This is a genomic window from Streptomyces sp. NPDC006923 (assembly GCF_040635655.1).
Classification (GTDB): domain Bacteria; phylum Actinomycetota; class Actinomycetes; order Streptomycetales; family Streptomycetaceae; genus Streptomyces.
The window spans coordinates 102,237-159,907 of record NZ_JBEYIF010000008.1; the positions used below are offsets into that span (position 1 = coordinate 102,237).

General features: G+C 70.6%; 44 protein-coding genes. 21 read left to right on the forward strand and 23 right to left on the reverse strand.

What is annotated here, in order from left to right; genetic code table 11:
• Positions 1-196 precede the first annotated feature (196 nt).
• Genes ABZ707_RS17965 through ABZ707_RS17980 form a run of 4 tightly spaced genes read left to right on the forward strand, consistent with a single transcriptional unit; the run spans position 197 to position 5,591 of the window.
• On the forward strand, positions 197-1,417 hold the full coding sequence (locus tag ABZ707_RS17965) for a 3-deoxy-7-phosphoheptulonate synthase (protein ID WP_360175175.1): 1,221 nt from the start codon (positions 197-199) through the stop codon (positions 1,415-1,417).
• On the forward strand, positions 1,414-3,447 hold the full coding sequence (locus ABZ707_RS17970; RefSeq protein WP_360175178.1) for an anthranilate synthase family protein: 2,034 nt from the start codon (positions 1,414-1,416) through the stop codon (positions 3,445-3,447). Before ABZ707_RS17965 ends, ABZ707_RS17970 begins: the two co-directional genes overlap by 4 nt.
• Positions 3,434-4,018, forward strand: a complete 585-nt coding sequence (locus tag ABZ707_RS17975) for a flavin reductase family protein (RefSeq protein WP_360175181.1) — start codon at positions 3,434-3,436, stop codon at positions 4,016-4,018. The genes ABZ707_RS17970 and ABZ707_RS17975 overlap by 14 nt, the downstream gene beginning before the upstream one ends.
• A gap of 4 nt (positions 4,019-4,022) precedes the next feature.
• Entirely contained in the window at positions 4,023-5,591 is a 1,569-nt protein-coding gene (locus ABZ707_RS17980; protein ID WP_360175184.1) for a 4-hydroxyphenylacetate 3-hydroxylase N-terminal domain-containing protein, read from the forward strand.
• An 89-nt stretch (positions 5,592-5,680) separates the two neighbouring features.
• Here the strand turns inward: ABZ707_RS17980 and ABZ707_RS17985 are convergent, their stop codons facing one another.
• Positions 5,681-6,349 (reverse strand): O-methyltransferase, encoded by a 669-nt coding sequence (locus tag ABZ707_RS17985; protein ID WP_360175187.1) that lies wholly within the window; start codon positions 6,347-6,349, stop codon positions 5,681-5,683.
• A 257-nt stretch (positions 6,350-6,606) separates the two neighbouring features.
• Here ABZ707_RS17985 and ABZ707_RS17990 point away from each other — a divergent pair, with 257 nt between their 5' ends.
• The 7 genes from ABZ707_RS17990 (at position 6,607) to ABZ707_RS18020 (ending at position 14,365) form a co-directional block, all read left to right on the forward strand.
• Entirely contained in the window at positions 6,607-7,086 is a 480-nt protein-coding gene (locus ABZ707_RS17990) for a VOC family protein (RefSeq protein WP_360175190.1), read from the forward strand.
• Entirely contained in the window at positions 7,083-8,036 is a 954-nt protein-coding gene (locus tag ABZ707_RS17995) for a hypothetical protein (protein ID WP_360175193.1), read from the forward strand. Before ABZ707_RS17990 ends, ABZ707_RS17995 begins: the two co-directional genes overlap by 4 nt.
• 54 nt (positions 8,037-8,090) lie before the next feature.
• Entirely contained in the window at positions 8,091-9,029 is a 939-nt protein-coding gene (locus ABZ707_RS18000; protein WP_360175196.1) for an LLM class flavin-dependent oxidoreductase, read from the forward strand.
• Positions 9,026-9,919: a PhzF family phenazine biosynthesis protein gene (locus ABZ707_RS18005; protein ID WP_360175199.1), complete on the forward strand. Its 894-nt coding sequence runs from the start codon at positions 9,026-9,028 to the stop codon at positions 9,917-9,919. Before ABZ707_RS18000 ends, ABZ707_RS18005 begins: the two co-directional genes overlap by 4 nt.
• 45 nt (positions 9,920-9,964) lie before the next feature.
• Complete coding sequence (locus ABZ707_RS18010; RefSeq protein WP_360175202.1) at positions 9,965-11,758, forward strand: gamma-glutamyltransferase; 1,794 nt, start codon at positions 9,965-9,967, stop codon at positions 11,756-11,758.
• 73 nt (positions 11,759-11,831) lie between these two features.
• Entirely contained in the window at positions 11,832-14,138 is a 2,307-nt protein-coding gene (locus ABZ707_RS18015; protein ID WP_360175205.1) for an excinuclease ABC subunit UvrA, read from the forward strand.
• Positions 14,139-14,161: 23 nt separating this feature from the next.
• On the forward strand, positions 14,162-14,365 hold the full coding sequence (locus tag ABZ707_RS18020) for a 2-hydroxymuconate tautomerase (RefSeq protein WP_360175208.1): 204 nt from the start codon (positions 14,162-14,164) through the stop codon (positions 14,363-14,365).
• 97 nt (positions 14,366-14,462) lie between these two features.
• Here the strand turns inward: ABZ707_RS18020 and ABZ707_RS18025 are convergent, their stop codons facing one another.
• Entirely contained in the window at positions 14,463-15,656 is a 1,194-nt protein-coding gene (locus ABZ707_RS18025) for an FAD-dependent monooxygenase (protein WP_360175211.1), read from the reverse strand.
• A gap of 219 nt (positions 15,657-15,875) precedes the next feature.
• Here ABZ707_RS18025 and ABZ707_RS18030 point away from each other — a divergent pair, with 219 nt between their 5' ends.
• Positions 15,876-17,873: a chorismate-binding protein gene (locus tag ABZ707_RS18030; RefSeq protein ID WP_360175214.1), complete on the forward strand. Its 1,998-nt coding sequence runs from the start codon at positions 15,876-15,878 to the stop codon at positions 17,871-17,873.
• A 6-nt stretch (positions 17,874-17,879) separates the two neighbouring features.
• Here the strand turns inward: ABZ707_RS18030 and ABZ707_RS18035 are convergent, their stop codons facing one another.
• On the reverse strand, positions 17,880-19,337 hold the full coding sequence (locus tag ABZ707_RS18035; protein ID WP_360175217.1) for an NAD(P)/FAD-dependent oxidoreductase: 1,458 nt from the start codon (positions 19,335-19,337) through the stop codon (positions 17,880-17,882).
• Between the two features lie 345 nt (positions 19,338-19,682).
• On the opposite strand from ABZ707_RS18035, the gene ABZ707_RS18040 reads away from it, so the two are divergent.
• The 7 genes from ABZ707_RS18040 to yicI all read left to right on the forward strand — a co-directional run bounded on the left by ABZ707_RS18040 (position 19,683) and on the right by yicI (position 28,448).
• Positions 19,683-19,877, forward strand: coding sequence for a DUF1918 domain-containing protein (locus ABZ707_RS18040; RefSeq protein WP_360175220.1), 195 nt, complete (start codon positions 19,683-19,685; stop codon positions 19,875-19,877).
• 252 nt (positions 19,878-20,129) lie between these two features.
• On the forward strand, positions 20,130-21,197 hold the full coding sequence (locus ABZ707_RS18045; RefSeq protein WP_360175223.1) for a LacI family DNA-binding transcriptional regulator: 1,068 nt from the start codon (positions 20,130-20,132) through the stop codon (positions 21,195-21,197).
• Between the two features lie 456 nt (positions 21,198-21,653).
• The gene (locus tag ABZ707_RS18050; RefSeq protein WP_360175226.1) at positions 21,654-22,883 is read left to right on the forward strand and encodes a sugar ABC transporter substrate-binding protein; all 1,230 of its coding nucleotides are present in this window, start codon (positions 21,654-21,656) and stop codon (positions 22,881-22,883) included.
• A gap of 10 nt (positions 22,884-22,893) precedes the next feature.
• Complete coding sequence (locus ABZ707_RS18055) at positions 22,894-23,847, forward strand: sugar ABC transporter permease (protein WP_360175229.1); 954 nt, start codon at positions 22,894-22,896, stop codon at positions 23,845-23,847.
• Between the two features lie 5 nt (positions 23,848-23,852).
• The gene (locus ABZ707_RS18060; RefSeq protein WP_360175232.1) at positions 23,853-24,668 is read left to right on the forward strand and encodes a carbohydrate ABC transporter permease; all 816 of its coding nucleotides are present in this window, start codon (positions 23,853-23,855) and stop codon (positions 24,666-24,668) included.
• Between the two features lie 49 nt (positions 24,669-24,717).
• Entirely contained in the window at positions 24,718-26,136 is a 1,419-nt protein-coding gene (locus ABZ707_RS18065) for a GH1 family beta-glucosidase (protein ID WP_360175235.1), read from the forward strand.
• The gene (gene yicI / locus ABZ707_RS18070) at positions 26,136-28,448 is read left to right on the forward strand and encodes an alpha-xylosidase (RefSeq protein WP_360175238.1); all 2,313 of its coding nucleotides are present in this window, start codon (positions 26,136-26,138) and stop codon (positions 28,446-28,448) included. Before ABZ707_RS18065 ends, yicI begins: the two co-directional genes overlap by 1 nt.
• A 106-nt stretch (positions 28,449-28,554) precedes the next feature.
• Here the strand turns inward: yicI and ABZ707_RS18075 are convergent, their stop codons facing one another.
• The 12 genes from ABZ707_RS18075 to ABZ707_RS18130 all read right to left on the reverse strand — a co-directional run bounded on the left by ABZ707_RS18075 (position 28,555) and on the right by ABZ707_RS18130 (position 44,284).
• Positions 28,555-30,357 (reverse strand): hypothetical protein, encoded by a 1,803-nt coding sequence (locus ABZ707_RS18075; RefSeq protein WP_360175241.1) that lies wholly within the window; start codon positions 30,355-30,357, stop codon positions 28,555-28,557.
• A gap of 3 nt (positions 30,358-30,360) precedes the next feature.
• Positions 30,361-30,717 (reverse strand): hypothetical protein, encoded by a 357-nt coding sequence (locus ABZ707_RS18080; RefSeq protein ID WP_360175244.1) that lies wholly within the window; start codon positions 30,715-30,717, stop codon positions 30,361-30,363.
• A 190-nt stretch (positions 30,718-30,907) separates the two neighbouring features.
• On the reverse strand, positions 30,908-31,735 hold the full coding sequence (locus ABZ707_RS18085) for an alpha-L-glutamate ligase (protein ID WP_360175247.1): 828 nt from the start codon (positions 31,733-31,735) through the stop codon (positions 30,908-30,910).
• Positions 31,732-32,622, reverse strand: a complete 891-nt coding sequence (locus ABZ707_RS18090; protein WP_360175250.1) for a hypothetical protein — start codon at positions 32,620-32,622, stop codon at positions 31,732-31,734. Before ABZ707_RS18090 ends, ABZ707_RS18085 begins: the two co-directional genes overlap by 4 nt.
• A gap of 178 nt (positions 32,623-32,800) precedes the next feature.
• Entirely contained in the window at positions 32,801-34,069 is a 1,269-nt protein-coding gene (locus ABZ707_RS18095; RefSeq protein WP_360175253.1) for a GNAT family N-acetyltransferase, read from the reverse strand.
• A gap of 153 nt (positions 34,070-34,222) precedes the next feature.
• Positions 34,223-35,377 carry an SGNH/GDSL hydrolase family protein gene (locus tag ABZ707_RS18100; protein WP_360175998.1) on the reverse strand — a complete coding sequence of 385 codons (1,155 nt, stop codon included), beginning with the start codon at positions 35,375-35,377 and terminating at the stop codon, positions 34,223-34,225.
• Between the two features lie 86 nt (positions 35,378-35,463).
• Positions 35,464-37,881, reverse strand: a complete 2,418-nt coding sequence (locus ABZ707_RS18105) for a glycoside hydrolase N-terminal domain-containing protein (protein ID WP_360175256.1) — start codon at positions 37,879-37,881, stop codon at positions 35,464-35,466.
• A 93-nt stretch (positions 37,882-37,974) separates the two neighbouring features.
• Positions 37,975-39,801 (reverse strand): carbohydrate-binding protein, encoded by a 1,827-nt coding sequence (locus ABZ707_RS18110; RefSeq protein WP_360175259.1) that lies wholly within the window; start codon positions 39,799-39,801, stop codon positions 37,975-37,977.
• A gap of 99 nt (positions 39,802-39,900) precedes the next feature.
• The gene (locus ABZ707_RS18115) at positions 39,901-40,827 is read right to left on the reverse strand and encodes a carbohydrate ABC transporter permease (RefSeq protein WP_360175262.1); all 927 of its coding nucleotides are present in this window, start codon (positions 40,825-40,827) and stop codon (positions 39,901-39,903) included.
• Entirely contained in the window at positions 40,824-41,765 is a 942-nt protein-coding gene (locus ABZ707_RS18120; protein WP_360175265.1) for a sugar ABC transporter permease, read from the reverse strand. The genes ABZ707_RS18115 and ABZ707_RS18120 overlap by 4 nt, the downstream gene beginning before the upstream one ends.
• Before the next feature lie 21 nt (positions 41,766-41,786).
• On the reverse strand, positions 41,787-43,100 hold the full coding sequence (locus ABZ707_RS18125) for an ABC transporter substrate-binding protein (protein ID WP_360175268.1): 1,314 nt from the start codon (positions 43,098-43,100) through the stop codon (positions 41,787-41,789).
• 8 nt (positions 43,101-43,108) lie between these two features.
• Positions 43,109-44,284: an ROK family transcriptional regulator gene (locus ABZ707_RS18130; RefSeq protein WP_360175271.1), complete on the reverse strand. Its 1,176-nt coding sequence runs from the start codon at positions 44,282-44,284 to the stop codon at positions 43,109-43,111.
• 179 nt (positions 44,285-44,463) lie between these two features.
• Here ABZ707_RS18130 and ABZ707_RS18135 point away from each other — a divergent pair, with 179 nt between their 5' ends.
• Together ABZ707_RS18135 and ABZ707_RS18140 are read left to right on the forward strand one after the other, a co-directional pair.
• The gene (locus ABZ707_RS18135) at positions 44,464-46,605 is read left to right on the forward strand and encodes an alpha-galactosidase (RefSeq protein WP_360175274.1); all 2,142 of its coding nucleotides are present in this window, start codon (positions 44,464-44,466) and stop codon (positions 46,603-46,605) included.
• On the forward strand, positions 46,598-47,257 hold the full coding sequence (locus ABZ707_RS18140) for a class I SAM-dependent methyltransferase (protein WP_360175277.1): 660 nt from the start codon (positions 46,598-46,600) through the stop codon (positions 47,255-47,257). The genes ABZ707_RS18135 and ABZ707_RS18140 overlap by 8 nt, the downstream gene beginning before the upstream one ends.
• Positions 47,258-47,266: 9 nt before the next feature.
• Here the strand turns inward: ABZ707_RS18140 and ABZ707_RS18145 are convergent, their stop codons facing one another.
• The 8 genes from ABZ707_RS18145 to ABZ707_RS18180 form a co-directional block, all read right to left on the reverse strand.
• Positions 47,267-48,136 (reverse strand): aldo/keto reductase, encoded by an 870-nt coding sequence (locus tag ABZ707_RS18145; RefSeq protein ID WP_360175280.1) that lies wholly within the window; start codon positions 48,134-48,136, stop codon positions 47,267-47,269.
• A 350-nt stretch (positions 48,137-48,486) separates the two neighbouring features.
• Positions 48,487-49,164, reverse strand: coding sequence for a DUF4232 domain-containing protein (locus tag ABZ707_RS18150; RefSeq protein ID WP_360175283.1), 678 nt, complete (start codon positions 49,162-49,164; stop codon positions 48,487-48,489).
• A gap of 221 nt (positions 49,165-49,385) precedes the next feature.
• Positions 49,386-50,648, reverse strand: a complete 1,263-nt coding sequence (locus ABZ707_RS18155; protein WP_360175286.1) for a glycosyltransferase 87 family protein — start codon at positions 50,646-50,648, stop codon at positions 49,386-49,388.
• Entirely contained in the window at positions 50,645-52,072 is a 1,428-nt protein-coding gene (gene mptB, locus ABZ707_RS18160; RefSeq protein WP_360175289.1) for a polyprenol phosphomannose-dependent alpha 1,6 mannosyltransferase MptB, read from the reverse strand. The genes ABZ707_RS18155 and mptB overlap by 4 nt, the downstream gene beginning before the upstream one ends.
• A gap of 131 nt (positions 52,073-52,203) precedes the next feature.
• Positions 52,204-52,581 carry a fic family toxin-antitoxin system, toxin component gene (locus ABZ707_RS18165; RefSeq protein ID WP_360175292.1) on the reverse strand — a complete coding sequence of 126 codons (378 nt, stop codon included), beginning with the start codon at positions 52,579-52,581 and terminating at the stop codon, positions 52,204-52,206.
• Positions 52,581-52,820 carry a hypothetical protein gene (locus ABZ707_RS18170; protein ID WP_360175295.1) on the reverse strand — a complete coding sequence of 80 codons (240 nt, stop codon included), beginning with the start codon at positions 52,818-52,820 and terminating at the stop codon, positions 52,581-52,583. Before ABZ707_RS18170 ends, ABZ707_RS18165 begins: the two co-directional genes overlap by 1 nt.
• Before the next feature lie 123 nt (positions 52,821-52,943).
• On the reverse strand, positions 52,944-54,671 hold the full coding sequence (locus ABZ707_RS18175) for a ThuA domain-containing protein (protein ID WP_360175298.1): 1,728 nt from the start codon (positions 54,669-54,671) through the stop codon (positions 52,944-52,946).
• A gap of 20 nt (positions 54,672-54,691) precedes the next feature.
• Positions 54,692-57,541, reverse strand: a complete 2,850-nt coding sequence (locus ABZ707_RS18180; RefSeq protein WP_360175301.1) for a carbohydrate-binding protein — start codon at positions 57,539-57,541, stop codon at positions 54,692-54,694.
• Between the last annotated feature and the right edge of the window lie 130 nt (positions 57,542-57,671).

Sequence of the window (57,671 nt, forward strand, 5' to 3'; positions counted from 1 at the left end):
AGCTTGTGGGCGTGGCCCGCGCCCATGTCAGATCTTCCCGCCGGCCACGAGGGTCCCGGTGGAGCCGGCGTCGGTACGGCGGCGGCGTCCGGCTAGCCGGAACGCTCCGGCCGGGCGAGGCGGCATCCGACGCACCCACCGAGCTCGGCCCGCAGCCGGTCACCGGCGGCGGCCGAGGGACAGTGAAGGCACACACATGGCTCAGAGCTCTCTACCCGACACACAACACGACCCGCTGCTCGCCCCGGTCCTGGACGATCTTCCGGCCCGACAGCAGCCCGACTGGCCGGACGCGGCCCATCTCGCCTCCGTCCGGGCCGAGTTGGCCTCCGCACCGCCGCTGGTGACCTACGACGGCGTACGCGGTCTGCGTGACCTCCTCGGCCGCGCCGCCGAGGGCGACTTCTGTGTCCTCCAGGCCGGCGACTGCGCAGAGGACCCCGCCGAGTGCACGATCGGGGACATCAGCCGGAAGGTCGACATGCTGGGCGTCCTCGGTGACATCGTGCGGGCCGGCGCCGGACGGCCCGTCATCCGGGTCGGCCGGATGGCCGGGCAGTTCGCCAAGCCCCGCTCGGAGAAACGGGAAGCACACGGCGGCACCTGGCTCCCGGTGTACCGCGGGGAGATGGTCAACCGGCCGGAGCCGACGCCCGAGGCGCGCCGTCCCGACCCGTCCCGGATGCTGACCGGCTACCGGGCGGCCCGGGACGCCCTGACGGCCCTCGACACGCTGGGGCGCGGCGAGCGGGCGGCGTCCCAGGAGCGGATCTGGACCAGCCACGAGGCGCTGCTGCTGGACTACGAGGTGTCGATGGTCCGCCGGCACCGCGCGGGCGGCGGCTATCTGGCCAGCACACACTGGCCCTGGATCGGCGAACGGACCCGGCAGCCGGGCGGCGCCCACGTACGGCTGCTGGCCGAGCTGGACAATCCGGTGGCGTGCAAGGTCGGGCCCACCACGACCGTCGAACAGGTGCTCGCGCTGTGCGCGGCGCTCGACCCGGGGCGTGCCCCGGGCAGGCTGACGCTGATCGCCCGGTTCGGCGCGGACCGGATCGCCGCCCTGGCGCCCCTGGTACGGGCGGTTCGCCGGGCCGGGCATCCCGTGCTGTGGCTGAGCGACCCCATGCACGGGAACACCGTGCGGACGCCCGACGGCCTCAAGACCCGCAGGCTCGACGCGATCATGTCGGAGATCCGGCGGTTCGTGCAGATCGTGACGGACGGCGGGGGGCGGTGCGCGGGGCTGCATCTGGAGTCCTCGCCGCACGACATCGCCGAGTGCGACGGGGCGGGGTTCACCCCGGTCCGGGGACCTGAGTACCGCACGCTGTGCGATCCGCGGCTCAACCTCCTCCAGGCGGTGGCCGCCTCGGCGCACTGGTACGTTCCGGCCCTGCGGGCAGTGGCATGACTCGCCGCGCGGGCGCCTCCGGCCGGGGGCCGGCGCCGGGACACGCCCTGGCGCCGCCCGGCGGCCCGTTCGCGATCCTGCACCGTCCCGGCGCCGGCCAGGGGCCGGTGGCCGAGATCCTGACCGGCCGGATGCGGCGGGCGGAGCGGCTGGACCACCTGGACCTCGACGGAGCGGGCCGCGCGGACACCGGCCGGGCCGGACGGCACGGCGGTCCGCACACCACCCTCGTACTGGCTCCCTACCGGCAGATCCGGGAGCGCGGCTTCGCCGCTCCGGACGACGGGGAGCCGCTGCTGGCGATGTCCGTGGAAACACAACGCCGCCTGCCGCTGGCGGAGCTGATGGCGCGACTGCCCGACGGTGTGCCGGAGATCGAGGGAGCGGCCTTCGACACCGGTGACGCGGACTACGCGGCGGCCGTCGAGCGGATCGTGCGCCGGGAAATCCATGCCGGTGAGGGCTCCAACTTCGTGCTGGCCCGCAGTCTGCGCGGCCGGATCAGGGATTTCTCCCGGGCGACGGCGCTGGCCGCTCTCAAACGGCTGCTCGGCGCGGAGACCGGAGCGTACTGGACGTTCCTGGTGCACACCGGTGACCGGTATCTGCTGGGCAGTACGCCCGAGCAGCATGTGCGGGTGCGCGGTGACCAGGTGTCGATGAATCCGATCAGCGGCACCTACCGCTATCCCGGCGGTGGCGTCGAACTGCCCGGTCTGCTGCGGTTCCTGCGGGACCCGAAGGAGACCAATGAGCTGTACATGGTGGTCGACGAGGAACTGAAGATGATGGCGGCGCTGTGCGAGCGCGGTGTCGAGGTGTCGGGGCCTTCGGTGAAGTGGATGTCGCGGCTGGCGCACACCGAGTACTTCCTCGGCGGCCGTTCGGTCCGGCCGCTGACCGAGATCCTGCGCACCACGATGCCGGCGCCCACGGTGACGGGCAGTCCTCTGGAGAACGCCTGCCGGGTGATCTCCCGTTGTGAACCGGGCGGGCGCGGCTACTACAGCGGGGTGATCGCGCTTGTCGGCCAGGAGAACCGGACGCGCTGCCTGGACTCGGCGATCCTGCTCAGGACGGCCGACATCCGCGCGGACGGTGAGCTGCGGCTGACGGCGGGAGCGACGATCGTACGGGACTCCGTGCCGTCGAACGAGGCCGCGGAGACCACCGCGAAGGTCTCCGGCCTGCTGGACGCGCTGTCCGGGCGGCGAGGTGGCACGCGCGCCGACGGCGGCCCACCGAAGGCGCCGGCCGCGGCGGACTCCGATCTGGTGCGCGCCGCCCTGGAGTCGCGCAATCAGGGGATGGCCGCGTTCTGGCTCGGCGGCTCCGGCCGGAGGGCGGGCGCCCAGGGGGGCCTCGGTCCCGACCCGGTCCGGGTGACCATCGTCGACGCCGAGGACCGGTTCACCGCGATGCTCGCGTACCAACTGCGTTCGCTGGGCTGCTCGGTCCGGGTGGTCCCCTGGTACGAGGCCGAGGGCGCGGTCCGCCGGGACGGCGGCGGCGGCGGCGCCGGGGATCTGCTGCTGCTCGGCCCGGGGCCGGGCGATCCGACGGATCCGGCCAGTCCGAGGACGGCCGCGCTGCGGTCCCTGGCGGTCTCCCGGCTGGCGGAGGGACGGCCGCTGGCGGCGGTCTGTCTCGGCCACCAGGTGGTGTGCGCCGTCCTGGGCCTGCCGGTCGTGCGTCTGCCGGAACCGCATCAGGGCCGGCGGATGCGGACAGCGCTGTGGGGCCGGGAGCGGCTGGTCGGTCTCTACAACAGTTACACGGCACGAGCGGACAACGACTGGCTGGAAGTGCCCCGTCGAGGGCCACGGGTGGAAATCCAGCGCCGTCCCGGCGGCGAGGTGGTCGCGCTGCGGGCACCAGGACTGTCGACGGTCCAGTTCCACGCCGAGTCGTTCCTGACCGAGGAGGGACCGGACATCCTGCGCACGCTCGTGACGGAGGCCCTCGCTGTCGGAGGCTCCGGCCCGGCGCCCGTGCGCGAGACGGGAGGAGGGATCTATGAGCACGTCTGAGCTCACGGAAGTATCTCGGCCCCGGCGGTTCGACGCGTACGCCCTGCGCCGCTTCATGGGGAATTTCCCCACCGGTGTCACCGTCATCACCTGCCGCCGGGGCGACGTGGTGCACGGCACGACGGTGAACGCCTTCACCTCGGTGTCGCTCGATCCGCCGCTGGCACTGGTCGCCCTGGACCGGCGCAGCCGGGCCGCGCACCTGCTGGGCCGGGGCGATTACGTCATCAACTTCCTCGGCGAGGAACAGCGCGACCTGGCCATGCACTTCGCGGGCCGGCCCATGGACGGTCCGGTGCCGTGGGTGGACGAGACCGGTGCCACGCCCCGGCTGGCCGGCACCGTCGGCCATCTGGTGTGCCGGCCCTGGCGGGAGTACGACGGCGGCGACCATGTGCTGCGGCTCGGCGCCGTCGAGGACTTCGCCGCCGGGCAGGGGCGGCCACTGCTGTTCTTCCGCGGCGCCTTCCCCGAACTGGCCCCGGAACGGACGGACATCGCGTGGTCGCTGTGCCTGGACGGCACGGCCCCCGCGGAGCACTTCGTGACCAGCCACGAGACTCGGAAGTAGGGACATGACATCTCAGAGCGAGCAGCCCCGGCAGACCGCGCGGTCCGGCGACACCCCGCCGCCCCGCGTCACCCGGCCGCTGACCGGCGACGAGTACATCGAGAGCATCCGCGACGGCCGGGAGATCTGGGCCTACGGCGAGCGGGTCGACGACGTCACCAAGCATCCGGCGTTCCGCAACACCGTACGGATGACGGCGCGGCTCTACGACGCGCTTCACGACCCCGAGCACCGGGATGTGCTGACCGCGCCGACCGACACCGGGAGCAGCGGTTTCACCCACCGGTTCTACCGCGCGCCCCGCAGTGTGGAGGATCTGGTCGGGGACCGGGACGCGATAGCCCGGTGGGCCCGGCTGACCTATGGCTGGATGGGGCGCAGCCCCGACTACAAGGCCAGTTTCCTGGTGACGCTGGGGGTGAATCCGGATTATTACGGCGACTTCGCCGACAACGCGCGGCGCTGGTACGCGGAGTCCCAGGAGAAGGTGCTCTTCTGGAACCACGCGGTGATCAATCCGCCGGTGGACCGCAACCGTCCGCCGGACGACGTCGACGATGTCTTCGTGCATGTCGAGAAGGAGTGCGACGACGGTCTGATCGTCAGCGGAGCCAAGGTGGTGGCGACCGGCTCGGCCCTCACGCACTTCAACTTCGTGGCGCACTACGGCCTGCCCGTGAAGAAGAAGGAGTTCGCCCTGGTCGCGACTCTTCCCATGGGCTCGCCGGGGGTGAAGCTCATCTGCCGCCAGTCGTACGAGCTGGCGGCCGGCCGGACGGGCAGCCCCTTCGACTATCCGCTGTCGAGCCGGCTGGACGAGAACGACACCATCTTCATCCTGGACAAGGTGAAGATCCCGTGGGAGAACGTCTTCATCTACGGTGACACGGCGAAAGCGGGCACGTTCCTCAATTCCTCCGGTTTCACCCACCGGCTCACGTTCCACGGGGTGACGCGGCTGGCGGTCAAGCTGGATTTCCTGGCCGGCCTGCTGCTCAAGGGGCTCGATGTGACCGGCACCAAGGATTTCCGTGGAATTCAGACACGGGTGGGCGAGGTGCTGGCCTGGCGCAATATGTTCTGGGCGCTCAGTGATGCGATGGCACACCACCCGAACGAATGGCACGACGGTGCGCTGCTCCCGAACCTCGACTACGGGATGGCCTACCGCTGGTTTATGACCATCGGTTATCCGCGGGTCCGGGAGATTATTCTCCAGGACCTCAGCAGTGGCCTGATCTATCTGAACTCGCATGCCGCGGACTTCGCTCAGCCGGAATTGCGACCGCATCTGGACCGGTATATGCGCGGGTCGAACGGATATGACTCGGTGGAGCGGGTCAAGCTGATGAAGCTGATCTGGGACTCGGTGGGCACCGAGTTCGCGGGCCGGCACGAGCTGTACGAGCGCAACTACTCGGGCAGCCATGAGAATGTCCGGATCGAGCTGCTGCTCGCCCAGACCGCGTCGGGTCTGGTGGACCAGTACCGGGGTTTCGCCGAGGAGTGCATGGCGGAGTACGACCTCGACGGCTGGACCGCTCCCGATCTCGTCAATCCCGACCGGGGCTGACCTCCGTGGGCGCCGTCGGCGGCCGCGGCGGCCGGTGTCCGGGTGGGTCCCGGCCGGCCGGCCGCCGTGCGGCGCCGTTCTCCGGGGGGTCAGGACGCGATCAGGGCCAGGGTGAAGCCGTCGTACCCCTTCACTCCGACGGTCTGGACCGAGGTGGCGCTCACCCGGGGCTCGTCGGCGAGCAGCTCGTGGAAGCGGCGTACGCCCTGGACACCGCGGTCGGGATGGGCCGGGTCGGTGACGGCGCCGCCGAGGACGACATTGTCGACCACGACCACGCCGCCCGGGCGGGAGAGCTTCAGGGCCCAGGCGAAGTACGCCGGGATGTCGGGCTTGTTGGCGTCGATGAAGACCATGTCGAAGGGGTCGCTCCCAGCCGGACACAGCCCGGGAAGGATGTCCAGCGCCCTGCCGACGTGCTGCTCGACGGCGTCCGTGAGTCCGGCCCGCTCGATGTTGGCGGCGGCGACCTTGGCGAAGGACTCCTCCCACTCGATCGTGACCAGCCTGCCTCCCGGCGGGAGCGCCCGGCCCAGCCAGATCGAGCTGTATCCGCCGAATGTGCCTATCTCCAGAATGCGCCGGGCCCCGTGGATACGGGCCAGCAGATGCAAGAGCTTTCCCTGGCCCGGCGAGACAGCGAGGTCCGGGAGTCCGAATTCGATGTTCGCTTCCGCCGCCGCGGACAAGGCGTCGTCCTCCGGGACAAGGAGGCCGTTGAAGTAGTCGTCGACAGCGTTCCACTGTTCCTGTGTCATGGTTTCATATTTCATTACCCGACACGGAATGGCAAGCGGAGACAATAATATTCCGCCATATTTTCCTGCGGCACCAAAGAATGAGCATCCCCGATTCACCCTGCCCGGAATCGCATTCCAGAGAACAGTGCCATTCACCGAACACGCGAGAATGATTGACCGAAATCCCATGGATGGCTAGCGTGAAAAGTACCGAAGGAACACTCAATCACCCGACGGACTGGAGTAATTCCGCCATGCCAGAAACTCTCTCGCCCATGGAACACGAGCAGAGGTCCGCCCTCGTACCGCGGCTTCACCACATCGGTGTCCAGACCCGCGACCTGGACAATTGCACGGCGTGGTACGAGGACTTCTTCGGCTGCGTCCCCGCCTGGTCGCTGGACACGTTCTCCGACCTCACCCTCAGCCGGCTGCCGGGAATCACCCGGCTCACCGAACTGATGGTCGAGGACCTCCGCTTCCACCTGTTCGAGCGTGCCGGGCACGACCCCGTCCTGCCCGGCGGCAACAAGGCCCAGTTCCAGCACGTGTGCCTCTCGACCGGTTCGTCCGCCGAGCTGCGCGCCTGGCGCGAGCGCTGGCTGCGGCTGTACGAGTCCGGGCGCTACACCTTCGCGGCCGGCGACCGGCCCACTGAGATCGTCGTCGACGCCGACGGGGTGGAGAGCTGCTACCTCTTCGACGTCAACGGCCTGGAATTCGAGTTCACCTACGTCCCGGGCGGTAACCGATGAGTTCACGGACCGTCGCGGAGATTCCCGCTCCCGAAGACTGGGACTTCGGTGACTTCCCCTACGGACTGGAGCCGCTGACGCTCCCGGACCCTCCGACGGGCGACTCCGGGATCCCCGACGTCGGGCCGCCCGCCAAGGAGACCGCCGGAGCGGCGGTGACCTGCCCCTGCCCCCGGACCGGGCCCGCGCTCGGCTCGCCGGAACTGGCCCAGCAGCTCTTCTGGTTCCGCTGGATCACCGGCCATCAGGCGACCTTCGCCATCTGGCAGTTGCTCGCGCACGCCCTGCACCAGGCCCGTTCCCGGCAGGATCCGGGGACCGCGCTGACGGTGATGGGCGATCTCACCCGCGCCTACACCGCGATGCTGCTCTACACCAGTTCCTGCCCCAAGGACGTCTACAGCGCGGTGATCCGCCCGAGCATGTTCCTCCAGCACCGGGGCTTCAGCGGGACATGGGCCCCCGACTTCGTACCGGTGCGGGGCCTGCTGCGGGGCAAGAAGTTCGAGTGGAACGGCGCTCCCGAGGGCAAGGAACTCGCCCGCGAGGTCCGTATGTACCACACGGTGCACGCGGGGGTGGCGGCCAAACTCGTGCCCGACGGCCGTTCGCTGCTCCAGGAGACCGCGGTCACCAACAGGCTTCCGCACCCCCGGACCCAGGCCGTGGTCTACGACAACTTCTTCCTGACCCTGCGCGCACCGGTGCCGACGGCGGAGGTGGTGGAGCAATTACGGCGCCGGCTGCGGGCGGTGACGCTGGACACCGCCACCAACGGCCTGTACCCCGGGATGACCCCCGAGGAGGACCGGGCGCTGCCCGGGGAGCTGCGCGACGGCGAGGTGCCGGCGTACGAGCGCGACTTCCACGCCATCCTGCACCGGGTCGACCTCCTGGCGGCCGGTCTGACCCCGCGTCTGCTCGACAGCGGCCCGCGCTCACGCAAGTAGCCCACGCCCCCCGGGCGCCGACGGACGGAGTTGAGACAAGTGCGTCATGGAGTCGTGATTCTGCCCGAGCACCGCTGGCCCGTGGCCCGCCGCCGGTGGACCCTCGCCGAGGAGCTCGGATTCGATCACGCGTGGACCTACGACCAGCTCATGTGGCGGTGGCTGCGCGACGAGACCTGGTTCGGCGCGGTGCCGACGCTCTCCGCCGCCGCCGCGGTCACCTCCCGGATCACGCTGGGCACCATGGTCGCCACACCGACCTACCGGCATCCGGTGACCCTGGCCAAGGAGGTGATGTCGGTCGAGGACATCGCCGGAGGAAGGTTCGTCTGCGGTCTGGGCGCGGGCGCCGGCGGACTCGACGACCGGGTCGTCGATCCCACCGAGCGTTCGCCAGGCGAACGGGCCGACCGTTTCGCGGAGTTCGTCGAGCTCATGGACCTGCTGCTGCGCCGGCGCAGCACCTCGTACACGGGCACGCACTACCGGGTGGAGGACGTGCCCATGAACCCCGGCTGCCTGACCGGTCCGCGCGTGCCGTTCGCCCTCGCGGCCACCGGTCCGCGCGGTATGCGCCTGGCGGCGCGGTACGCCGCCACCTGGGTCACGGCCGGCCCGCCGGGCCGGTTCGACGCGCTGCCGTACGAACAGACGGTGGGCGGTGTCAGGGAGCAGCTCGACCGGCTGGACGCGGCGTGCGAGGCGACCGGCCGGGACCCGGCCACACTGGACCGGCTGCTGCTCACCGGCGCCATGGTCGGCGGTGTGCTGGATTCCGTCGAGGCGTACCGGGACGCGGCCGGCCGGTTCGGTGAACTGGGCGTCACGGACCTGGTGGTGCACTGGCCGCGCGACTCGTTCCCGTACCGCGCGAAGACCGAGGTGCTGGAGACCATCGCCGAGGAGGTCCTGCTTCCCGCGAGGGCGGGCACGGCGGGGAGCCGCACGGCGGCGCCGGCCGGACGGACGGCGGGCACAGGAGGTACGGCGTGATCGAGTACGAGATCGTCGACATGTTCACCGACCGGCCCTTCGACGGATGCGCGCTCGGTGTGGTGCCCGACGCGCACGGACTGTCCGGCGCGGACATGCTGGCCGTCGCGGGCGAGATCGGGCTCACGGAGACGGCTTTCGTGATGCCGCCGGAATCGCCCGGAGCCACCTACCGGGTCAGGGTCTTCACCCCCCGCGCGGAGTCGCCCTTCGGCGGTCACTCGGCGGTGGGCACGGCCACGGCGCTCGTCCGTCGCGGTGACGTCCCGGCCGGGCGGCTGGTGCAGGAGTGCGGCGGCAGGCTGCTGGCCCTCTCGGCGTCCGGGGAGAGCGCCACTCTGAGCGTCGAGGGCGATCCGCTCCCGGACCCCGGAGCGGACTGGGGCGGACTGCTGGCGGCGTGCGGACTGGCGGAGGAGGACCGCGCCGGTACGGCCCGGGCCGACGGGTTCGGGCCCGTCTTCCACTTCCTGCCGGTACGGCCGGACGCGGTGTCACGCGCCGCGATGGACCCGGCGTCCCCGGTCTGGGACGCGTGCCGGGACGCGGTCGTCCTCGCCTGGGACGCCGTCACCAGGACCGCGCACGCGCGGGTCTTCGCCCCCGGCTACGGCATGCCGGAGGACCCGGCGTGCGCGTCCGCCGCACTCGGCCTCGGGGCCTGGCTCGCCGGGACGGGGCTGATCTCCGGGCCGGACGGCCGGTACGCCTACCACCTCGTCCAGGGCGCGGAGCTGGGCAGGCCCGCGGCGCTGAGCTGCACCGTGACACTGCGGGACGGCCGCGCCGCGGCGGCCACGGTGACCGGCCGGGTCACCGCCACGGCGCACGGCCGTATGCGCGTGCCCCGCGCACGGGCGGCGGTCGTCTCCGGCCGCGCGACGGCCTGACCCAGTGAGAGCCAAGAGCCAAGCCGACAGAGAAGGAGATCCGCTGTGCTCTTCCGACCGGAGCTGCACGGTACCCGGGGCGCCGTCGTCTCGACCCACTGGCTGGCCTCCACGGCCGGCATGTCCATGTACGACAAGGGCGGCAACGCGTTCGATGCGGCGGCGGCCGCCGCCTTTGTGATCCAGGTGGTGGAACCCCATCTGAACGGGCCGGGCGGCGATGTGCCGATCCTGGCCCACCGTGCCGGATCCGGCGAGGCCGACGTCATCTGCGGCCAGGGCCCGATGCCGCGCGCCGCGAGCGTCGAGGCGTTCCGCGCGCGCGGACTCGCCGTGATTCCCGGCTCGGGTCTGCTGCCGGCCGTCGTACCCGGCGCGTTCGGCGCCTGGCTGCGGCTGCTGAAGGAGTACGGCGTGCTGCGGCTCGCGGATGTCCTGGAACCGGCCATCGGCTACGCCCAGCACGGCTATCCGCTGCTGCCGAAGGCGGCCGCCATGATCGCGGCGCTCGCCGGGCTGTTCCGTGACGAGTGGACGGAGTCCGGCCGGACCTACCTGCGCGGCGGGGTCGCTCCCCGGCCGGGTGAGCGGGTGTCCAATCCGGTGCTGGCGCGGTGCTACCGGCGGATCGTCGCCGAGGCGGAAGCGGCGGGGCGCGACCGCGAGAACCAGATCGACGCGGCGACACGCGCCTTCTACGAGGGGTTCGTCGCCGAGGCCGTCGACACGTATCTCGCCAAGGCGGAGGAGATCGACGCGACCGGCCGGCGCAACGGAGGTCTGCTCACCGGTGACGACATGGCCGCCTGGCGCCCCGGTCTGGAGCGGCCGGTCTCGGCGGACTACCGGGGGCTGACGGTGCACAAGCCGGGCCCCTGGTCGCAGGGCCCCGTCTTTCTGCAGCAACTCGCCCTGCTGGAAGGCTTCGACCTGGCGGGCATGGGTCCCGGCAGCGCCGACTACATGCACACGGTGATCGAGTCGGCCAAGCTGGCCTTCGCCGACCGTGAGGCGTGGTATGGCGACCCGGCACATGGGGACGTACCACTGAAGGAGCTGCTCGCTCCCGACTACACCGGGGCCAGGCGCGCGCTCATCGGGGCCGAGGCGTCGGGAACACTGCGGCCCGGCGCGCCCGGCGGGCGTACACCGTGGCTGCCGCCGGTGCTCGACGGCGAGGCCGCCCCGGCGCGTCCGGAGTGGCTCGGGGAGCTGGAACACGGCATCCCCGCCGTGATCAAGCTGACCGCGGCCAAGGGCGACACCTGCTGTGTCACTGCCACGGACGCGGCCGGCAACATGGTCGTGGCCACACCGAGCGGTGGCTGGCTGAAGAGCTCCCCCGTGGTGCCGGGGCTCGGCTTCCCTCTCGGGACCAGGGGCCAGATGGCCTCGCTCGCCGAGGGACACAACAACGCGCTGGCTCCCGGCAAACGCCCGCGCACCACGCTCAGTCCGACGCTGGTGCTGCGGGAGGGGCGCCCGTATCTGGCGTTCGGGACCCCCGGCGGGGACCAGCAGGACCAGTGGACCCTGGGGTTCTTCCTCCACCATGTGGAGTTCGGTATGAGTCCGCAGGCCGCGATCGAGGCACGGACATTCCACACCGACCATGTGCCCACCTCCTTCACGCCGCGGCAGTTCCGGCCCCGTGCGGTGGTCGCGGAGCGGGGCTGCGACCCGGAGGCGGTCGCGGAGCTGCGGCGGCGCGGCCACGAGGTCGAACTGGCCGAGGACTACTCGCTCAGCAAGGTGTGTGCCACGGGTCTCACCCGGGACGGTCTGGTACTGGGCGCGGCGAGTCCACGCGGTGCGCAGGCATACGCCGTCGCCGGATGAGGAAGGAGAACTGATAGCGTAAGTTTCCAAAAGGAAACCGCTTTGCGCTCGGCTGCGGAAAGAGGGCCCTGTTATGACGGCTGGTCAGGGAGACCGCGCGGACGGCTTCATCGTTCTCGGTGACGCCCGCCAGAACAACCTCAAGGGGGTGAATCTGCGGATCCCCAAAGGACGGCTCACCGTCTTCACCGGGGTCTCGGGCTCGGGCAAGTCCTCGGTCGTGTTCGGCACGATCGCCGTGGAGTCGCAGCGGCAGCTCAACGAGACGTTCCCGTTCTTCATCCGCAACCGGCTGCCCCGCCATGAGCGGCCGCGGGCCGAGGTGATGGAGAATCTCTCCACGGCGATCGTGATCGATCAGAAACCGGTCGGTGGCAACGCACGGTCGACCGTGGGCACCATGACGGAGATCAATCCGATGCTGCGGGTGCTGTTCTCACGACACGGCACCCCCAGCGCCGGGCCCTCACACATGTACTCGTTCAACGACCCGCGTGGCATGTGCGAGGAGTGCGAGGGCCTCGGCACGACCGTACGGCTGGACCTGGGCCGTCTGCTGGACGAGGACAAGAGCCTCAACGAGGGAGCCATCAGGTTTCCCGCGTTCGCGGTGGGCACCTTCCAGTGGCAGCTCTACGCCGAGTCCGGACTGTTCGACCCGGATCTGCCGCTGGGCCGGTTCGGTGCGGCGGAGCGCGAACTCCTCCTGCACGGAGGGGGGTTCAAGGTTGACCGGGCCGGCCGCAACGGCGTCTACAAGAATGAGTACGAAGGCATTGTCGACCGCTTCACCCGCCGCTATCTGAAGCCGGGCCTGGACGCGCTCAAGGGCAAGGAGCGGGCCGCGGTCGAGCGGGTGGTGACCCAGGGCCGCTGCGCGGTGTGCGGCGGGGCCCGGCTCAGCCCGGCCGCGCTGAGGTCAAGGATCGACGGTGACAGCATCGCCGACCACACCGCGCTGGAGATCAGTGAACTGATCCCCAGGCTCGGCCGGATCGATGCCCCGGTGGTGAAGCCGGTGGTGGACGCCGCTGTCGCGGCGCTGCGCCGTATCGAGGCCGTCGGTCTCGGCTATCTGAGCCTGAGCCGGGAAACCTCCACGCTCTCCGGCGGTGAGGCGCAGCGGCTCAAGACGGTGCGGCACCTCGGCAGCAGCCTCACCGGACTCACGTATGTCTTCGACGAGCCCAGCGTCGGTCTGCATCCGCGCGATGTACGGCGGCTGAACGAGCTGCTGTTCGCCCTGCGGGACAAGGGCAACACGGTGCTGGTCGTGGAGCACGACCGGGATGTGATCGCCGTCGCCGACCATGTCATCGACATGGGTCCCGGCGCGGGCGGCGACGGTGGCGAGGTGATCTACCAGGGGACCGTCGAGGGGCTGCGCCGGTCCGGCACCCCGACCGGACGGAGCCTGCTGGCGGTGCCGGGCCTGAAAAAGACCCGCCGGACCGCGACCGGTGTGCTGACGATCCGTGATGCCGATCTGCACAATCTGCGGAAGGTCACGGTCGACATTCCCACGGGGGTGCTCACCACCGTCACCGGAGTCGCCGGCTCGGGCAAGAGCACCCTCGTGTCGAAGGTGTTCACCGCGCAGCACCCCGAGACGGTCGTGGTCGACCAGTCCGCCGTCGGGATCTCGACGCGCTCCACACCGGCCACGTACACCGACATCATGGATACCGTGCGCCGCCTGTTCGCGCGTGCCTCGGGGGCCGATCCGGGGATGTTCAGCTTCAACTCCGCCGGGGCGTGTCCCGAGTGCCAGGGGCGTGGCGTCATCGAGACGGATCTGGCCTTCATGGATCCGGTCACCACGGTCTGTGAGCGGTGCGAGGGGCGCCGGTTCAACGATGAGGCGCTGGCCCACCGGCTGTCGGGCAAGAGCATTGTCGATGTCCTGGCGATGACGGCCGACGAGGCGGCCGAGTTCTTCGAGGAGCCGGGCATTGTCCGGAAACTGTCCCTGCTCATTGAGGTCGGGCTCGGTTATCTGGCTCTCGGCCGGCCCCTGTCCACCCTGTCGGGCGGTGAGCGTCAGCGTCTCAAGCTCGCCCACCGGCTGCGGGAGACGGGCAGTGTCTATGTCTTCGACGAGCCGACCACGGGGCTGCACATGGCCGACGTCGGCCGGCTGCTCACGCTCTTCGACCGGCTGGTGGACGGCGGGAACACCGTGGTCGTGATCGAACACGATCTCGATGTCGTCAAATACTCCGACTGGATCATCGATCTGGGACCCGAGGCCGGACGGCACGGCGGGCGGATCGTGTTCGAGGGCACCCCGGGCGATCTGCTGGGCGCCGAGGGATCGCACACCGCACGCTGTCTCGCCGACGATCTCCGGAGCGTCCGGCGCGCCGCCACCCGTGATTGACCACACCGCAGAAGGAGACCCCTGTGCCCCTCATCCATGTCACCCTGGTCCGCGGCCGCGGCGAGGAGGAGATCGCGGCGCTCGGCCGCGCGGTCACCACCGCCGTGCACGAGGCGCTCGGGACGCCTCGGGAGGCGATCCGTGTCACGGTCAGCGAGTGCGAGCCCGAACACTACTTCGTGGGCGGCGAGACGATGGCCGAGCTGAGGTCGTCGGGCCGCAGGTGAGCGGCGTCCGCCGGGCGCCCTCACGGACTACGGCGAGGACGCCCCGGTCGCCGTCCGGCCCCCGGCCCGGCCGGTCGCCTCCGTCGCGCCGGGCCGCTCAGCCGGCTGAGGGCACGCGCGAGGGAGGCTCGTCGGCGCCTTCGAACCGGTCCCGGATCAGCCGTATGCGTTCCGCCGAGTGGGACGGGAGATCCTGGCGGCCGATTCGCCCGCTGCGGGTGAGCAGATGGGCGTTGAACACCTCCGGTTCGAACCCGACACAGCGGTCGATCTCCTCGAACCATTCGAGGCTGGCCAGCGCGGTGCCCTGCATGCGGTCCACGGCCGGTTTGCGTTCCGCCTCGTAGGCGGCGAGGGCCTCGGGGACCGTGCCGTGCTCGCGCAGGGCGAGGGCCAGATCGAGAGCGTCCTCCATCGCGAGCTTGGTGCCCGAACCGATCGAGAAGTGCGTGGTGTGCGCGCTGTCGCCGAGGAGAGCGATATTGCGGTGGCTCCACCGGCGGTTGCGCACCACGGCGAACCGGCCCCACCTCGACTTGTTTCCCTCCAGGGAATGACCTCGCAGGAAGTCCGCGAAAAAATGACCGACCCGTTCGATGCCCACCGTGTCGCTGCCGCCGCCGTCAAGCGGCGCCGCCGCCGTCCGTTCGAAGCCGGCCGCGTGCCAGACGTCCTCGTTGACCTCGACGATAAAGGTGCCGCGCCCCGGGGCGTAGGGATAGGCATGGGCCTGCACGGGCCCGAACTCGGTCTCGGCGACGGCGAAGGTGAGCGCGTCCAGGACAAGGTCCGTGCCCAGCCACATGTAGCGGGCGCCCCGGATCTCGCGTTCGGTCCCGAAGGCGTCGCTGTAGCGGGTCCGCGTCGCGGAGTTGACTCCGTCCGCGGCCACCACCAAGTCGTACGCCTCGGCCAGCCGCGCCGGGTCCGGCGCCGGCGTACGGAAGCGCAATGTCACACCGAGCGCGGCGCAGCGGCGGCGGAGCAGGCTCAGCAACACCCGGCGGCTGATGGCCGAGAAGCCGTATCCCTCGTTGCGGGTGGTCCGGCCCCGGTGGCGCACATCGATCCGCGACCATCTGGCGAATTCGGCGGTGATGCTCGCGAAGAGGACGGGGTCGGCGGCCTCGATACCGCCGAGCGCGCCGTCCGAGAACACCACACCGAATCCGAAGGTCTCGTCGGCGGCGTCGCGTTCCCACACATCGACTTCGTGTCCGGGCAGCAGCCGCTTCACCAGGGACGCCGTGTAGAGGCCACCGGGCCCGGCTCCGATCACCGCGATGCGCATAACACCTCACTGTGGCTCAGTCGGGTGGGGAACCGAGTGGCCCGGGCCGCGCGCGGAAATCGACGCCGCACGACCGGCTGTCTCTGGACCACTTTCGGCATCACCACGCTAACATGTTATCCAACCGGAAACTATTTCTTCCCGGGGGACGACAGCCGACGGGACAACCGGCTGGGCCGCCGGCCGCCCGGGGCGTCCGCACCGCGTCAGGAGGAATCCGTGGTGAGCCCACCGTGCTCCGGCGAACTCGTCGGCCGACTGCTGAGTCCCGAACCGCCTCCCTTCGCGCTGCTGCGCAGAGTCCGCGCCGACACCGGCCGACCGGGCCCGGTCGAGCTGTTCCTCGGTGAGATGGTGACCGTCGACACCGTCGACGAGATCCCGGCGGCCGGGACCGGCCCCGGCCCGCGTGCCCTCGCCCTGCTTCCGTTCCGTCAGCTCGCGGAGCGGGGCATCGAATGCCACGACGACGGAACGCCGCTGCGGGTCCTGCGGATCACGGAGTCCCACACACTGGACCGGAGCCGTCCGCTCGCCGCGCTCCCCGCCCTCACCGTGACGATGGACGGCGCCGGCTTCGAGACGGACGACGCGCGGTACGCGGGCATCGTCCGCGACATGATCGCCGGCGATGTCGCCGAGGGAGGTCTGAGCTGTCTGATCCGCCGTGACTTCACCGCGCGGCTGCGCGACTTCCGTCCGGCGCTCGCACTGGAACTGTTCCGGCGTCTGCTGACCGCCGAGACCGGCGCGTACTGGACCTTCGTGGTGCACACCGGCGGACCGGAAGGCAGGACGCTCGTCGGGGCGACTCCGCAGGGACATGTACGGATCGAAGACGCGCACGTCACCATGGACCCGATGTGCGGCACCCACCGCTACCCGCCGGAGGGTCCGGACGTCACCGAGCTGCTGTCCTTCCTGGACGACCGGAAGGAGTCGGACGAGCTGGCGATGACGGTGGACGCCGAACTGGCGCTGCTGTCGGGTGTAGCGGGCCCGGGGGTACGAGTGGACGGGCCGCATCTGCGGCCGATGGCACATCTGGTCCACAGCACCTGCCGGATCAGCGGGCCCACCGGTCTGACCGCGCGGCGGGTACTGGCCCGGGCGATGTTCGCGTCCACGGCCGTGGGCAGTCCTTACGCCGACGCCTGCCGCGTGATCCGCCGTCGTGAGCCGGGCGGACGGGGCTACTACGGAGGCGCGCTCGCCCTGATCGGCCGGGACGCGTCGGGCCGGGAGGAGCTGGACTCCGCCGCGGTGATCCGCACTCTCGACATCGATCACCGAGGAGGGCTGCGGCTGTCCGTGGGTGCCACCGTGGGCCCGGACTCGTCGCCCGCCGACGAGACGGCGGAGACACACACCAAGGCCGCCGGGCTGCTCGGCGCCCTCGGCGCGGACGGTCCCCGGCCGGCCCCGGCCGCGCCGCCGGACCGCGCCGGCCTCGCGGCCGTGCTGCGCGACGGCCGGGTGGCCCGGAAGCTGGCCGAGCGCCGGGGTGAGCTCTCTCCGTTCTGGGCGGACCCGGCCCGCCCGGACGAACGCGGGCGGTGGCCGGGAGAGGAGCCGGTCACCGTCATCGACACCGGCGGCGACGACACCGCGGCGCTGGCGTACTTTCTGCGCGGCCTCGGGGCGGACACCGTGGTGCGCCGTTACGACAAGCCCGGACTGGCCACCGTATTGACGGAGCGTCAGGGACCGGTGGTGCTGGCGTCCGGTCCCGGCCGTCCCGACGACCTGACCGACCGGCGGATCCGGGCCCTCCACGACCTCGCCGCGGCGCTGGCCGCACCTGCCGACGACGGCTGCGGCCCACTGGCCGGAATCGGGCTGGGATTCCAGCTCCTGGTCGGCGCGCTCGGGCTGGCGGCCGTCGCCGGGAGGAGGGAGAAACCGGTGATCCGCCGCCGGGTCACGGTCTTCGACCGGACCGTCACCGCGGCCTTCCGCAACGGCTTCGCGGTGCGCGCGTCGCGGGAAACGTCTGCCGCGGCCGGCCGGCGGCGCGTCTCCCTGTGGACGGAGCCCGGCAGCGGGGAGATCGTCGCTCTGCGCGGCCCGGGCGTGGGCGGGTTCCAGTTCCGGCCCGAGTCGGTCCTGACCCGGGACGGGGCGTGGCTGCTGCGGACACTGCTGCGCCCGTGGGCCGGTTCCGGCCACCGGGAGGGACCGCCGCCGTACCGCGCCGCCGGACCCGTCACCGGCTGATCCGCGTCAGCCCGCCGGAGCCGGGCTGTCTTCCCTGCCGAGTTCGAGGACCGCCCGCGCGGCCGACTCCAGCGCGAAGGTCATCGATCCGCCGTTGGGCTCGAAACCGGCGTGGTCACCGGCGAAATGTATGCGCCCCTCGGGCCTGCGGATGACCGGCATCAGCGCGCTGTGGTCCCGCTCCGGCAGTATGTAGGCGCCTTCGATGTGCGGCTGCTGGTCCCAGACGACCGTCCGGCCGGTCTCGAAATGATCGCGGGCCCCCGGCAGAAGGCGTTCGAGGTGGTCCAGGACGAAGCGCAGCCGCTCCTCCTCCGTCATGACCGCGACGGCCCTGGCACGCCAGCCGGTCATCAGACACTCGACGATCTTCCGGGGTCCCGGCAGCCGCGGCGTCGCGTCGCGCACCCACCTGATGGGGAGATCGGTGGAGAAGCTGGCGTTGCGCTGGGGCCAGAACTGCTCGCGCATCTGGAGATAGACCCGGACGATCGAGGAGTACTTCACCCTGCGCATCACCTCGTGTTTGGCGTCCGAGAGTCCGGCATCGGTGAAGTCGATGTGCCGGACCGTGCTGAAGGGCACCGTCACGACCACACGGTCGGCCTCCATCGTGCCCAGCCCGCCGTGGTCCAGGAATGTCACACGCGCCCGGTGCGCGTCCTGTTCGACGCGTACGACCGGCTTCCGGTAGTGGATGCGGGTCTTCAGCCGTTCGGCGAACGCACGCGGGAACCGGTCGGTGCCTCCCGCCACCTTCGCCCAGCGGGGGTCGGCGTTGCTCAGCGAGTGCGGGCTGGACTCGTGGCGCAGCCAGGACAGCGCGGAGGCGGTCTTGAGGTCGCCGCCCCGCATCTCCAGGAACATCGGCTCCATGAGGTCGATCGCGGCGGGAGAGGCACCGCGTTCGGTCAGGACCTCGTACACCGACCGGCGGTCATAGGGCGCGAGTCGCGGTGTGACGGCCCAGTCCGCGGCGCCGATGTCCGGCTGGAGTTCCTCGTGGACCGCCGCTACGTAACGGTCGATCATCCCTGACACGCCGAGGCCCTTCTCCTCGGGGCCTAGCGGCAGACCGGCTCCGTCGACGTCGTCCTGGCCGGGGCCGAAGAGCCGGGAGTTGACGAAGTACGCGAACTGGGTGTCCACCAGGTCCGCGGTCTCCAGTCCGACGCCCAGTTCGCGCAGGTAGTGCATCGCGTAGTGGCAGTGCGGAGTCAGTGTCATGGCTCCGGCCTCGGCGTACAGGCCGTCGGCGAAGGGCTCCCTGAGTGTGTACGCCCGTCCGCCGGCGCGGGTGCCGGCCTCCAGCACCGTCACATCGCAGCCGCGCCCGGCCAGTTCGTATGCCGTCGCCAGACCCGCGAGTCCCGCGCCGATCACGATCACCTTCCTCGGCGGCCTGAGCCCCGGCATACCGCTGTCGAAGTCGCGGCGTATCTCCGACTGAGTGGCCTCTCGCATAGGTGTCTCTCCCCGCTCTGACGCCCGATCAGGGCATCAAGTCATTGTCCCGGAGCAACCATATGGCCGCTCCGGCCGGATTCTACGAGGGTCTTGACCGGCAGCAACATGCCTAGTTCCCCGACTTTTCACAGGCATTCGACCGGCGCCGAGCCGGCGATCTTGTTTCTGATCAGAAACAAGATCGGTGCGAGCCCTCCGACCGCCGGACTTCCCGCCGACGCTCTGGGCGCCGGGATGACACCCGGCCGATGGGCGTCTCCCGGCGACACTCCCGGCCACGGAGGGCGACCGGTCATGGCGTTCCGTACACTCGCGGTCACATCGAGTGACACGGGAGTGTGGATGAAAGCGAGCAAGGGCGACCGCCTGGTGATGCACGGCAGGGTGGTCGGCAAGCACGACCGCGTGGTGGAAATCGTGGAGGTGCTGGGACCGGACGGCACACCGCCGTTCAAGGTGCGCGCCGAGAACGGTCATGAATCGATCGTTTCGCCGGGTCCCGACTCGGCCGTGGAGTCGCGCCGGGCTTCCGAGTGACCACCGCTGCCCGGCCCGCCCCGGCGGCCGGGCAGCGGCCGTCTCCTCGCCCCCGGCATCACCGAGCCGGATCGAAACGAATAAAAGCTGCATACACCACAAAAATCGTCACATCGCCACAAATGGCACGCCTCTGTGGTCCGTTCACCGATCCGGGTGCTCCGGACCATGGCGCGGACCCGTTCGATACGATGACGAATCGCCGCTTCCGCACTCTCGCCGGCGTCGCGCCCGCATCACCGAAGAGGTCGAATGGCTACCATCAGGGACGTCGCCCAGCGGGCGGGGGTCGCGCCCAGCACCGTCTCGTACGTGTTCAACGGATCCCGGAGCATCTCCGAGGAGACGCGGGTGCGCGTACAGGAGGCCGTGGACGCCCTGGGGTATCACCCGCGTGCCAGCGCGCGGACCCTGCGCAGCAGCCGTACCCATGTGATCGCCCTGGCCCTGCCCCGCGCCGCCGGCCTCCAGCACTCCGTGGACGGCCGGTTCGCGATAGATGTCAGCGACGCCGCCAACAGCCTCGGATACGACCTGCTGCTCACCACCTCCCAGGACAAGGCCGGGGGCCTGCGGCGGGTCGCGCTCAGCGGCCTGGCGGACGCGGCGGTCCTGATGGCCGTCGACATGGAGGACGCGCGCATCGATGTCGTGCGGGAACTGGCCTTCCCGGCGGCTCTCATCGGGCGGCCCGCCGACGAGGACGCCCTGCCGTGGACCGACCTGGACTGGGAGGAGGCCGCCGTCCTCGCGGTGCGCGAACTGGCCGCGGCGGGCCATCGCGACCTGGTGTATCTCGCTCCCGCCGAGTCCGAGGTGCTGGGCCGGCGCAGTTACGCGCTCCGCGGCATCGCGGGCGCCCACCGGGGCGCCCGTGCCACCGGCACCGCCGTCCAGGTGGTCCACTCGGTCAACGACGCGGCCGGCCTCGCCCGCCGGCTCCACTCCCTGCTCGCGGACCGGGCACACCACGGCGCCGGGCGGCAGCCGACCGCCCTGGTCGTGCAGCACCCCTCCGCGCACCACCACATCCTGACCTCGGTGGCCGCGGCGGGACTTCGGGTGCCGGAGGACCTCACCGTCGTTGTCATCGGCGCTCTTCCCGGCGATCCGTCCAGCCAGCGGCTGCCCCGCGTCGAGCTGCCGGTGGAGACGCTGGCCTCCGGAGTCACCAGTCTCGCCGTGTCCGCCGCGGCGGCACTGCGTGAGTCGACAGCGAAGAACACGGCACCCGGCGCGGGCCTGCTGGCCGAGTCCGTCGGGCATCTGCTCATCGCCCCGGTACTGCTGCCGGGGGCCACGCTCCTCGGCCCCGTCTGACACATCCCGCCAGGGGACCGAGCGCGCGGCCCTCACCAAGGGCGCTTGCGCTGTGCCCTTTCTCACGTTTCTCGTGTTTCTCACCTCGCTCCACCCCTTGTCGGGGCCCTGATGAGCACCTAGCATCGCTGCAGCGCACCGTCGAATCGATTCGACAGGTCGATTCGACACCAGGGGCCGGGAGCCGAGTTGGGTACAAAAATAGGCATCGCGGACATGGCGACCCGGCTTGTCGGCGCGCCGTACGGACCCGCCCCACCCGGGGACCGGACCGGCGGCTGACGGCCGTCCGTCCGTTCCCACGGCACCCGGCCGACGCCCCGTACCCCCGTTTTTCCCGGCTGTTCAACGACACCGGCGCCGACGGCACACCACCCGTGCCCGCCCGCCGCCGCGCCGTCCACGCACGACCTCCGTCTCCTTACAGAGCCGTAGACCGAACGGAGAGCAACTTCCATGCAATCGCCTCGCCGCCGCCTCCGGGCGCCGGCCATGATCCTGACCGCTCTGCTGCCCGCGATCACCCTCGCGGGATGTGCGAACGAGCCCGATCCCAACACCATCACGGTGCTGAACTCGGCCACGGACACCCTTGAGCACGAAGCGCAGCAGAAGTACTTCGACCGGTGCGCCAAGCCCCTCGGAGTGAAGGTCGAGCAGACCAGCGTCCCCGCCAGCCAGGTGGTCTCCAAGGCACTCCGGATGGCCTCGTCCCACTCGCTGACGGACATCCTGGAACTGGACGGTTCCGAGCTGGCGCAGTTCGCCGACACCGGTGGCCTTGTCCCGCTGAAGACCGCGGGCGTGGATGTGTCCGGGATGTCCACCGGGGCCGTGAGCCTGGGCACCTTCAAGGGGACCCAGTACGGCATCGCCCGGTCGGTCAACTCGCTGGCCCTGATCTACAACACGGATCTGTTGCGGCAGGCCGGGGTCGAGCCGCCCACCACCTGGTACGAGCTCAAGGCGACGGCCGCGAAGCTCACCCGGGGCAGGACGTACGGGATGGCGTTCAGCGCCACGCCCGACGCGGACGGCGTCTACCAGTTCCTGCCGTTCTTCTGGTCGGGCGGCGGTGACGAGGCCCATCTCGACAACGGCAAGGGCGCCGCCGCACTCCAGCTCTGGAAGGACCTGATCGACAGCAAGTCCGCCTCCAGCGCCGCGGTCACCTGGACCCAGCAGGACGTCAACGACCAGTTCATCGCCGGGCGGGCCGCGATGATGATCAACGGCCCCTGGCAGGTCCCCGTCCTCAGTGAGCACAAGGATCTGCACTGGGCGGTCGCCTCCATACCGGTCCCCGTGGCCGGCAGGCCCCCGGTCCCACCGATCGGCGGCACCGTCATGGCCCTCCCCCGCACCGGGGACACCGGGCGGCAGGGAACCGCCGCGAAGATCCTCAACTGCCTCAACGAACAGCGGAACCAGGTCGCGTGGGGCGAGTCCGTCAACAACGTACCCACCCGTGCCACGGCCGCGGCCGCGTACAAGGCGGAGAACCCGAAGCTCGCCGCGTTCGCCGATGTGGTGGCCACAGCCCGTTCGCGCACCGCGCGCGTCGGCTCCCGGTGGCCGGTCGTCTCCGACGCCCTGTCCGGCGCCTTCCAGTCCGTTCTGACCGGCGGCTCCACACCCGAAGCAGCCCTGAAGCAGGCCCAGTCACGGGCCACGGCCGGCGAGTGAGGAGACCGACATGACTGTCACCGCCACCCTTCCGGCACCCTCCGGGGAAGCCACCGAGAGCCCCCGCCGGGCGCGCGGCCGGCGCGCTTCGCTGACACGCTGGTTCTTTGTCGCCCCCGCCGTCCTCTACATGCTGGCGTTCTTCGGCTATCCGCTCATACGCAATGTCGTGATGAGCTTCCAGCACTACACACCGCGCACCTTCTTCACCGGCGAGGCGCCCTTCAACGGCTTCGACAACTGGCGCGCGGTGTTCGACAATCCGCTGTTCACCAGCTCGCTCTGGCACACGCTGGTCTTCACACTCGGGTCCCTGCTGGGCCAGTTCGTCCTGGGACTGGCGCTCGCGGTGTTCTTCTCCCGCACGTTCCGGCTGTCCGGTCTCGCCCGGGCGGTCCTGCTGCTGCCGTGGCTCGTGCCCATGGTGGTCTCGGCCGTCGTCTGGCGAAAGCTCCTCGACCAGGACACCGGGGTGCTCAACACCCTGCTGATGAATCTGCACCTCGTCTCCTCCCCGGTGCCCTGGCTCAGCAGTCCGAGCGCGGCCCTGCTCTCCGCCGTCCTGGTCAACATCTGGGTCGGCATCCCGTTCAACATGGTGATCCTGTACGGCGGACTGCAGGAGATCCCGCGTGATCTGTACGAGGCCGCCTCGCTCGACGGCGCGGGGCCCTGGCGTACGTTCCGGAGCGTCACACTGCCGCTGCTGCGCCCGGTCATCACGGTGGTGCTGGTGCTCGGGTTCATGTCGACGGTGAAGATCCTCGACCTGATCCTCGCCCTGACCGGCGGCGGGCCCGCCGACTCCACCCAGACCCTCGGCACCGTCACCTACCAGCTCTCCTTCCAGCAGCTCGACTTCGGACAGGGCGCCGTGGTCGGCAACATCCTCATCCTCGTCAGCGCGGTGTTCGCCGTGTTCTACCTCCGGGCCAACCGGTCCGACTTCGGCCAGGGGAAGTGATCGCCATGTCCACCCGCAACCTGCGCCGGGGCGGCAACACCGTCATCGCTCTGATCATTCTGCTCGTCCTGCTCTTTCCGCTGTACTGGATGCTCAACATCGCCCTCCAGCCCGGCGAGAGCCTCGCCTCGACAAGCTGGCTGCCCACCTCGCCCGGCTGGGACAACTTCAGCCGTGCGCTGAGCAGTCAGGGCGGCTCGCTGGGAACCAGCCTGCTGGTCGCGCTCGGCGCTGTCGTGGTCTGTCTGGCGCTCGCCGCCCCGGCGGCGTACGGACTGGCCCAGCTCGGCCTGCACGGCAGCCGCACGATGGTCTTCGGCACGCTGATCACGCAGATGGTGCCCGGCATTGTCATCGCCAACGCCCTCTACAGCGCCTACGTCGATCTGGACCTGGTCAATTCCCTGCCGGGACTGATCCTGGCGGACGCCTCGCTCGGGCTGCCGTTCTCCATCGTCCTGCTGCGGGCGTTCATGGTGTCGATCCCGAAAGAGGTCGTGGAGGCGGCGATGGTCGACGGTGCGAACCGCTTCACCGCGTTCGTCCGGATCGTGCTGCCGATGAGCCGCAACGCCCTGATCACGGCGGGGCTGTTCACGTTCCTCTTCGCCTGGTCGGACTTCATGTTCGCGCTGACCCTCAACACCACGGACGACGTCAAACCGATCACTCTCAGCATGTACGAGTACATCGGCGCCCATGTCAGCGACTGGGGCGCGGTCATGGCGACCGCCGTCGTCTCCGCCATTCCCGCCGCGATCCTGCTGGTGCTGGCCCAGAAGTATGTCGCCGCCGGGATCACCGGCGGCTCCATCAAGTAGCCCGGCAGACCGCACAGACCCGCACATACCCGAGAGGGCCCGCACCACCATGAGCACCGTTTCCCCCGCCTCCTCAGCCTCCGCCGCCTTTCCGGCGTTTCCACCGGGCTTCACCTTCGGCACCGCGACCGCCAGTTACCAGATCGAGGGCGCGCACAACGAGGACGGCCGCGGTCCGTCCATCTGGGACACCTTCAGCCACACCCCGGGCCGCACCCTCGGCGGCGCCACGGGCGATGTCGCGTGCGACCACTACCACCGGTATCCGGAGGACGTGGAGCTGCTGCGCCGCCTCGGAGTCGACTCGTACCGCTTCTCCGTCGCCTGGCCCCGGATCCAGCCGGGGGGCACAGGCCCCGTCAACGAGAAGGGGCTGGACTTCTACGACCGGCTCACCGACTCGCTGCTCGCCGCGGGCGTCTCCCCCGCCGTCACCCTCTACCACTGGGATCTGCCACAGGCGCTGGAGGACCGCGGCGGCTGGCGCGTCCGGGAGACCGCCGAGCACTTCGCCGAGTACACCCGGGCCGTCGTGGCCCGCCTCGGTGACCGGGTCGGACGCTGGATCACCCTCAACGAGCCGTTCTGCACCGCCTTCGTCGGCTACGCGGAGGGCCGTCACGCACCGGGCGCCCGCGAGGGCACCCCCGCCCTGGCCGCCGCACACCATCTGCTGCTCGGCCACGGCCACGCGGTACGGGTGCTGCGCGAGGCGGGCGCCCGGGAGATCGGCATCACGCTGAATCTCGACCGGATCGAGGCGGCTGGCTCCGCCCCGGCGGACCTGGCCGCGCTGCGCCGGGCCGAGACACTGCACAACGACGTGTGGACGGAGCCGCTGTTCGCCGGGCGCTACCCGGCCGGGGAGGCCGAGACCTGGGGCGCCCTGGCCGACGGTTCGTACCGCCGGGACGGCGACCTCGATGTGATCGGCGCTCCGCTGGACTTCGTGGGCCTGAACTTCTACCGCCCGCTCACCGTCACCGCCGCGCCGCACGCCGAGGCCGATCCCGGCCGGCGCACCGCCACGGACATCGGGGTGGCCGAGACCGATCCGTACGGCACCCGGCACACCACCATGGGCTGGCCCGTCGTACCCAGGGCCTTCACGGACCTGCTCGTCGCTCTGCACACACGCTATCCGGGCCTGCCCCCGGTCCACATCACCGAGAACGGCTCCGCCGAGGCCGACACGGTCTCACCGGACGGGGCCGTGCACGACACGGAGCGGGTGAGCTATCTGCGCGACCACCTCCGGGCGCTGGCGGCGGCGATCGACGCGGGAGTGGATGTGCGCGGCTACTACGTGTGGTCGCTGCTCGACAACTTCGAATGGGCCCGCGGCTACGACCAGCGCTTCGGCATCGTGCGTGTCGACTACAACACCCTGGAACGCACGCCGAAGGACAGCTACCTCTGGTTCCGCGATCTGATCGCCGCCCACCGCGCACACGAGCAGGAGCACTGATGAAATTCACCGACGGCTACTGGCTGATGCGCCCGGGTGTCACCGCGCGCTACGCCGCCGCCGTGGCCGACGCCGTTGTCACCGACGACCGGATCACGCTCTACGCGCCGGTCAAGGAGATGGCGCAGCGGGGCGACACGCTCAACAGTCCCCTGCTGACCGTGGAGTGCTGGTCGCCCGCCGAGGGCGTGATCGGCGTGCGCACCACGCATCACGCCGGAGCCGTCCCCCGCCGGCCGGAGTTCGCGCTCACGTCCGGTCCGCGGGAAACGCGGGCCACGGTGTCCCGGGACGGCTCGACGATCGCGCTGACGTCCGGTGAGCTTTCCCTGAAGGTCGACACCACCGCCCCCTGGGCGCTGGACTTCTCCGCCGGCGGACAGCTCCTGACCTCCGTCGGCAAGCGCGGCACCGGCTTCGCCACCGACGCCGAGGACCGCCACTTCATGGTCGCGCAATTGCCGCTGGGCGTCGGCGAGGGCGTGTACGGGCTCGGCGAACGCTTCACGCCGTTCGTGAAGAACGGCCAGACCGTCGACATCTGGCAGGCGGACGGCGGGACGAGCAGCGAGCAGGCGTACAAGAACGTCCCGTTCCATCTCACCGACCGGGGCTACGGCGTCTTCGTCAACCATCCGGGCCGGGTGTCCTACGAGGTGGGCTCGGAGTCGGTCGGGCGCGTGCAGTTCAGCGTCGAGGACCAGTCCCTGGAGTACTTCATCATCCACGGCCCCACTCCGAAGGAGATCCTCGCCCGGTACACCGCGCTCACCGGCCGTCCCGCGCTGCCGCCGGACTGGTCCTTCGGTCTGTGGCTGTCCACCTCCTTCACCACGTCGTACGACGAGGCGACGGTGACACGGTTCGTGAAGGGCATGGCGGACGCGGAGATCCCGCTGAGCGTCTTCCACTTCGACTGTTTCTGGATGCGCGAGTACCAGTGGAGCGACTTCGTCTGGGACCCGGACGTGTTTCCGGACCCGGAGGGCATGCTCGCCCGGCTGAAGCGGCAGGGGCTGCGCGTCTGCGTCTGGATCAATCCGTACATCGCCCAGAAGTCACCGCTGTTCGCGGAGGGCATGGCCGGGGGATATCTGCTCAGGAAGCCGGACGGCGCCGTCTGGCAGTGGGACCAGTGGCAGGCCGGTATGGCGCTGGTCGACTTCACCAACCCCGCCGCGCGCGAGTGGTACGCGGGCAAGCTGCGTGTCCTGCTCGACCAGGGCGTGGACTGCTTCAAGACCGACTTCGGCGAGCGTGTGCCGGTCGATGTGACCTGGCACGACGGCTCCGACCCGGAGCGGATGCACAACTACTACACACAGCTCTACAACGAGACCGTCTTCGACCTGCTGCGGGAGGAACGCGGCGAGGGCGAGGCGGTCGTCTTCGCCCGGTCGGCGACGGCCGGCGGGCAGCGGCTGCCCGTGCACTGGGGCGGCGACTGCGAATCGTCGTTCGGGGCGATGGCCGAGTCCCTGCGCGGCGGGCTGTCGCTGGGGCTGTCCGGCTTCGGCTTCTGGAGCCATGACATCGGCGGCTTCGAAGGCACGCCGGCGCCGGCGGTCTTCAAGCGCTGGGTGCAGTTCGGCCTGCTGTCCTCGCACAGCAGGCTGCACGGCAGCAAGTCCTACCGGGTGCCCTGGGACTACGGCGACGAGGCGGTCGAGGTGACCCGCGCGTTCACCCGGCTCAAGCACCGGCTGATGCCGTATCTCTACGGTGCGGCGGTGCGGGCCAGGGACTTCGGCACACCGATGATGCGCGCCATGCTGCTGGAGTTCCCCGGCGATCCCGCCTGCCGGCCGCTCGACCGGCAGTACATGCTCGGCGGCGATCTGCTGGTGGCGCCGGTCTTCACCGAGGACGGCTCGGTCGAGTACTACGTGCCCGAGGGCACCTGGACCCATCTGCTCACCGGCGCGCGGGTGTCAGGACCCGGCTGGCGGCGTGAGACACACGGTTTCGACACCCTGCCGCTGCTGGCCCGGCCCGGCTCGGTCATTCCGTTCGGTGCCGTGAGCGACGGGCCCGGATATGACTGGGCGGACGGGGTGACCCTGCGCGTCCACGCCCCGGCGGAGGACTCGGAGACGGTCACGGCCATCCCCACCCGGGACGGCTCGGGCACCATGGCGGTCTTCACCACCCGGCGGACGGGCGAGGAGATCGTCGTCGAGACGGACAGCGAGCTGCCGTGGAAGGTGCTGCTCGTCGGGGCCACCGCCGAGGGGGACGGTGTCCAGGACCCGCTCGGCGCGCTGTACACCTGCGCGGCCGGGACACACCGGCTGACGGCCCGGTGGTCATGACCCCCGTCGGCAACGGAAACTGACCCCTCGTCAGTTCGGGAGCGGGCGGCACGCGCCGCCCGCTCCCGTACGCCCGCGCCGCCCGTTTCCGGCGGCTCCGGACGTGCTACGCCGCCTCCGTGGACGGTTCGAGCGCCTGCTTGATCTGGTCACGGACGAACTTGTCCAGGCCCTTGGTGCCGGTCTTCCACAGCATCTCCTCGACGCCTCCGGTGGGAAAGACGATGTTGCCGAACTTGCCCTTGATCATGCCGCGCACCGCGCCCCCGGTTCCGCCCATGAGGGCGTCCCGCCAGATCGACCCAGGACCGGTCTTCCCCTCTGCGGCCGAGATACCGGACTGGACGAGACCTGAGGTAAACCCCTTGGTGAAGTCCTTGACTCCCTCGTACAGGACGTATTCCCGCCATCCCTTCGCGCTGCCGAAGCCCTGCCGCCAAGCGTTCTTCTGCAGCGCGTAGCTCAGCTGACCGCTCAAAGGGACCTCGGTCCTGGCACGTTGTGCGGCCGCCGCCATGTCCTGCCATTCGGTGAGGTCGGCCTCGGCCACACGATGCTGCTCGGCGGCGCAGGCAAGGCGGAACGTGAGTTCCTCCTCCGAGCGCTGCGCGGCTGCCAGCGCGTCCTGGGAGCGTTCGTGCGTCCTGCCGAGGTCCGCCAGCTCTCGCTCCCTGGTCCCGCGCAGGGCTTTCGCTCCCGACAGCCCCTGCTCGGCCTCCCTGATCCAGTCCGGCAGGACGTTGGGGCTGTCCCGGTATATGTCGTGCGTCGCCTGCCACCGGGAGACCTCACCCTCGGCATCCGCCAAGCGGACGGCCGCGGACCTGACCTCCGTCTCCGAGGTGCGCACCACAGCCTCGGCATCCCGCCGGCTCTGCTTCGCCGCCTTCAGCGCCAGGTCCGTGCTGTTCCTGAGATCGGCAGCGGCGGCCAGCCCGGCCGTGAGCCGCTCCCCCGCCGCCGCGTCCACACCGAAGCCGAGGCCCAGGACCCGGGCGCGTGCCCTGCCCGCATCGTCGAGGAGGCTGGTGCCCGCACTGGCCGGCGCGGGCGGCCGGGTGGCGCGCACGGCGCCGCCCACCCCTGGTTTGACGCCCAGCGAGTTGACCGCGCCCTTGTACTGGTCACTGAACGACCTGAACAACGGCAGGCCGTCCGGCCCTCGTTTGACCTGGCCCGCGCCCGTCAGCAGCTTCTTCACACCGCTGCCCTCCAGCGCTCCCATCACCCCGCCCACGCCGAGACTGATTCCCGCGCTGGTGAACAACTGACCGGGGTCGAGCGGCTTGTGGAGAATCGCGTTGGTCGTGGTGTTGGCCATCAGGTCGATGGCGAAGTCCCGGCCGCCGTCGACCAGCAGACGGCCGTAGCCGAAGCTGAAGCCCTCCCCCCGGAAGGTGAGCTTGCCGGCCTGTTCGAGCGCCGCCTGCACCCTGGACAGCGACCGGACCAGGGTGGACAGAAACCGGACCAGCAGGCCGACCACCCGGCCGGCGGTCTGCACCAGCAGCAGGAGTTGCGCCTCTGCCACGGCCAGCAGCAACGGGAAGACCGTGGCCGCCGCGATGAAGGCAAGCGTCGCAGCGATCTGGATCAGCAGTTGCTTGATGATCTCCAGTACCTGCGCATGCCGGCCGGCGTGTTCCTGTTGTGCCTGGGCCGCTTGCGCGGAAGCCTCGACGGCCTGCGCACCGGACTCGGCGAGCGTCCTGACCTGGTCGAGGAAGATGGTGGCCGAGTCGTCCTGCCAGTACTCGGGGGCCTCGGACGCCAGGGTTTCGAGCCGTTCCCGGTGCTCCTGAAGCCGGGCGGACAGCTCGTCCCACCCGCCGGCATACTGCTGCTGCACGGCCGGCCGGCCGCCGGGATTGAGGAAACCGAAGGAACCCGGCGTATCTTCCTGGCCCATCGCTCAGAAGTCCGCGAGCTGCGGCACCGGGCCACGAACAGAGCGGGGGGCGTCCGCGATGGCTTCCAGCGCGGACCGCTGGGCGTTCCGGTAGGCACGCGCCGACGAGGCCAGCGCGTCGGCCTGGGCATGTAGCTGGGCGATCCGCTCGCTGAGATAGCCGTGCATCGATCCCACACTCGCCTGGTGCTGTTCCGCTGCCCGCTGTGACTCCGCCAGGACGCCGTAGGTCTCGTCACCGGGGCCGCCACACTGCTCCGTGAAGCGGTCGGCGTGCGCCTGCAGCTCCACTGCGGCGCGGCGCAGTTCCTGCCCGATCCTGTCCAGCGCGTCCGGATCGACCTTTATCGACTCGGCCACTCGCTGTCTCCCCACTGCCCCGATCCCCTTGGCTTGCAGGGCCATGCTAAGCGGGCTGACCTGGGCAGACCTGGTAAATCGTCCACAGTTGGCGAGGCGTTTCCGGAGTTGTCACCTGGGACACCCCAGGGACAGCGGGTTGCCACCCGCCGCCCGCGCCGCCCCTCCCCCGCTCACCAAACGGCGGCACTCAGCGAGCCGTGGCGGCGCCCCGTCCGGCCGAACGCAACGCCAGTGCCGCCAGCGCCTCGGGCGCGCCCGCCTGCCCGCGCACGCCGGGAAAGGCGTTGATGTCCACGATCAGCGGTACGCCGTCGCCCGCGTCGATCAGGTCCACTCCGTACACGTCCAGCGCGAAGACGGACCCCACCCGGCGCACCAGCTCCAGCCAGCCGCCGGGCAGATCGCCGAGCGCCAGTGGCAGCGTCGGTCCCCGGCCGCCGGCCGCCAGCTCGGAGCGGCGCAGGGCGCAGAAGACCTGATCCGCGATCACCCACAGTTTGTGGTCCCAGCCGCTGTTCGCCGTGAACGGCTGCACCACCACCGGCTCGTCCGGCCATGCCTCGGCCAGGGCACGCAGCCGCCCGGCGTCGTCGACCCGGGCGACAAGGTCGTCCCGCCTGCTGTGTCTGCTCTTGACCACGAACGGGAAGAGGGGCTCCGTCTCCGCCGTGAGCCGCCGGAGCTCCGGCACGGTACGGGTGCACGCGAACGGCAGCCCGGCGGAGCGCGCCAGCGCGGCCATCGCGGTCCTGTCCTGGCACAGTCCGGTCGCCGCCGCCGAGTTCACCACCGGAGCGCCGCGCTCCTCCAGCGACCGGGCCAGCGCCAGCGAGCGCGGTGTCCGCGCCTTCAGCAGATAGACATCGGCGAGCGCGCCGGGTGGGACCAGGTCCTCCGGCGGGCCGCCGGCCGCGTCCGGGGCCAGCGACTCCACCTGGTGGCGGGGCGTCAGCAGCGCGGCGGTGGCGGCCAGCAGCGGATGGCCGGGCCTGGGTGTGATCAGGCAGATCCTCATCTGCCGTCACCGGCCGCCGCGGGAATCTGCGCGGGGACCCGCAGCGGTTCCGGCGGAGGCGCCGCGGGCTCCGTGCCGCCCGTACGGGCCAGCTCCAGGACGGCCCGCGCCACCCGGGCCGCCGCGTCCGGCACCTGCCGGAAGCTCGGGAAGTCGTTCACATCGACGACCACGGGACCGTCCGGACCGAGCAGCACATCGACCCCGTACAGATCCAGCCCGTAGACGGCACCGACCTCGGCGGCGATCCCGGCCACCTCGGCGGAGAGCGGCACGGGCCGCTCCCGCGTCGGCCGGTCCGGATGGAGCGGTGAGTTCCGCTCCGTGGCGTACAACTCGCCGCCGACGCAGTAGACCTTGAGGTCCAGTCCCGAGTTCGGCACGTACGACTGGGCTATCAGCATCCCCTCCCCCGCGAGTTCGGGCCCCAGCTCGGCCAGCCGGTCCGGTGACGGCACCAGCCGCACCGCCCGCCCCGAGCTGCCGTCGGCCGGCTTGACCACCAGGGGGAACTCCGCGTCCGGTATCTCCGCCAAGGACTCGGGGCGGGCCGCCGCGTAGGTCAGCGGCACCGGCAGCCCCCGGCTGCGGCCGATCGCCGCCGCCAGCGCCTTGTCCCGTACGCCACGGATCGACCGGGCGTCGTTGACGGTGGTCAGGCCGACCGAGGCGGCGGCCTCCAGAAGCGCCAGCCCTGGGCCGCCGGACACCGTCTTGAGCACCCAGGCGTCATGACTGCCCGCCCGTATCTCCTCGGACACCCGTATCAGCGAGCTGCCGGGCCGGACCACGTCCACCAGGTGGCCCCAGGCGGTGAGCCTGCTGATCACCTCTACGGGCATGCCGTCGTAGCGGTACTGCTCCTCCACCAGAAAGCAGAGTCTCATCGACCTTCCCCGTAACTCCGGACGCCCGAGGCGCTGTCCGGCGAGCTGTGACACCTCAGCGGTCATGATCCGCCCATCCGACAAGTGTCCCGCTACCGACCCCCCGTCAACTGCTCTGCCGAGAGCGACGACCGGGCCGGGCGGGCCGGTTGCGGTGGAGAGGGTTCCGGGCGGTTCGTCAGGTGCGGCCGTAGCGGATCGTGTGGTCGGCGAACTCCAGCGCCATGTCATTGGTCACGGTGGGGCGGGTCCGGCGGATGGTACGGAGATAGTCCTCCGTGGTGGGGGTGTCCTGCTCACCACTGTCCAGGGTGCGCTCGAAGACAGCCTGGGCGACCGTGCGGGCGGCCTGCTTGATGTCGGCGGGGGTGAAGCCGTCGCTGGCGTCGGCGAGGACGGCAGTGTCCGCCTCGGCCCCGGCCTTGGCTATGTAACTGGTCCACAGGGCGTTGCGGGCCTCGTGGTCGGGCGGGCCGACGGGCAGGACGTAGTCGAAGCGGCCGTGGCGCAGAAACGCCGGGTCGAGGGCGGCGACCGAGTTGGTGGCGCAGATGAGAAGCCTGCCGCCGCGGTCGCGGAACCGCACGATCGATTTGAGGAGTTCGTTGACCACGCCGACGGAGACCGGGTCGGCGAGATTGCGGGTGCCGGCGACCTCTTCGACCTCGTCGATGAAGACGAGCACATGCTCCAGTTGCGCGATCTCCTCGAAGCGGCGGCCCAGTCCGTTCGCCAGGCCGTCCTCCAGCGCGATCCGGGACGGGAAGAGCTCGACGAACGGCCAGCCGAGCCGGCTGGCCACCGCCTTGGCGAAGGTGCTTTTGCCGGTGCCCGGCGGACCGAACAGCACGACCGCCTGGGGCGGTTCCACACCGTGCCGGTCCGCCAGCTCCGGATTGGCCAGGGGCAGCACCAGGCGCCGCTCGATGAGCTGCTTCTCGTCGGCCATCCCCGTGAGCTGGTCCCAGAGCCCGGCCGCGGGCACCATCGCCCCGAGCGAGGACAGGACCGCGTTGTCCTGGGCGGTCACCGACCGTGCCTTCTCGAAATAGGTGAGTCCCCGGTGCGGGTGGAAGCCGGAGTTGCCGAGCGCGGTGGCACCCGGCTCGTCCTCGTGCTGCACCGCGGCCACCGTCTTGGCCCCGGCGCTCAGCAGGCGGTGTTCCAGCGCGGAGAGCAGCGCGGTACCCAGGCCGAGGTTGCGCCAGGCCGGATGCAGTCCGATACGGAGCACCCAGGCCCGGTCGCCGTCGACGCGGCCGACCGCCGCGCCCACCAGATGGCCGTCCGCGATCGCCACCACGCTGGGGTGCTGCGCCTGGAGCGCGGCGACGACCTCGGAGAGGCGGAAGACGGCGGGCCGGTCGCCCGTGGTGCTCTCGGTGTCCAGCCGCACCACCGCTTCCAGATCGTCCGGGGCGAAATCACGTACGTGCCACACGGCCATGGCCCAGCCTCACGTTGCTTACTCGGCGCTTCCATGATGGGGCAGGCCCGGCCGGGTCGCCTGTTCAGGTGAAAGCGCCGCCCCCGGGCCCTGTCCGGCCGTTCCCGCCCGGCCCCGGGCGGGAACGTGATGTGCCGGCCGGGCCCTGGGTGGTCAGCCGGCGTTGTCGCAGTTCAGCGCCGCCAGGTCGACCGCGTCGGCCATCGCCTGCATGCCCTTGTCATTGGGATGCACATGGTCGCCGCCGTCGAAGACGGGCAGCATGCGCTCCTGGTCGTACGGGCTGCGCACAAGCTTGTCGAAGTCGGTAACGGCGTCGAACTCACCGCTGTCGCGGATGAAGTCGTTCACGCCCCGGCGTACGGCCTCGCCTTCCGGGTCCCATTCGGACCAGCCCTTGTAGGGCATCACGGTCGCGCCGACCACGCATTTCCCCGCCGCGTGCGCGCGGGCGACGATCTCCCGGTAGTCGGCGATCAGATCGTCCACCGTGACACCGGTGTGCGCCTTGATGTCGTTGATGCCCTCGAACAGGAACACCGTACGGACCCCGGGCTGGGAGAGCACATCGCGCTGGAGGCGGTTCAGGGCGCTCTGCCCGGCGCCGTCCGCCAGCACCTTGTTGCCCGAGATCCCCTCGTTGGCGACCCCCTTGACGCCCGTCCCGCTCGCGCCCTGGAGCCGTCGTGCGAGGTAGTCGGGCCACCGGCGGTTCTTGTCGGTGCTGGACTGCCAGCCGTCGGTGATGGAGTCGCCCAGGGTGACCACGGCGCCCGTGGCGGCCGGTGTCTCCACACTGACCGCGTCGAGGTAGTACCAGGAGCTGGTCCGGTCGGTCCAGCTCGCGGCTCCCTCCTCGGCCGCGTGGTCGCCCGCGGTCGCGTAGGACGTCTGCATGGCCAGGCCGTGGCCGGTCGTCGGGCCGGCCGAGTCGGCCACATGGAAGCTGACGACCAGATCGCTCTGGGCCGCCAGCCGTCCGGACAGCGGATCGCTCGTCACGGCGGCGCCCGGCGCGACCGTGACCGACCGCGCGCCGCCGAAGGTCAGCGGACGGTTGCTGCCGCGGACCAGCTCCGCGCCCTGCTTCCGCAGTCCGGCGTGGACGCTGTCGAAGGTCACCGGGTGGTCACCGAACGCGTTGCTCAGCCGGACGCGGGCGTTGGCGCCGCCGACGCTGGTACGGACGACCATCCGGTAGCTGCGGTCGGTGGGCCCCTCGCCCTGGCGGTCGGCGCTCGCGCCCCAGGTGACCACCTGGTGCGCCCGTGGCGGCGCCGCGGGCCCGGACGTCTGTGCCTGTGCCACTGTCGTGGCCGGCGCGCACAGCGTGATCAGCAGCGCGCCCGCCACACCGGCCGCCGCGCCTCCGGAGCGCCACCGGCGGAGCCCTCTCACGCCAGGTCCCGCAGGGTGACCGAGCCGCCCGGCTTGAGGCTGATCTTCCGGGTGGTGCCTCCGAAGGACACCGTAGTGGTGCGCCCGCCGACACTGCGCAGCCGCGCCTCGGTGACCTTTCCGGCCCGCCAGCTCAGGTCGACGACAAATCCGCCGCGTACCCCGACACCGGCGATCGCTCCGGCGCGGGCCCAGGCCCCGGGCAGCGCCGGCAGCAGTTCGACATGGCCCGGCCGGGAGTAGACGAGCATCTCGACCATCGCCGCCGCGGTGCCGAAGTTGGACTCGATCTGGAAGATCCCGCGGCCCTTCTCGACCTCGTAGATGTCGAAGAGGTTCATCGCGGAGCCGTTGGTGCCGCCGACGGACGGCCGCAGGTTCCGTACGACGAGTTCGTACGCCTTGTCCGCGTTCTTCAGCCGGGCCCAGCACAGGCTCCGCCAGGCGTTCGCCCAGCCGAAGCTGTCCATGCCGCGCGCGGTCAGCAGCGCGGTGGCGCCGTCGACGATCTCCTTCGGAGTGGACTCGTCGGGACGGACACGGTCGCCGGGGAAGAGGCCGATCAGCGGCGAGAGATGCCGGTGGGTGGTCTCGCCGAGGTTGTCCGGCGACATCCACTCCTCCAGCCAGCCCGACGTCGGGCTCACCCGGGGGAGGTACAGGCGCTCTCTGAGCGCGTCCACGGTCCTGCCGTGGGCGGTGTCCCTGCCCAGCACCGTGCACGCGGTCCGGTAGTTGGCGAAGAGCGCCCAGACCAGTTCCTGCGCGTAGGTCATCCCCTTCGCGTCCTGCGGGCCGTGCTCGGGCGACCAGTCGCTGTCGTCGATGAGCACCTCGCGGGACTCGCCGGTCGCCGGGTCGGTCACGGTCGTGGTGATCAGCCGTGCCTCCCAGAACTCGACGGCTCCCTTGAGCAGCGGGTGGATCCTGGCGAGATACGCCTTGTCCTGGGTGTATTCGTAGTGCTCGAAGAGGGTGTTGGCCAGCCAGGCATTGCCCGCGGGGTGCCACCACCAGCCGCTGCCGCCATGGACATTGGTGGAGAACGCGACGGCCCAGCCCGCCACCTTCCCGGTGGAGTTCCGGAAGCGGTTGCGCGGATCCTGGAAGAGGTCGCGGGTGAGCTTGGTCCAGGAGGGAAATTGCGCCAGGCAGTACTCGGCGTAGGCGTCGAAGCTGCCGGAGAGGCCCGCCCGGTCGGCCATCCAGTAGTTCATCTGGATGTTGATGTCGGTGTGGTAGTCGCCCATCCAGTCCGGGTCGTTGCCGTCCAGCCACAGCCCCTGGAGGTTGAGGGGCAGGCTGTCCCGGGATCCGGCGATCATCAGATACCGGCCGAACTGGAGGTACGCGGCTTCGAGTTCGGGGTCGGCCTCGCCGTCCGTGTAGCGCGCCCGGAGCCGCTCCCAGGTGTCGAGACCACGCTGGTACGAGGACGATTCGCCGAGGGTGAGAGCGAACTGCTCGTAGAGTTTCCGGTGATCGGCCACATGCGTGTGCAGCAGCGAGGTGGCGGAGTGGCGGGCGGCGGCGAGGACCTTGGTCCTGGCGAGCCGCTGGGGGTCGAGCGCGGGGTCGCGGTAGCCGGCGGTCTCGTCGGGCGCGTAGTTGGTGCCGCCGCTGACGACGACCGTGAGTTCCCGGCAGCCGCTGAAGGAGATGGCCGAGCCGTCGACCCGCACCGTGCCGGTGGCACTGTGGGCCGTCACCGCGGCGCCGTAGCGCAGCCCGCCGTCCGGGAAGGCGGCGCCGAACGAGGCGTAACCGTGCCGGGGATCAGCCGTGGTGGTCTCGTTGTGCGTGCCGGCCAGCGAGACGGTGCCGGTGTAACGTCCGCCGCCCCGCTGGGAGAAGTGCAGGACGATCGCGTCGTCGGGGTGGCTGGCGAAGATCTGCCGCTCGTAGGTGACACCGCCGACGCGGTACGAGGAACTGACCACGCCCTGGCTGATGTCGAGGTCGCGGCGGTAGTCGGAGACCGCCGACAGGTCGTGGTCCGGGATCTCGACGGTGAGGCGCGCGAGCAGGGTGAAGGAGCCGAAGTTCTCCCGGGCGTAGGGGAACTGGCCGTCCGCGTCGAGTTCGCCGTTGAGCCCACCGGTCCACATGGTGGCGTCGGTGATCAGAAGCAGTTCGCGCGCGGGGTCGTTGCCGGTGAGGGCGCCGAGGCGGCCGTTGCCCACCGGCAGGCCCTGCTCGATCATCGTGGTGTCGCCGGCCGGCGCCTGGTACCAGAAGCGGGTCGTCGTGGATGCGGACAGCATCGGGGAGGCGGCGGGCCGCCGCGGCGGCGCGGAGGCGGCGAAGGCGGGCAGCCCGCCGAGCGCGGTGAAGGTGCCCGCCGCGGTGGCGAGGGAGAGTATGTCCCGGCGGCTCGGCCGGCGTGCGGATGAAGCGGTGTGCTGGTCGTCCACGGAGCACTCCATTCCGGAGGGCCGGTGCGGGGCCCGGGATGTCAGGGCCCCGCACCGGTGTTCAGGAGGGTTCGGAAGAGATTCAGGAACGGGTCAGAGCCGCGGCACGGCGATCCGGTCGATGTCCGGGGCGTAGTCGTCACCGCTGTCGACAGTGATGGTGTTGGCGCCCGCCTTGAGCGTCACCGGCACACCGACGGTCTCGACGGTCCCCCAGTCCGCGGTGGCCGGGAACGTGAGCGCGGTGGGACCGCCGCCGTTGGCGGAGATCTTCGCCGGGCGCGCGTCACCGCTGATGTACGACACGTCGATCACATAGCGGCCGGCCTTCTTCACCACGATGTCGTTGAACTGGACCTTGCCGCCCTGGTAGAGGTTGCCGGCCTTCTTGCCGCCCGAGCACCCGCCGCAGTCGCTCAGCGCGGCGTTGCCGCTGAGCGTGTTGGCCGGGGACTCCGCCTCGTACGCCGTCCGCTGGAAGGCGGTGCCGCGCGGGGTGACGGTGAACAGGCGCGAGCCGTGGGCCGGCAGGGCCTGCGTCACCTTGTCCTGGTAGGTGCCGAGGTCTTCCTTGTTCCAGAGGTCGCGGACGCCGGCGCGGCCGGTGAAGCCGAGGGACTGCCAGTCGGCGGTCACGGCGGCGGGGCTGTCGGCGAGGTTGAACAGGGCCACGGTGTAGGTGCCGTCGGCGTTCTTGGTCGTCCAGACCTGCTGGTCGCCGGTGGCGGTCACCGGACGGGCGGGCGGCGCGCTGCCCTGGTTGATCGCGATGACATCGCGGTTGGTCAGCAGCGAGACACCGTAGTCGTCGAGGCGGGTGAGGTCGTCACCGGTGTAGAGAGGCGACTTGGCGATGGCCCACAGCGTCATATAGCTCTGCCGCTCGGCCTTGGTCAGGCCGTCCATCTCGCCGTTGCCGACATCGATGGAGTCGAGGTCGTTCCAGCCGCCGGGACCGGCGTGCCGGGTCCACTTGGGCGTGTCGTCCCACCGGTCGTCGACGGAGTTCTCCCACGACACCAGGGTGTTGCAGTAGCACTCGACGTCGGTGTCGATCCGCCAGCCATTGGAGTACTTCTTCCAGTCCTCGGCGTGGCCGATGTCCAGCGCCCAGGAGATTTCGAGGTGGATCGGGCGGCCCGCGGTGGCGATGGCCTTCTGCCAGGCGGCGACGTCGGCGACATTGTTGTAATTGTCACCGTTCCCGCCGCCCTTGCCCGAGCCCGGTCCCACGCCGTCCAGCTTGAGGAAGTCATAGCCCCAGTCGGCGAACATCCGCGCCTGTGAGTCGACGTACTTCTGCGCGCAGGGACGGGAGAAGTCGAGCTTGTACGCGCTGTCCCAGCCGTTGGTGGTGCGCAGGTCGGGATAGACGATGTCGGCGGTGGTGCAGTCGGGGGCGTCGAAGACCGGGACCTTGCCCTCGCCGTACGCCTCCTTCTCCAGACCGACCGGCAGATAGATACCGGCCTTGAGACCCTTGGCGTGGATGTCGTCCGCGACCGGCTTCATCCCGCGCGGGAAGCGGCCGGGGTCGGGCGCCTGCCGGGCGTACGCGTCGAACTCCGGCTTCCACGCCAGGTCACGCCACCAGCCGGCGTCTATGTTGACGTATTCGTAGCCGTACTTCTTGAGCTTGGACGCCAGCGCGGCGGTCTGCTTGAGCACGTTCTTCTCGGTCAGATAGCTGTAGTCGCCGTCCGGGTTGAGGCCCGGATACTTCGAGGACTGCATGCTCCAGCTCGTCCAGCCCATGTACGGCTTCGAGGCGGGGGCCGGTGCCTTGGCGGGGGCGGGCGCGGTGGCGGCCGTGGGGGTGGCCGTGGGGGTGGCCGCCACCGCGGTGGGGACGACGGTGGTGAGACCGGCGGCGAGAGCGAGGACAAGAACGGCTCTGAGGGGGTGCGAGGGTGACCGCATGGGTCGGGACCTCCTGTTGTCGGAGCATGGACGTGCACGGGGCGTTGCGGTGGTGCGAGGGGACGGCGGTACGGCCCTGACAGCCGGACGGCCGCGGGCTCAGCCCTTGCCGGAACCGATGGTCAGCCCGCTGATGAACTGGCGCTGGAGCGCGAAGTACACCAGCAGCGTCGGGATCGCGGTCATGAGCGCGCCGGCCGCGATGAGGTTGGGGTTGGTGAAGTACTGGCCCTGGAGGTTGGCGAGCGCCGAGGTGATCGGGCGTTTGTCACCGGTCTCGATCAGGGCCAGGGACCAGAAGAAGTCGTTGTAGATCCAGATCGATTCGAGGGTCGCGAGCGCCGCGAAGGCGGGCCGGCACAGCGGGAGCACGATCTGGAAGAACTGGCGCCACACGGGGGCGCCGTCGACCAGCGCCGCCTCGGAGATCTCCTTGGGGATCGTCCGCATGTAGTTGCTGAGCACGAAGGTGCAGAAGCCGCACTGGTAGGCGATGTGGATGGCGATGATGCCCCACATCGAGTTGTAGAGAAGGAACGAGTCGCTCATCCATCCCGGCAGCGGGATCAGCAGGTAGAGCCGGTACAGCGGGGTGATGAGCACCTGGGCCGGCAATAGATTGCCCGCGGTGAAGAGCATCAGCAGGACGACGTTCCAGCGGAAGTCGAAGCGCGATACGAAGAAGGCCACGGCGGCCGAGAACAGCAGGGTGCCGAGGACGGCCGGAATGGTGATGAGGACGGAGTTCCAGAAGAAGTGCGGCATCCCGGATCCGGACCAGGCGTCCGAGAAGTTCTCCAGGCTGAGGCCGCGCGGCCACGAGAGGTAGCCGTTCCTGCTGGTGTCCGAGTACGGGCGCAGCGAGGTGTAGACCGCCCAGAGCAGCGGGACGAGCCAGAGCAGGGCGACGCCGCCGAGCAGCAGGTGCCGGCCGGCCTGGCTCTTCGGGCGTGAGGGGCCGCCGCCCTCGGGTGGTACGCGGCGGACGCGTGAGGCGGCGGCCGGCGGTGTGACGGTCGCGGTCACTGGTCCTCCTTGCGGAAGTTCTGGACGAGGAAGGTCCCGATGGCGGCCAGCGAGACGACGAGGAGGACGACCGCGAGGGCGGAGCCGTAACCGATGTGGCTGGTCTCGCCGATGATGTTGTCGGTGATCAGGAGGGAGAGGAGTTCCATGCCGGGTTTGCTGCCGACGCCGCCGCCGAGCACATAGACGATGTCGAAGGCCCGCAGCGACTCCATGACGGTCACGACCAGGATGATGATGTTGACCGGTTTGAGCGCGGGGAAGACCACGCGCAGGAAGGTCTGGCGTCCGTTGGCGCCGTCCAGCGCCGCCGCCTCCTTCAGGGCCGGGTCGAAGCCCTTCAGGCCGGCCAGGTACAGGATCATGATGTAGCCGGTGTGCCGCCAGGCCGAGGCGACCAGCACGGCCCAGAGGTTGAGGTCGGGATCGCCCAGCCAGTCGATGTGGTGACCGGGCGCCACCGCGTTCAGGGCTCCGTTGAGAAGTCCGTTGTCGGGGTTGTAGATGATCTCCCAGATGAAGCCGACGACCGCCAGCGAGAGCACCATGGGCAGGAAGATCGCGGTCTGGTAGATCCTGGTGAAGCGGATCTTCCGGTCGAGCTGGTAGGCGAGGAAGATGCCGAACGGGGTCGGCAGCAGCGCCGTGAAGAGCAGCCACACCACGTTGTGCCGGACGGCCGGCCAGAACGGCGGGTAGTTGGTGAGGATCTCGCGGTAGTTGTCCAGTCCGGTCCAGTGGATGTCGGACAGGTAGATGCCGTCCCAGCTCGTGAAGGACAGCCCGATGGAGGCCAGGGCCGGCAGCCAGACGAAGACCAGCAGGGCGAGGAGCGGAATCCCGACGATGACCGTGAGGAAGAGGCGGTCACCACGGCCGAGCCGACGGGGCCGCGGGACGCGCGACGTGGAGGGCGCTGCGGAGCGCACGGAGGACATGGTGAACCTTCCCGGTCCTGATCAGGCCGTGAAGAAGCGTGAGCGCTGGGACTCGATCTTCTTCAGCAGGGCCGCGCCGTCGTCGGGGTGGCCCAGCCACTGGGTCAGTCCCGGCAGCACGACGGTGGAGATGAAGCCCGGGTCGCTGTCGCGGTCGCCGAACTGGGTGATGTGCTTGGCCGACGCGATGAGTTCGGCGGACTTCTTCTGGAGGGCGTTGTAGGAGCTGGTGTCGGCCTGGGAGTTGACCGCCACATTGCTCGGGTCGACACCCATGTACAGGTTCTCGGCCTTGGCGCCGGCGAGGTACTCCAGCAGGCGGTTGGCGCCGTCCGGGTTCTTCGGCCTGCGGCTGAGCATGAAGCCGTCGGTGGGCGCCTCCACGGTGTCCTGGCCCTGGGCGGGGTCGATCTCCGGGAAGGCGAAGAAGTCGATGTCGTCACGGAGCGCGTCGTCGGTGATCTGCTGGCCGAGGAAGAGACCGATGACCGCCATGCCCGACTTCTTGTCGAACAGTGACTGCGCGGCGTCCTGCCAGGAACGGCCGCCGGCGCCCTGCTGGTAGTACGGGCTCAGCTCGCGCCAGAGGTCGAGTGTCGCGGTGGTGCGCCGGTCGGTCCAGGAGACCTCGCCGCGCATCAGCGACATGTGGAAGTCGTAGCCGTTGGCACGGAGGTTGAGATAGTCGAAGGCGCCGAGGATGCTCCAGCTGTCGCCGCCGCCGTACCCGGAGGCGATCGGCGACAGGCCGTCCTTCTTCATCCGCTTGGCCAGCGCGGTGAACTCGCTCCAGGTGCGCGGTGTCTCGTAGCCGCGCTCCTTGAACAGGCTCTTGCGGTAGAAGACGGCCCACGGATAGTTGTACAGCGGGACGAAGTAGTACTTCCCGTCCTCGCCCCGGGAGAGCTGCTTGGCCGCCTCGCTGAAGCCGGAGCCTATTTTCTCCCACACGTCGTCGACGGGGTGGGCCAGGCCCTTCTTGGCGAAGTACTGCATGCGGTAGCCGGCGAACCAGGTGAAGACGTCGTCCGGGGTGCCCTGGAGGTAGTTGGAGATGCTCTTCTGGAAGGTGTCGTGGTCGACGGTGTTGGTCTTCACCTTGAGGCCGGTGTCCTGGGTGAAGCCCTTGGTCACCGCGGCGTAGGCGGCCTTGGGTGTGGCGTCGGCGCCGTTCGACCCGAAGGTCACCGTCTTCGGATCGCCGGACGGGCCTCCCCCGCACGCGGCGAGGGCGGGTGCGGCCAGCGCGGCGGCACCGAGTCCGAACAGTCCGTTGACGACCTTTCTGCGGCTGGGTCCGCCCATGGGCGGGAAGGTGCGGCTCTGCGGCGTCATCGCTACTCCTAATACGTGTCTGTTCCGATGAACGACTGGATCGAGGTGGCCGCGGCCCCGCGCGCCCATTCCTCGAAGGGCAGCGGACGTGTCATCACGTCGCACTGCGCTGCGGTACCGAAGGCGGAGGCGGCGAACGCGTCGCGGATCTGCTCGGCGAACAGGTCGTACGCCGCCAGGCCCTCGCCGGAGATGATCACCCGCTGCGGTCCGAGGACATTGACCACCGCGCCGATGGCACGGCCGATCGCCTCCCCGGCCCGCGCGTACGCCTCCTTGGCACCGGGATCGCCCCGGTGCGCGAGCTCCAGGGCCCCCGCCGGGTCGGCGACCGGCAGACCGGTCACCTCCCGGACCCGGCGGACGATGGCCGAGTCGCCGGCGATCGCCTCCACACAGCCGGTGTTGCCGCAGTGGCACGGCGGCCCCAGCGGGTCGATGGGCAGATGCCCGATCTCACCGGCCACGCCGTGCGCGCCGGAGACCACCCGTCCGTGGACCACCAGCCCGCAGCCGATGCCCGCGCCCACCGTCACCAGGGCGAAGTCGGACAGCCCCACCCCGGCCCCGAACCACTGCTCGGCGACAGTCAGCGCGCGGACATCGTTGTCGACGGTGACCGGCAACCCGGTCACCGTCGCGGCCAGTTCGGCGAGCGGGACGTCACGCCAGTCCAGGAACGGCGAGTAACGCACCACCCCGGCCGCGCGGTCCACATCGCCGGAGACGGCGAGGCCGAGTCCGCGGACCTGGACGCCGAAGCCGTCCGCCTCCGTGAGCAGTTCCTGCGCCAGGCCGGTGATCGAGGCGAGCACGGGCCCGGGGCGGCGGTCCGTCAGCGGCAGATGGCGTGCCACCCGGACCCGGCAGCAGAGATCGGTCAGGACGGCGATGATCTCGTCGCCGGTCACCTTGACCCCGATGAACAGGGCCCGGCCGCCGTCGACCCGTACCAGGTTGGCGGGGCGGCCGAGGGCGGGGCGCGCGTCCTCGGCCACGCCTTCGATCAGGTATCCGGCCTCCATCAGCGGGCGTACGGCCTTGGTGACCGCGGCCGAGGAGAGCACGGTCCGCCGGGCTATCTCCAGCCGGGTGAGGGGGCCGTGGGACAGCACGGTGGTGAAGACCAGGGAAGCGGCCGGTGTGGCAACCGGGACAGCTTCGGCACGAGGGGTCGAGCGCATGGCCGAAACGTAGGGGGTGTTCTTTTCCGCTGTCAATGAAAGAAGCAGACTCCTTTCGAAATGCCAACTGGACCGAGCCAAGGCTTGCAAATAAGCGATACCGCACCGGTATTGACAGGTGATCGAAGGAAGGGTTGGCTGCCGACTGCTCCCGTGGCGCTACCCGAACATGAGGATCCATGCCCCTGATCTCCTTCGCCCCGGACTCCGGGGTCTGGCTGCTCTCCACTCCCCGCACGTCGTACGCGCTACGGATCGACGGAACGGGAGCGCCCTGCCATCTCGCCTGGGGCCCCCGGCTGACGCTCGCGGAGGCCGGGGACCTCGCCACTCCCCCGGTCCCGGCGGACAGCAGTTTCGAGGGAAGACCCCCGAGCGGGGAGGAACTGCCCGTCGACGGCGGGACCCGCTACGGACCTCCCTCACTCCAGGTGCGGTTCGCCGACGGCACCCGGGCCTTCGAGTGGGAGGCCACCGGTCATCGCGTCCTGGAAGCGGCGCCGGGAGAGAGCGAGCTGGTCCTGGAGTTCCGTGACCGCCACTACGCCCTGGCCGTCGCGCTCCACTACCGTGTGCATGACGACTGCGATGTCATCGAGCGCTGGACCGTCCTGCACAACACCGGTGACGAGACCGTGGTCCTCCAGCGCGCCGACTCCGCGGCCTGGACCCTTCCGCCCAGGGACGACTACCGGCTCAGTCATGTGACGGGGCAGTGGGCCGCGGAGTCCCAACTGCACCGGGAACGGCTGGCGTTCGGTGAGACGGTCCTCACCAGCCGGCGGGGCGTCACCAGCCATCACGCGAACCCCTGGGTGATGCTGGACGCGGGCGACGCGACGGAGGACCACGGCCAGGTGTGGAGCGCCGCCCTGGCCTGGAGCGGGAGCTGGCGTGTCACGGTGCAGCGCACCCCCGACGGTCGCGCGGGGCTCACCGGCGGAGCCGGACACGAGGGGACGGCCCTGCCGCTCGCACCGGGCGAGGAGTTCACCGCCCCGCGCTTCGCCGGTCTCCACACCGACGGTGGTTTCGGAGCCGCGAGCCGTGCCTGGCACGCCCATGTGCTGGCCCATGTGCTGCCGCACCCCGAGGAGGTGCGGCCGGTGCTCTACAACTCCTGGGAGGCGACCGGCTTCGATGTCGACGAGGCCGGCCAGAAGGCCCTCGCGGGCCGCGCGGCGGCGCTCGGCGTGGAGCTGTACGTCATGGACGACGGCTGGTTCGGCGCGCGCCGCAGCGACCGGGCCGGTCTCGGCGACTGGTCGCCCTCCCCGGACCGCTTTCCCGACGGCCTCGCCCCGCTCGTGCGCGAGGTGCACCGGCTCGGCATGCGCTTCGGCCTGTGGGTGGAGCCCGAGATGGTCAACCCGGACAGCGATCTGTACCGGCTGCACCCGGACTGGGTGCTCCATTTCCCCCACCGCGCCCGCACCGAGCTGCGCAACCAGCTCGTCCTCAACTTCGCCCGGCACGACGTCGCGGACTGGGCGTACGGCTGGCTGACCCGGCTGGTGGCCGATCACGGCATCGACTTCCTGAAGTGGGACATGAACCGCGCGTTCAGCGAAGCCGGCTGGCCGGACCGGCCGGACGGCGCGGACCGGCTGTGGACGGAGTACACGCGCAATCTCTACGCGGTCATCGACCGGCTGCGCGCCGACCATCCCGGGCTGCGGATCGAGACATGCAGCGGCGGTGGCGGCCGGGTGGATCTGGGCATCCTGTCCCGCACCGACCAGGCGTGGGCCTCGGACAACACCGACGCGGCGGACCGCGTCTCCATCCAGCACGGCTACGGTCAGATCTATCCGGCCCGGACCATGGCGGCCTGGGTGACCGACGTGCCCAATCAGTTCACCGCCCGGTCGGTGCCGCTGCGCTTCCGGTTCCATGTCGCGATGGCCGGGGTGCTGGGCATCGGGGGCGACCTCGGCCGCTGGACGGACGGCGAACTCGCGGAGGGCGCGGCCCTGGTGGCCGAGTACAAGCGGGTGCGTCATCTCGTACAGCACGGTGTCCTGCACCGGCCGCGCGGTCCGGTCGACGACGGCCCCACCGCGGTGCAGTACACCGCGCCGGACCGGAGCGAGGCCCTGCTGCTGGTCTGGCGGCGCGCGCCCCGTCGTGGACGCCCGCACCTCCCGCTGAGGCTGGCCGGCCTCGATCCCGACGCCCGTTATCGCGACGCCCGGACAGGGACCGTCCATCACGCGAAGGTGCTGACCGGGTACGGGCTGATGACCGAGCTGCCCCCCGGCGACTGGTCGAGCACCGCCGTACACCTGGTCCGGGAGCCGGAGGCGCACCCGCATGCCTGATCTCTCCTACCTCGCCGCCGTCCGGGAGTCGTACGACACCGTCGCCTCCGACTACGTCGAACGGGTCAAGTCTCCGGCGGAGCTGGACCCGCTGTCACGAGGGATGCTGAACGTCTTCGCGGAGATGGCGCGAACGGCCGGCCTCGGGCCCGTCGCCGACCTGGGATGCGGGCCCGGCAGAGTCACGGCCTACCTCGCCGAGCGGCACGTGCCCGCGTTCGGCATGGACCTGTCGCCCGCCATGGTCGAGCTGGCCCGCGGCGCTCACCCGGATCTGCGTTTCGGCGTCGGCTCGATGACCTCGCTCCCGATCGGGGACGACACGCTCGGCGGCATCCTCGCGTACTACTCCACCCACCACACCCCACCGGCGTTGCTGCCCATGGTGTTCGGTGAGTTCCACCGCACTCTCGCGCCGGGCGCCTGTCTGATGCTGGCCGGCCATGCGGGGAGCGGCCAGCACCTGCGTCCCAGCAAGGCATACGGGGGCCATCCGGTGTCGTACGAGTCCTACCTGCTGCCGCCCGACCGGATTGCCGACCTCCTGAAGCAGGCCGGGCTCGTCCTCACCGCACGTCTGGTGGAGGAACCCGGCGAAAAGGCCGAGAGGACTTTCGCCACCTTTCTTGCCCGTAAGCCCGAACGGCCATGAGGGTGTCCGTCAGCCGGCAGCGTGGGAGAGCGTCTCGAACTCGTCGTCGGTGAGTTCCACGGTCGCGCCCGCCACGTCCTCCTCCAGGTGGGCCACCGAGGAGGTGCCGGGGATCGGGACCATCGCGGGCGAGCGCCGCAGCAGCCAGGCCAGCGCGAGTTGTGACGGCGCCACGCCCCGGTCGGCGGCGATCTTCGACAGCGCGCTTCCCTCACCGGCCAGCGCGCCGGTGGCCAGCGGGAACCAGGGGATGAACGCCTTGCCGTTGGCCTCCGCATAATCCAGTACGTCCTCGGAGGCACGGTCGGCGAGATTGAAGCGGTTCTGCACCGACACGACAGGGGCGGTCTTCTCGGCCTCCCCCATCTCGGCGACGGAAACCTGACTCAGTCCGATGTGCCGGATCTTGCCTTCGCTCCGCAGCGCCGCCAGCTCGCCGATCTGCTCCGCGAGCGGCACCTTCGGGTCGATGCGGTGGAGCTGGAACAGGTCGATCCGTTCCACACCGAGATGGCGCAGGCTCAGCTCGGCCTGCTGACGCAGATACTCCGGGCGCCCGATCGGCACCCAGGCGTCGGGCCCGGTACGCGCGAAGCCGGCCTTGGTGGCGATCACCAGGTCGTCGGGGTACGGGTGGAGCGCCTTCTTCACCAGGAGTTCGGCGACGAAGGGACCGTACGAGTCGGCGGTGTCGATGAAGTTGATGCCCAGTTCGACGGCGCGGCGCAGGACCCTTACGGCTTCCTCCGGATCCTTCGGGTCTCCCCAGACGCCGGGGCCGGTGAGCTGCATCGTTCCATAACCGAGCCGGGTGACGGGCAGATCGCCGCCGAGCAGGAAGGAGCCGGCCGCGCGGGCGGGCTGCTGGGTAACGGTCATGATCGGGCTCCTAAGTGAACCGCACGTTCAGTTTGCTGGGTTGCCTGCACGCCGCCTCGGCTGAATGTTCCCCCTGCCGACTGGACGGCCTTCCCGACGCGCCGCCCGGGGCGGGACCGGCCGGGCGATGGCGCCGGCGCAAGCCGACGCCCAGGGTGGCGCGGCCCGGCGCTTGCGCGTTGGGCCCCCTGCTCGCGCGTTTCTCCGGCCGCGCACACCGTCGGTGGCCGTGGTGTTATGCCTGTTCGATTCTATCGGCTCGATGTGACCTGCTCCACACGGCGCTTCGGCCTGGCCCGACGACGGGCCTCACCGGGCCGGGGTGCGCTGCGGCGGGGTGGGGTGCTCCCTCAGCTCGGCCGTATCGCCGTCACGGTGAAGGTGTCACCGCAGACAACGGGCGCGGAGGCACGCAGGGTCAGAGCGTCCCTGGAGCCGGGCGGATAGATCTTGAGCAGGCTGGGCGCGGGCCAGCAGGCGGAGCCCTTGATGCCTTTGTTCAGGGTGTGCAGAGTGGTGTGCGCGCTTGCGCCCGGCGTCAGCTTCACCGTCTTGAGCCGGCCGCCCTCGCGGGTGGCCGGCTCACCGATCGTGGCACCGTCGCCCGCGAGGAGCGAGACACCGGGGAAGCCCAGCAGGGTGCACGCCTCCGGCCCCTTGTTGGTGAGCCGCAGGTCGTAGCGGATGTTCCCGGCGCCCACGTCCGGGTCGCCGAGGCTCAGGCCCAGCCGGTCCGCCGTACACCGCGGTGACGCGGAAGCCACCGGCCGTCCGTCGCCGGATCCGGACGAGGGGCCGGACGTCGCCGGGGACGGCGGCGCGCCGGGCGTATGGCTCGTCCCGTCACCGGCGGTCGCGGAGGAGGAGCCGGCGAGGGAGGTGCTGCCGGGGCCGGGCGCGGCGGAGCCGTCGCTCCCGCACGCGGCGGTGGCGGCGGCGAGCAGGGCCACCGCGGCGGCCAGGGTGGCCGCCCGCCGTGTCCTGCCCGCCTTCGGGGGCCGTGAGCCGCCCGCGCCACGTGCTGACATCCCGGAGGTCTGACAAAGATCGGACATGTGTGACACCCGCCTGTTCCGCATTGAACGTCTGCGCGTCGTACGTGTACCCGGAAGGGCGGCGATTCCTCATGGGACCGGGGAAGGGGCCGGGCGCCGCGCCCGGCCGGGCGGAACGCGGCGGGCATCGAGTGGCGGCCGCCCCATACGGAATGACGCGAGCGGCAGGGCCCCGCCCGGAGCCGCCGGTCCCGTCAGGGCTCGGCGTCGGCGGCCACGTGTTCACGGCCGCCCCGGACGGCGCGCACCGCGCGGGCGGCGGGCACAGGGGCGTGGTCCTCGGGCCGCCGCCGGTGTCCGGGGAGGAAGACCAGCAGCCCGAGGGTGATCCAGACATAGGTGTTCGCGCCGAGAAAGGCGTCCGGACCGGTCGAGTTCCAGCGCCACAGCCAGACGACGCTGCTGCACAGGACGACGTAGAGCGCGGCACAGACCGCCGACAGCACCCGGCGGTCCCGGTCACCGGGCCGGCGGCTCAGCGCGGTGTCCGTCAGTACGATCAGGGCCGGGATCACCCAGACGAGATGGTGGACCCAGGTCACGGGGCTGACCAGGCAGGCGGCGAGGCCGGTGAGGGCGAACCCGGCCCGGTCGTCGCCGTCGCGGACCGCCGCCCGGGCGCGGTACGCCCAGACCGCGAGGACGGCGAGGACGCACACCAGCCAGAGCCCGCCGCCCGGATGGTCCGGCCGCAGCCGGGCCAGGACCCCTTGCAGTGACTGGTTGGAGACATAGCTGAGCGATCCGACCCGGTCCGTGTTCCACAGCGCCTCGGTCCAGAAGGCCCGGGAGGCCCCGGGGTCGACCAGGGCGGCGAGCAGGGTGGCGGCGCCGGCCGTGCCCGCCGCGACGCCGGCCTGCCGGCGGCGGCCGGTGATCAGCAGATAGCCGATGAAGAGCGCGGGCGTGAGCTTGATCGCGGTCGCCAGGCCGATGCCGATGCCCGCGTACCGGCCGCGGCCCGTCGCCAGCAGCCGCGCGTCGGCGAAGACGAGGGCGACGAGCAGCAGGTTGACCTGTCCGAAGCTGAAGGTGTCACGGACCGGTTCGAACAGCGCGAACAGACAGCCGGCCACGACGAAGGCGAACCACCGGTGCCGGTACTCGCGTTTGATGACCGGGCCCGCCAGCCAGCGCAGCAGCAGTACCGATGCCGCGATGCCCAGTCCGACACTGACCCCGACGGCCACGGGCCAGGAGACCAGCGCCATCGGCAGCATGGACACCGCCGCGAAGGGCGGATAGGTGAAGCCGTAGCGTGTGCCGGGGCTGAGGTAGTCGTAGATCCGCCCGTTGTGGTGGATCCGGTCGTTGACCGTGCCGTAGTAGACACCGACGTCGAAGAAGTCCCGGTGCAGCGGCACGGTCGCGAGGAACACGGCGGTGGCCACGACCAGGCACACCGCCGTCGTCGTCCGTCGTACGGGCGTGGCGACGGCGCGTCGCGGCCACCTCATGACGCGGTCCGCGGCCGGGCGACGACGGCGCTCGGATCCGACATCTCGAACATCCACCAGAGCGCGAGCAGCGCGAGCGCGCCGCCGCCCACCGCCAGCGTGAGCTGCATGCCGTCCGGGGGCGATCCGCTGGGCAGCAGGCCCAGCGCGAGTATCCCGCTGCCGGCCGCGGCCCAGCGCCGTACGCGGCCGTCGGGCGCGGCGGCGGCGATCAGGAACAGCCCCCACAGCGCGTACCACGGGCGGAACGCCGGGCCGAGCGCGAAGACCGCCAGCAGGCTCAGCGCCAGCGCGTAGACGGATCCCAGGCGGACCCGTCTCAGCCAGAGCACCACCACGGCCACGGCGGTGGCCACCAGGCCGAGCCACCGCCACACCGGTACGGCCAGGTCGGCCGGGCCGCTGCCCACGCCGGCCAGCAGCGCGCCGCTGAGCCGGCCGAGACCACTGGTCAGCGACCAGTTGTCGGGCGAGACGGGGGTGGAGAGTGTGCCGATCCAGCCGTAACCCGTGCCGGTGACGGCCGTCACCAGAACGGTGGTGGCCAGGGCCACGGCGCAGGTCAGCGCGGCGGCTCTGACCGTACGGGCCCGGCCGGTGAAGCGGGCCGACCAGAGTCCGGCGACCGCCAGCAGGCCCAGCGCCGCCGGTGCCTTCACCAGCGCGGCCAGCGCCACCAGGACCGCGGCCCCGGCCGGCCGGCCGCCGAGGGCCGCCACCAGTCCGGCCCCGAGCAGCCCCAGCATCAGAGCGTCGTTGTGGGCTCCCGCGACAAGGTGGAGCAGGACCAGGGGGTTGAGAGCGCCGAGCCAGAGTGCGGCGGACGGCTCGACGCCGCAGCGGCGGGCGAGCCTGGGCAGAAAGGCGATCATCAGCCCGACGCCCAGCAGGGCGACGAGCCGCATGCCGAGGATTCCGGTGGGCGTGTCGATACGGGCCAGGTAGGCGGCCTTCGAGGCGAGCGCGAGGAAGACCGGGCCGTACGGTGCCGGGGTGTGCCGCCAGACGGGCGCGACCTCGGTCGCGAGAGGGCCGCCGAGGTGCGAGGGGCCGTACGTGTACACGTCGATCCGCGCGTCGACCATGGCTCCCTGCGCGAGATAGCTGTACACGTCCCGGCTGAACAGCGGCGGTCCGAGCAGCAGCGGCGCCGCCCATGTCGCGAGGGTCAGCAGGAGTTCCCTCGGGGCGGGCGGGCGCGGGCCGCGCACGGCGCGGCCCAGCCACCACCAGGCCGCGACGAGCAGGACGAGGCCGAAGTACGCGCAGACCACGCCCAGCGCGGCCCGGCCCGACGAGGGCAGGAGTGCCTCCCGTACCGGCAGGGCGCCCGCGGTCAGCCCGCCGCCCATGAGAGCGACGGATCCCACGAGCCCCAGTACTCGGCACCGGTCCGGGTTCACATCAGCGTTCAGGGCGAGCATCTGTGGAGGTTCGCAGCAGGTGGTGGCCGGAAGACGACCACCGGCCCACGGTCCGGTGGCATGAGCGTAGCCACCGTCTTACGGGGAGCGGCTCCGGCCGCCCCGCGCGCTCTCTTTCCGCGCGGGGCCCGTCAGGTGACGGTGGGCCAGGTGCGCAGCAGCGCGGCGATCGCGGCGGCCGTGCAGGTGGGGTCCAGCAGCAGATCGCGCAGCGCCACGGCCTCGTCCTTGCCGGGTTTGACGGAGATCCCGGACGCTTCCAGATACATCACGCCGGTGGCGGCGGCGACGGAGAGGTTGGACCGCTCCAGCCACCGGCAGCGCCCGAGGGTGTGCACGAGCGCCGCGGCGCGGGCGTACGGGCCACGATAGACGGGTTCGCCGAGGATCTCGGCCTGGTGCCGGGCGCAGGCCGCGACGGGCACCCCGTAGTCGTCGGGAGCGGGATCCCGGGCGCCGGCGAGCTGGGCCACCTCAAGGATCCACGCGACATCGATATGCGTGTCCATTACGCGGCGCGCACTCCCGGTGCGGACCGCTGCGCGTCCTCCGCCTCGTCGAAGATTGGCCCGTGCTCCTCCAGGAACCGGGCGGCCGCGGCGAGCGAGCGCCGGCGGATGCCTTCGGCGTCCTCGCGTACGAGCTGCGCCAGATAGTCGCCGAGCGACATCCCGCGGTCCGCCGCTCTGCTCCGGGCGAGTTTCGCCACGTCTTCGTCCACTCGGGCACCGAGCTGTTCTTTGGCCATGACAGGGAGGGTAACACGTGTTACCAATCGGCGGGGCCCGATCCGCCGCCGGTGGGACACGGCGGAGGCGGGCCCCGGAGCTTCCCGGGACCCGCCCCTGTCACAGGCGATCGATCCGGCCGGCTACCTCCCCAGCGTGAAGGTGTCGACGTCGAACAGAGAGCCCGCGCCGCCGGTGAAGGTGAGGAACACCGGGCCGGTCGGTGTGCCCGTCAAGGCCGTGGAGACGGTCTGGAAGGTTTCCCAGCCTCCCGTGTTGCTGACCCCGACCGAGCCGATGACCGGTCCGGTGGCCGAGCCGGAACGCACCTGGATGGTGCCTCCGGCCCCGGCCGACGAGACCCTCGCGCTGAAGGTCCTGGCTCCCGCGAGCTGCGCCTGGGAGTACCCGGCCCAGTCGCCGTTCTCGATGTAGCCGAGGGTCCTGCCGCCGCTGGCCGGTCCGTGGTCGGCGGGCTGGACACCCTGGGACGAGGTGTAGGACTCCCCCTCGTAGGTCGACGACTGCGGCGGGGTGGTGCCGCCCAGCTCCTTGATCCGGATGTTGCGGAAGGACACGTCGTCACCGGTGCCGTGGTTCTGGATGCCGATGTATCCCTGCCTGAGGGACCGGGCGGGGTCGGTGTTCGTGAAGTCGTTGATCTTCACACCGTTGAGGAAGACCTGGAGCCGCTCCCCCTCCACCCGGATCTCGTAGCCGTTCCACTGCCCCGGCGGATTGAGCGCGCCGTCCCGCGCGGCGAGGTCGGCCGACTTGAAGCCGTAGACGGAGCCCGTGGTCTTGTCCGCCGTGTCCGTGGCGTCGATCTGGATCTCGTAGCCCTGGTTGACCGCCGAGTTGGGATCGTCGGAGGACGGGAAGCCCACGAAGACACCGGAGTTGTCGTCCCCGGGCATCCGCCAGTCCAGCTTCAGGGAGTACGAGGCGTACTCCTTGGTCCGGTACCAGTAGAGACCCATACCGCCCTGCGAGGTCAGGGTGGCGTCGGTGTTGGTGAAGCTGCCGGGGCCCGCCTGCGACCAGCCGGTGGTCGAGCCGTTGTAGAGACTGGTGTAGCCGGTCTCCGCACGGCAGTCGGCCTTGGCGAAGCCCGCCGCGTACCGGATGCCGCCGAGCAGCAGCGTACGGAACGCGGGGTCCGCGTAGGACTCCTGGGTGTGGCCGAGTCCGGTGTAGAACGCCCGGCCGTTGCCCTGCGGGTGGCACCAGGTGATCGGGTGGTCGCCGCTCATCTCCCCACCGCTGTAGCTGCCTTCGTCGAGGCTCTGCAGCACCCGGACGTTGGCGCGGGGGTTGGTGCGGTAGTTGTACCACTCGTCGGTGCGGGACCAGGTCTGGCCGAGGTGCGAGGTGGCCGCGTTGGCCCGGTCCTCGGTCCGCACCGTGGCCTGCTGGATCGCCGGGTGGCTCTTGAACCAGGCGCCCGCGATCTGTTCGTACTGCGGCCAGTCGTACTCGGTGTCGGCCGCCGCGTGGATGCCGAAGTAGCCGCCGCCGCCGTCGAGGTACGACTGGAGGGCCGACTGCTGGGTGGCGTTGAGGACGTCACCGGTGGTGCTCAGGAACACCACCGCCTTGAACTGCGCCAGATTGGCCGTGCTGAACGCGGCGCTGTCCTCGGTCGCCGTGACCGTGAAGTTGTTGGCCGCGCCCAGGTCACGGATGGCCTGGGTGCCGGCCGGGATGGAGTCGTGCCGGAAGCCCGCCGTCTTGGAGAAGACGAGCACCTTGTAGGCGGGGTCGGCGGCCCGCGCGCTCTCGGCCGGCGTCAGGAACGCCCCGGCGAGGGCGAGCGTGACGACGACGGCCGAGGCGGCTGCCTTCGGTATCCGCCGTAGCTGATGAAGCATCACTGTCCCTTTCCCGCGCGTCACTTGGTGAGGGTGAGGGTGTCGATGTCGAACAGGGACCCGGCGCCACCGGTGAAGGTGAGGAACAGCGCTCCGGACGAGGCCGTGCCGGTGAGGGCGGTGGAGACATTGGCGAAGGTCTCCCAGCCGCCGGTGGGCTGGACGGCGACGGACCCGAGCACGGCGCCGGTCGCCGAGCCCGAGCGGATCTGGATCGTGCCGCCGGCCCCGGCCGAGGAGACCTTCGCGCTGAAGGTCTTGGTCCCGGCCGTGGGGACGGAGGCGTAGCCCGCCCAGTCGCCGTTCTCGATGTAGCCGAGCGTCCTGCCGCCACTGGCCGGTGCGTGGTCGGCGGCCTGGACACCCTGGGCCGAGGTGAACGACTCACCCTCCACCGTCTGGCTGGAACCGCCGCTGCCGGTGGCGAAGGTGAAGGCGTCGAGGTCGAAGAGGTTGCCCTGGCCCGTCGGGCCCTTGAAGACGAGGAACAGCTCCGTGGAGCCCGAAGGCGCGTTCGTCAGGTTGGCGGACACATCGACGAAGGTGTCCCACCCGCCGGTCGGTGCCACGGTCGCGGTACCGAGCAGGGTGCCGGTGGCCGAGCCGGCCCGTACCTCGATCGTGCCGCCGACGCCTCCGGAGGAGACCCGGGCGGTGATCCTGTTGGCGTTGCCGAGGACATACGGCTTGAAGGAGATCCAGTCGCCGTTGTCGGTGAAGCCGACGGTGTTGCCGCCCTCCGCGGTGCCGTGCGCGGCGACCTGGATGCCGGACTGCGCCGAGAAGTGCTCGCCCTGCCGGTGGCGGGGCTGGAGGATGCGCGCGCTGTGCGTGGTCAGGCCGGCGGCGTCGGTGTACTCGGCGTCGAAGACGCCGTAGATGTTCGCCGCGCTGTCGTGCTCACCGTCGGCAGGCACGGAGAGATTGCCCGAGCAGCCGGTGGCCTGGGTGATCTGGTGGCGGTGCTCGTCATGGCCGAGGAGATAGGTGACCTTGACCTTCGAGCAGTCGATGGCACCGTCCTCGGGGTCACTCACGGACACCTGGAAGGGCACCGTGTCACCGAAGGAGAAGAGCTGGCCGTCGCCGGGGCTCTGGAGGTTGACCGTCGGGGCGGTGTTGCCCGCCGTCACGACCAGACTCGCGGTGCCGGTCAGCCCCTCCGGGTCCCTGACCGTGAGGGTGGGCCGGAATGTGCCCCTGGCCGTGTAGGTGTGGCTCGGGTTGGCGGCGGTGGAGCTGGTGCCGTCACCGAAGTCCCAGGCGTACGTGAGGGCCCTGCCCTCGGGGTCGGAGCTGCCCGCCGAGGAGAACGCGACCGTCAGTGGCGTCGGACCCGACACCTTGTCGGCGGCGGCCTTGGCGACCGGGTTGCGGTTGCTGCCGCCGATGTACTCGATGCGGTAGAGCGCCTGGTTGTTGGCGCCGGTGCCGTAGTCGAGGACGTACAGCGCGCCGTCGGGGCCGAACGCCTGGTCCATGACCTGCGTACCGGTCCACGGGAAGGTCTCGATGACGCCGGGGGTGCCGTCCGCCTTGACCTCGACCGGCTTGATCCACTTGCGGCCGTACTCGGCGGCGAAGAAACGGCCGTCGAGGGACTGCGGGAACTTCACGTTCGAGTTCAGCGAGGCGTTGTAACGGTAGACCGGGCCGCCCATGGGCGACTCCGAGCCGCCGCCGAACTCGGGCGGGGAGCCGGCGTCACCGCCGTACTTGATCCAACTGGCCTTGACCGGGGGCAGGGTGGTCTGCCCGGTGTTGCGGAACGAGTTGTTGGCAGGGCCCGCGGCGCAGTTGTACTTGCCCGAGGAGGGGCCGTTCGGGAAGGCGTACTCGCCGTAGGTCTCCGCGGCCGTGTTGGTGCCGGTGCAGTACGGCCAGCCGTAGTTGCCGGGCGCGGTGATGCGGTTGAACTCGACCTGGCCGCTGGGGCCGCGGCTGCCGTCGGTGACCCCGGCGTCGGGGCCGTAGTCGCCGAGGTAGACGATGCCGGTGGGCTTGTCCACGGACATGCGGAAGGGGTTGCGGAAGCCCATCGCGTAGATCTCGGGACGGGTGTTGGCCGTACCGGGAGCGAAGAGGTTCCCCGACGGGACGGTGTAGCCGCCGGCCGCCGTGGGCTTGATCCGCAGGACCTTGCCGCGCAGGTCGTTGGTGTTGCCGGAGGACCGCTGGGCGTCGAACTGCGGGTTGCGGTCGGTCCGTTCATCGATCGGCGAGTAACCGCTCGACTCGAAGGGGTTGGTGTCGTCGCCGGTGGTCAGGTAGAGATTCCCGGCGGCGTCGAAGTCGATGTCACCACCGACGTGGCAGCACTGGCCGCGGTCGTTCGGTACTTCGAGGACGACCTTCTCGCTGGCCAGGTCGAGTGTGCCGTCGGTCCTCAGGGTGAAGCGGGAAAGGTTGAGGTGGCCCTTCCACGGCTCGAAGGCCGCGGCGTTCCCGGTGACGGGCGCGTCTCCGCCCGGGGTGTTCAGCTTGGGCGAGTAGTACAGGTAGAGGTAGCGGTTCGTGGCGAAGCCCGGGTCGGCGGCCACGCCCTGGAGGCCCTCTTCGTCATGCGTGTAGACGTCCAGCTTGCCGGCCGTCTTGGTGTTGCCCGCGGCGTCCGTGTAGCGGAGCGTGCCGTCACGGGCCGTGTGGACGACCGCACGGTCCGGGAGGACCGCGAGAGACATCGCCTCGCCCAACTCAGCTCCACCGAGGGCGAGTTGTACCTGCTGGTAATCACTGGCCGGAATCACGGCCGGGGCGGCCGAGGCTGCCGGTCCGACGACGACGCCGCCGCCGGCCAGTACCAGCGCCAGCGCGGTGAGCCATCTCAACCACGTCTGTCTCTGCCGTGCGAGTACTGAGAGTCCTGACATGGAGCTTCCTTCCTTGCGGGCGGGGGTGAGTCGGGCGTGGGCACGCGGAACCGCGCTGGCCGTGTCACGGGGGTGTCGCTGGAAGTGCCGGGGAAGTGCCTGCCGCCCGGGTGATGTCCCGTCACCCGGG

What these genes read in the sequence shown, in the direction of transcription:
- ABZ707_RS17965 (WP_360175175.1), top strand. Translation starts at nt 197, where the DNA reads ATGGCTCAGAGCTCTCTACCCGACACACAACACGACCCGCTGCTCGCC.
- ABZ707_RS17970 (WP_360175178.1), top strand. Translation starts at nt 1,414, where the DNA reads ATGACTCGCCGCGCGGGCGCCTCCGGCCGGGGGCCGGCGCCGGGACAC.
- ABZ707_RS17975 (WP_360175181.1), top strand. Translation starts at nt 3,434, where the DNA reads ATGAGCACGTCTGAGCTCACGGAAGTATCTCGGCCCCGGCGGTTCGAC.
- ABZ707_RS17980 (WP_360175184.1), top strand. Translation starts at nt 4,023, where the DNA reads ATGACATCTCAGAGCGAGCAGCCCCGGCAGACCGCGCGGTCCGGCGAC.
- ABZ707_RS17985 (WP_360175187.1), bottom strand. Translation starts at nt 6,349, where the DNA reads ATGACACAGGAACAGTGGAACGCTGTCGACGACTACTTCAACGGCCTC.
- ABZ707_RS17990 (WP_360175190.1), top strand. Translation starts at nt 6,607, where the DNA reads ATGGAACACGAGCAGAGGTCCGCCCTCGTACCGCGGCTTCACCACATC.
- ABZ707_RS17995 (WP_360175193.1), top strand. Translation starts at nt 7,083, where the DNA reads ATGAGTTCACGGACCGTCGCGGAGATTCCCGCTCCCGAAGACTGGGAC.
- ABZ707_RS18015 (WP_360175205.1), top strand. Translation starts at nt 11,832, where the DNA reads ATGACGGCTGGTCAGGGAGACCGCGCGGACGGCTTCATCGTTCTCGGT.
- ABZ707_RS18025 (WP_360175211.1), bottom strand. Translation starts at nt 15,656, where the DNA reads ATGCGCATCGCGGTGATCGGAGCCGGGCCCGGTGGCCTCTACACGGCG.
- ABZ707_RS18035 (WP_360175217.1), bottom strand. Translation starts at nt 19,337, where the DNA reads ATGCGAGAGGCCACTCAGTCGGAGATACGCCGCGACTTCGACAGCGGT.
- ABZ707_RS18040 (WP_360175220.1), top strand. Translation starts at nt 19,683, where the DNA reads ATGAAAGCGAGCAAGGGCGACCGCCTGGTGATGCACGGCAGGGTGGTC.
- ABZ707_RS18045 (WP_360175223.1), top strand. Translation starts at nt 20,130, where the DNA reads ATGGCTACCATCAGGGACGTCGCCCAGCGGGCGGGGGTCGCGCCCAGC.
- ABZ707_RS18050 (WP_360175226.1), top strand. Translation starts at nt 21,654, where the DNA reads ATGCAATCGCCTCGCCGCCGCCTCCGGGCGCCGGCCATGATCCTGACC.
- ABZ707_RS18055 (WP_360175229.1), top strand. Translation starts at nt 22,894, where the DNA reads ATGACTGTCACCGCCACCCTTCCGGCACCCTCCGGGGAAGCCACCGAG.
- ABZ707_RS18060 (WP_360175232.1), top strand. Translation starts at nt 23,853, where the DNA reads ATGTCCACCCGCAACCTGCGCCGGGGCGGCAACACCGTCATCGCTCTG.
- ABZ707_RS18065 (WP_360175235.1), top strand. Translation starts at nt 24,718, where the DNA reads ATGAGCACCGTTTCCCCCGCCTCCTCAGCCTCCGCCGCCTTTCCGGCG.
- yicI (WP_360175238.1), top strand. Translation starts at nt 26,136, where the DNA reads ATGAAATTCACCGACGGCTACTGGCTGATGCGCCCGGGTGTCACCGCG.
- ABZ707_RS18075 (WP_360175241.1), bottom strand. Translation starts at nt 30,357, where the DNA reads ATGGGCCAGGAAGATACGCCGGGTTCCTTCGGTTTCCTCAATCCCGGC.
- ABZ707_RS18085 (WP_360175247.1), bottom strand. Translation starts at nt 31,735, where the DNA reads ATGAGGATCTGCCTGATCACACCCAGGCCCGGCCATCCGCTGCTGGCC.
- ABZ707_RS18090 (WP_360175250.1), bottom strand. Translation starts at nt 32,622, where the DNA reads ATGAGACTCTGCTTTCTGGTGGAGGAGCAGTACCGCTACGACGGCATG.
- ABZ707_RS18095 (WP_360175253.1), bottom strand. Translation starts at nt 34,069, where the DNA reads ATGGCCGTGTGGCACGTACGTGATTTCGCCCCGGACGATCTGGAAGCG.
- ABZ707_RS18110 (WP_360175259.1), bottom strand. Translation starts at nt 39,801, where the DNA reads ATGCGGTCACCCTCGCACCCCCTCAGAGCCGTTCTTGTCCTCGCTCTC.
- ABZ707_RS18120 (WP_360175265.1), bottom strand. Translation starts at nt 41,765, where the DNA reads ATGTCCTCCGTGCGCTCCGCAGCGCCCTCCACGTCGCGCGTCCCGCGG.
- ABZ707_RS18125 (WP_360175268.1), bottom strand. Translation starts at nt 43,100, where the DNA reads ATGACGCCGCAGAGCCGCACCTTCCCGCCCATGGGCGGACCCAGCCGC.
- ABZ707_RS18130 (WP_360175271.1), bottom strand. Translation starts at nt 44,284, where the DNA reads ATGCGCTCGACCCCTCGTGCCGAAGCTGTCCCGGTTGCCACACCGGCC.
- ABZ707_RS18135 (WP_360175274.1), top strand. Translation starts at nt 44,464, where the DNA reads ATGCCCCTGATCTCCTTCGCCCCGGACTCCGGGGTCTGGCTGCTCTCC.
- ABZ707_RS18140 (WP_360175277.1), top strand. Translation starts at nt 46,598, where the DNA reads ATGCCTGATCTCTCCTACCTCGCCGCCGTCCGGGAGTCGTACGACACC.
- ABZ707_RS18145 (WP_360175280.1), bottom strand. Translation starts at nt 48,136, where the DNA reads ATGACCGTTACCCAGCAGCCCGCCCGCGCGGCCGGCTCCTTCCTGCTC.
- ABZ707_RS18150 (WP_360175283.1), bottom strand. Translation starts at nt 49,164, where the DNA reads ATGTCAGCACGTGGCGCGGGCGGCTCACGGCCCCCGAAGGCGGGCAGG.
- ABZ707_RS18155 (WP_360175286.1), bottom strand. Translation starts at nt 50,648, where the DNA reads ATGAGGTGGCCGCGACGCGCCGTCGCCACGCCCGTACGACGGACGACG.
- mptB (WP_360175289.1), bottom strand. Translation starts at nt 52,072, where the DNA reads ATGCTCGCCCTGAACGCTGATGTGAACCCGGACCGGTGCCGAGTACTG.
- ABZ707_RS18165 (WP_360175292.1), bottom strand. Translation starts at nt 52,581, where the DNA reads ATGGACACGCATATCGATGTCGCGTGGATCCTTGAGGTGGCCCAGCTC.
- ABZ707_RS18170 (WP_360175295.1), bottom strand. Translation starts at nt 52,820, where the DNA reads ATGGCCAAAGAACAGCTCGGTGCCCGAGTGGACGAAGACGTGGCGAAA.
- ABZ707_RS18175 (WP_360175298.1), bottom strand. Translation starts at nt 54,671, where the DNA reads ATGCTTCATCAGCTACGGCGGATACCGAAGGCAGCCGCCTCGGCCGTC.
- ABZ707_RS18180 (WP_360175301.1), bottom strand. Translation starts at nt 57,541, where the DNA reads ATGTCAGGACTCTCAGTACTCGCACGGCAGAGACAGACGTGGTTGAGA.